Source organism: Kitasatospora sp. MBT66, from assembly GCF_000710405.2.
Classification (GTDB): Bacteria; Actinomycetota; Actinomycetes; order Streptomycetales; family Streptomycetaceae; genus Kitasatospora; species Kitasatospora purpeofusca.
In genome coordinates this window covers 25,670-70,754 of the sequence record NZ_JAIY01000011.1, presented here as the reverse complement: position 1 = coordinate 70,754, position 45,085 = coordinate 25,670, and the positions used below count along the sequence as shown (strand labels likewise).

Genomic DNA, 45,085 nt, shown 5'->3' with positions numbered 1-45,085 from the left:
TCGCAGGTCGGCGCGGTTGTGGGGTTCCGAAGCCAGGGTTGGTGCAGTACGGCGACAGGACCGGCTACCGGGCCGGGCGGCCCGCAGTGATCAGGGGCCGCCACCAGCGGTACCGCAGTGAACGCAGGTGCAGTCGAGTCGCAGTCACCAGTGGATGAAGTACGCAGGGCCTCAGCAAAGGCGCCGGACTGCGGGCGCGCGTGCTGGGGAAGTCCGGGCAGTGGGGTTCCGAGCCGAGAAGGTCGAGCAGGACGGGCGACGGGGCTGGCTGCCGGACCGGACAGTGGGCCTGGACGGCCACCACGGCAGGACAAGCAGTAGGCAGCACCGGCAAGTGGCAGTACAGCAGTACGAGCAGTTCGCAGGTTGTCAGATGACGCAGAGGAAGAACGGAGGGCGCTGGCGCCATCAGGATCGCCCGGCCCGTGAGATGAGCCTCGTCCGGGCGGACACCGCAGACCCCTCAAGGTACGAAGGACGGTGGTTTCCGGTCACGCATACGCGATCCCCGCAACCCTCCTCCCCCGAGGAGTTGCGGACACAAGGACCGGCCCTGGGCCGGTAGATGGTGAAGTTTCCCTTCGGGGCCCCGGAGCCGCAACGGCGCCGGGGCCCCTCCACGCGTTCCCGAACAGGAAACAGGAAGAGGTGCAGTGACCACGACCACCGACCGGCCGGACACCCCCGATACCGTCAGCTCCTTCGACGACGACGACTACCCCGCCTACACCATGGGCCGGGCGGCCGCGATGACCGGCACCACCGCCGGCTTCCTGCGCGCCCTCGGCGACCAGGGACTCATCACCCCACTGCGCTCCGACGGCGGCCACCGCCGCTTCTCCCGCTACCAACTGCGGATCGCCATGCGCGCCCGCGACCTCGTCGACCAGGGCACGCCCATCGACGCCGCCTGCCGCATCATCATCCTCGAGGACCAACTCGAAGAAGCCCTGCGCATCAACGAACAACTCCGCCGCACCGGCAACCACCCGCAGACCGCCGCCGACGACTAGGGTCCGTGTTCGGTTGTGACCGATTTGCGTGGTTCGCTCGCGTGGGCAGATCGTGGTCCGGTGGGCCGTGTTGCGTGACGCGAGCGCGACTGTCGGATGCCGAGCGGGGTTCGTCGGGCCGTACTTGCCGATCGGCGAGTACGGCCCGCACCCCGGGGCGGCTGCGGCAGCAGTTCGAGGGTGCGGGCCGGTGCTTCGGGACGAGCGCGCAGTGGCCGGGGTCTGCCCCGACCGGTACGCCGGCCGCGCTCGGCAGGAAGCCGGGCCCGGGCCCATGCGCAGAACCACTCGCCCCGGCCGGCCTGCAACGCCACCTCGTGTTCGTGGCCACGCTCGAGGGTCTGCGCGACCGACTCGGGTGGGATAAGGCCGGACAGGGGCCTGGCCCGACGATCAAGATCAGCAGCGCCCACGGCGCCGCACCTGGGACCCCACCACCGACAGGCGGCCTGGAACCGGCCCACCGTACGGCTGGCACGGCGTACCGCTTGCCCCTGGCTCCCTGAGATGTTCAGGACAGTCCTACCCTGTTCTGGCTGTTCAGCGGATGCGGCGGTGAGTCGGGCCAGGGGTGGGGCAGGAACACCCTGGCGGCTACCGTCCCAAGGTGGCGCCGTCGATCGCGGAGAGCAGCCGGGCGCAGATGGCGGTGGCCGCTTCCCGGGTCGCCGGGTCAGGGTCCTTGAGCCGGGGGTGATCAGTTCGGCGGCCGCGGCGAGTACCGGGGCCGGCACAGTCGCCTCGTGCGGGTGGGGGAGCTGAGGGCGGCGCGCTCGCCCGGGGGTGGCGCGGGTTCGGGCGTCGGGGACCAGGGAGGTGAGGCCCCGGGGCAGGGGATGAGTGCTGGTCACTTCCGGGAGGGGCCCGAGGGGCGTCGTGAGCGGCGGTTCACTCTTGGCGTGCGGGGCCGTGTTACGGAACCTGCGGGAGTCACCGACTTCTTCTGCAGGCTCTGACCTGCTGTTCTTCATGACGGCGGCGGTCCGCTTGTGTTCGGGCCGGTGTTTCTCTAAATTCGCGTCCGGTCCGGATGCCCGTGTGTCCGGTTGTCGGCCCGCCGGTGACGGCGGGCTTTTTGCTGTCGCCGAAGAGGCCCCCGACGCATCTGCGTCGGGGGCCTCTTCGGCGTTCTGGGACGAAAGGACGCAACGCTGTGTCGTACTCGGTTCTGCTGATCATTCCGGTGGTGGTGACCGCTGCGGTGGTGGTCGTGGCCCTCCTCGTCCACGGGCGCATCGCGGGCCAGGTGGTCCGCCGGGCCCGTCCGGCGGACCTTCCAAAGATCCTGGAGACCAGTTCCGCCATGCTGGTCGCGTCGCAGCGTGCGTCCCGGGCGCAGCAGCCCCAGCCCCAGCCCGGTCTTCCCGGGTCCGGCGGCGCGGACCCGGCGCTCGCCGGGGGCGGTGACACGGTGTCCGGGGGAGCGGCGGCGGACGGCGGGACCGGGCAGGAGGAGCAGCGGTGAGGCACAGGCGCTACGGGCCCGACCACGACCCGGTGGGGCGGTACGTCGGCGAGGACGTTCTGGGGCGGGCGCTGCGCAGGCACCTCGCGCCCGCCGAACGGACGATCCTCCTGCACTACCTCGGCCAGGCGCCCCCCGAGCAGTTGGCCCGGCGCCACGGGCTGTCGGTGGACCGGCTCACGACGCTGATCAGCCACCTGCTGGAGCGGCTGCGGACCAGTGAGCTGGCGCCCCTGCTGAGGACGGAGTTGCACGGCGCCGGCCCCAGGTTCTCGCCAGAGGTGTGGCGGGCCGTCAAGGACGTCGTTCCTGTCCACCGGTGCGCGCTGGCGGGGTGCACGGCGCCGCCGTTCGTCCAGAAGGCGGTGGGACACCCCCGGCTGTACTGCAGCTCCTCCTGCCGGCAGGCCGCCTACCGCCGGCGCAGGAACGCCCCTCCTCCACCGGTGCCGCGGCCCGCGGAACAGGATAAGAAGCCGCCGAGGTACTACCACCGTGCCCGTGTGCCCGAGCCCGTCGAGTTCCCCGCTCCCCGTCCGCGGCCCCTCACCGTCGGGGAGTGGTGGGCCGCGAAGGGGCTCCCAGTCGTCCACGTGCCCTTCGGGATCCTGCCCAGCGGCCGCAGGCCATCCGGCCCACCCCTCGCCGTGCCGCCCCGACCGGCCCCGTCCGACCCCCACCCCGGGTTCGGCCCGTCCCGGCCCCTCCCGCTCTTCGGCTCCCGTCGACACATCCGCCCTCTCGGTGAGCGCCGGCCGGCTCCTCCACCCGGGGTGCCCCGGCCGGAACGAGAAGACGCATCGAGCCGATCGGGACAAGGCACCTATGCCGGGCTCGCCCGGCAGCTGAGGGCGCGGGCCGCCGCCAACCCGTCGCTCACGACGCTGCGCCTCGCGGCGGTCCCTGCCGGATCGGACACTCCCGCGAAGGCGCCCGCGGTCTCCGCCCGACACATTCGTGCACGCTGCGTGTCGACACCTGTCCTTCACCACCCACCGGCCGGCCTCACGCACTGGCAGGTCCGACATGTCCGCCCCCGACGCCGTCCGCGAGCACCCCGCCGGTAACCCTCACAGGGGCCCGGCTCCGCGCGGGTGGGTGAATCCGGTGGGCCCGGGCCTGGTTACGGCGTCTCGGCGGACAACAGGCCGGCGGCGACCAGCGGGGCTTCGAGGCGGTGCGCGGCGGCCGCGCAGAGCGCGTCCGCCATCGGCAGGTCGAGGCCTGCGTCGGCGGCCCGGGCGGTGAGGTCCAGGGCGTGGCGGTGTCGGATGCGCGGCGGACCCCGAGGAGGGCGAGTTCGGCCAGCAGGTGATCGCGCGTTCGTGGAGGCCGGCGCGGGCGAGGACGGTGACGAGTTCGCCGGCGGCCGCTTCCGGCAGCGCCGCGTGGTCCAGCCACATGTTCGCCCGGGAGTCGGGGCCGACGCAGATCCACGTGAGGACGGCGCTCGCGGTCGGCGAGGACCGGCGTCCCGAGCAGGGCACCTGGGGAAGGTGAGGAGTGACCGTATCGGCGTGTTCTGTGACAGGGCGGTTTGCGGCTGGGCAACCGGACCCCGGTTGCCAGAGCTGTCCCGTCCTGGTGGGGGCCGGGGTCTGCGGTGCGGTGAGTGGCCTGGGGCGGTGTCAGGTGGCCCGGGTGCGTTCGCACACGGTGGCCCGGATCGGTCGGGCGGGTCGCAGGGACAGCGCGGCGTGTGGTGGGACTCCTGGCGTGACGGCTTCGAAGCGGAATCGCTGGGCGACGGTGGCCAGCACCAGGACGGCTTCTGCCATCGCGAACCGGCTCGCGCTGCCGCGGCCCGTGAGCGGGCGCAGGGTGAAGAAGTCGCCGTCGCACCCGGGCTCCGTGAACACCGTGGCCTGTGTCGCGGTGCGGTTGCGCGGGGAGTACGCGGGCTCGCTGGCGGCGGGGTCGGCGACCTCGGGAAGGGTGATGCACTCACGGCTCGGGGGCGAGCAGGACGCGGAGGGGCGGCTGTCCGTCCTGGCTGACGTAGGTGTACTGGAATCGCGGAGGTCCTGCCGGCGACTTTCGGCGGCGGGGTCAGGCGCGGCGTCGGTCGCTGTCGTCGCGGAGCTGGGTGGTGTGGTGGGTGAGGGTGTCGAGGCGGGCGGCGAGGTCGTCGTGGCCGGTGCCGAGGTGGGGGCGGACGGCGGTGAGGGGCTCGATGAGGTCGGCGGGGTCGGTGGCGGCGAGGGCGGTCGTCAGGGCGGCCTGGGCGGGGCGGGCGTCGGGGGCGAGTGCGGCCGTGGTGATCCGGGCGGCGAGGACCCGCAGTTCGGCGGCGTTCTCGCGGGCCCAGACGGTGACCGATCGGTCGGCGGCCCGCCGGTCGCGGACGGCCTTGACCCGTTCGGCGCCGGTACCGGACGGCGAAGCGGCGGCGGCGGGCTTGAGGCGCAGGTAGCGGTTCTCGGCGGCCTGGCGGCTGGCGACGCCCATGGGGTGGGCGAGGTCGGCCCAGGTGGCGCCGGCCTCCCGGGCGGTCTCCACCAGGCCGGCTTCCCAGCCGGCGAGGCGGCCGCGCAACTCGCGCAGCAGGACGAGTGCGGCCAGGGCCTGATCGGGGCCTTCCCGCGTGTCGGAGGCGGCCGGGGGCCGGGACACGGGGTTCTGGGCGGTGCGGACGGCGTCATCGATGGCGGCCAGTGCCGCCGCGGCCGCCAGGAAGGAGACGGGCTCGACCGGCGGGGAGGCGTCGGGGGCGGCTCTGCGGGACTTCTCGCTCATACAGTCACTCTACAGGCGACACTCCATCTTGTCATCGGATGGATGACGCGCTAGAAAGGAGTCAGGTGAAGCGCACTGGCTCCCACTCGATCCATGGAGGTGTTTCGCAATGCTGCTGCGCACTGACCCGTTCCGCGAACTGGACCGGCTGACCCAGCAGTTCCTCAGCACGTCCGGCACCTGGTCGCGTCCGACACCGATGCCGTTGGACGCCTACCGGGCCGGCGACGAGTACGTGATCTGCTTCGACCTGCCGGGGGTGGACCCGGAGGCGATCGACATCGACGTCGAGCGGAACATGGTGACCGTCAAGGCCGAGCGCCGCCCGCGCCAGGAGGGCGAGGGCATCAAGTGGGAGCTGTCCGAGCGCCCTCTCGGCGTGTTCTCCCGCCAGGTGATGCTCTCCGACACCCTTGACCCCGCCGGAATCACCGCCGACTACGACGCCGGCGTGCTGACCCTGAAGATCCCGGTCGCCGAGAAGGCCAAGCCGCGCAAGATCGAGATCAGCCACCGCGGAAGCCGCAAGCAGATCCAGGCCTGACCCGTTCCCCGATGCGTCCCGGCCGCCCCCGATCTCCCCCCCCGATCGAATGAGGCGGCCGGAACACCCCTCGACCGCCGGTCCGGCCCACGTGGACCGGCCTACCCGCAGCGACGCGCAAACGCCATGAACGGCCAGAACAGCAACCAGCCCTTCATCGTGCGAGCCCACGGCGAGATCGACCTCGACGCCGCACCCTCGCTGCACCGTGCTCTGGCCACCGCCCTCGAGTCGCACCGGGAGGTGGTCCTGGACCTGTCGGAGGTGACGTTCATGGACTGCGCGGGCCTGGACGCCCTGGTCCGGGCCCAGGGCCGGGCCGACCGGTGCGGCGCCCGCCTGGTCCTGCACGGGGCCGGCCGCTGCGTAGTGCGGCTGCTCGAGCTGACCGGTCTGCACCGGCGCCTGGCTGTCGAGCCCTGAGATCACCCGGGCGCACCGGGCCTCGGAACGGAGGGAGAACTGCGATGACGCTTCGATGGGAGGCGTTCCTGGAAGAGGTCCGGGAGCGCGGTGAGTACGACAGCCTGCACGAGGCCGAGCGGGCCGCCCGGGTGGTTCTCGCCCTGCTCGGCGCCCACCTGGTCGGCGACGTGCGGGCGGAACTGGCCGCCCGACTGCCCGAGACCATGTCCCTGATCCTGCTCAACCCGCTGCAGGCCGCCGCGCCCCTCAATGCCGAGCGGTTCGTGCGCGCGACCGCGGCCTGGATCGAGGGCGCCACCGACGCCACGGCCCTGTGGGACGTCGGCGCCGTCCTGTCCACAGTGGCCGACGCCGCCGGCGACGACCTCATGGACCAGGTCCTGCTCCAGCTGCCGCCCGGCTACGACCTGCTGTTCGGCCGCCCGACCGCAGGGACGCGCCCCTGACCCCGCCCCCCCGCACGCCGCCGGCCCACCCATCGGCCGGCTCCTGGAAGGCTCCACGGTCATGACCCCCTACCGCCACCTCCTCCAGCAGGTCCGCAACCTCGGTCGCTACCCCACCGACGAGGAAGCCGAACGCGCCCTCGACGCCGTCCTGGCCGTCCTCGGATCCCAGCTCACCGGCGACGAACGCTGCGACCTCGCCGCAGCCCTGCCCGAACGGGCCCGCGCCGTCCTCGCCGCCCAGATCCCCCTCCCCACGCCCGTCACCGCCCCCGCCTTCGTCGAAACCCTCGCCCACACCCTGAACACCAGCCTCACCGCCGCCCGCTGGGACGCCTCCTCCGTCCTGACCGCCCTCACCACCCACACCGGCGACCACCTCACCGACCGCCTCCTCACCCACCTGCCCCGCGGCTACGCCCTGCTGTTCGGCCGCGCCGACCTGTTGGCCGCAGCGGCCTGAAACAGCGGGCCCGACCCGCCGGCGCGGGAGCGCTCCGCGCCGCCCGGCCCGGGCGGGCCAGGGCTTCGGGGCCAGTGACGGACTGTCAGCCAGAAGTGGTCACTCCGGTCCGCGGCGTCCGTTGTCCCAGCCGTTCTCGCACCCGCACGGCGCGCTCGACGAACCGCGCGCGGAGCGTCTCCTGCCCGCCGAGCGCCTCGGCTCGCCGTTCTCCACCACCACTGCGCCGCCGGCCTCGCGGGACGGGGCCGTCGGCGGACGCAGTCGGCTGGGCCACGGTACGCTGCGCCTGTTCGTCCACTGGACGGAGTCGGACATCTCGGGTCGGACCGACCTGGACCTGGCCGCGGCGATGTTCGAAGCCGACTGGAACCACATCGGCACCTGCCACTACACCCGCCTGCGCTTCGCCGAGGAAGCGGCGGTCCACTCCGGGGACCTGACCGGCGCCCCGGCCCCGGACGGCGCGAGCGAGTTCGCCGACCTCGACCTGGACCGGCTGGCCGCCGCCGGCGTGCGCTACGTCGTCGCCGTCGTCCTCAGCTACAACAACGTGCCCTTCGACCGGCTCGCGGAGGCGTTCGCCGGTGTCATGGTCCGCGACGAGGCCGGCACCACCGGCCCCGTCTTCGACCCGCGCCAGGTCGAGCAGCGCTACGACCTGACCAGCCCGGCCAAGGCCAGCATCCCCATGGTCCTGGACGTCGCAGGCCGGACCCTGCGCTGGCTCGACGTCGTCCAGGGCGGGAGCGGCACCCACCACGCCGTCCACCGGCACACCGACGCCCTGGCCGCGCTCGGCCGGCACCTGACCGACCACTTCGCCTCCGGCGCCCGCGTGGGCCTGGGCGAGGTTGCCCTCTGGCATGCCGCCGCCCGCAGCCGCACCGTGGCGGTGCGCCACCTCGACGGCACCGCCGACGGCTACCGGCGCCGCGCGGGCGAGGACATCCCCGCGTTCGCCGCCCGGATCGGCACCCCGGACACCGACCCGGACACCGGCCCCGTGGACCTGACGGGCGCGCAGCCGGCGTTCCTGCTGCGCGGCGACCTCGCCCTGCCCGCCGGGGCCCAGGCGTACGCGCTGCACCGGGCGGCCCTGGACGCGGGCACGGTCCGGCTGCTGGCCGCCTCCGAGCTGGTCGCGTCGCTTGCCCCGCAGTAGACGCGCGGGCCGAGGGCACCCCGCGCACCGACACCCGCGTGCGGACCGCCATCAACGACCGGTGACCACCACCAGGAGTGTCGTGCGGTACAGGCCGCCGCGTACCCTCGGATGCGTGCCTCGCCATTCGAAGAAGCCTCGCCGACTGGTCACCGACGAGGACGTGTACGTGTGGACGATGCGCCACAGCCACCGAAGGGACGATGACGGCCGGTCCGTGGACTGCCGCCAGGTCCTCACCCTGTCCCCGCAGACGGCCGGCGCCGGCGGCCCGCTGAGAATCGTCTTTGCCGACGGGCCCGGCCGGTACATCCCGGGCGGGGCGCCGTTCGGCTCCGGGGACGTGGGCTTCGCCCAGAGGGCAGGGGCAGAGCTGAACCTGCACGAACCAGGTGCCGTCCGGGCTCTGCTCGACGTGGCGCTGGCCCGCGGGTGGCGACCGGGGGAGCGACGAGCAGTGGAGGTCGACGGCTGGCTGCTGCTGGGGGCGGCGGCCGCCGCCCGAGCTGGGGAGGCCGAGGCCGGGAGCCGGTAACAGGTGGTCCGGCAGGCGGCTGTGCCCGGCGAGGGAACACCGGTGTCGACCTGCGCCTGGTGGCGCCCGGTGAACAGGTCCCGCGACTGCCGCAGACCAGTGGGACCGGCACCGTCTTCAAGACCGCGGCACCGGAACCCACCCCCTGACGCGCGGGACCGGTCACCGGGCCAGGTGCAGGACGCAGATGTCGTCGCGGCGCTCCTGGGGCGTGACCAAGGCGGGGACCAGGCCGTCCAGGGCCCGGGGTGCCGCGAGGTCGGTGGCTTCGACGGTGGCGGCGAGGCGCTTCATGCCCCGGTCGATGGACTCCCCGGGCCGCTCGATCAGACCATCGGTGTAGAGCAGCAGGTGGTCGCCGGGGAGCAGGTCGACGGTGGCCGCCTCGAAGCGGGGGGTGTGGACGGCGCCCAGCAGCATGCCCGGAGGGGTGGGCAGGGCGCGGGCTCGGCCGTCGCGCACCAGCAGCGGCGGGGGGTGTCCGGCGCGGACCCAGGTCAGGCGGGCGGTGGCGGGCTCGTAGACGGCCATGATCATGGTGGCGGTGTGGAGGTGCTGACCGGAGGTGTGCAGGAGCAGGGTGTTGAGGTTGGCGAGGATCTCGGGCAGTGGGGTGCCTGTGATGGCCATGCCCTTGGCGGTGAAGCGCAGTTGGGCCATGGTGGCCACCGAGTCGAGGCCGTGGCCGGCGACGTCGCCGACCACGAGGAGGGCGTTGCCGTTGGGCAGTTCGACGGCGCTGTACCAGTCCCCGCCGAGCCTGAGCCCCTCCTGGACGGGAAGGTAGGCGACGTCGACAGCCAGCCCGGCCAGGGTCAGCTCCTGCTGCGGGGCTGGGAGCAGGGTCTCCTGGAGGCGGGCCGCGAGGTCGCGCTCGGCCGCCAGCTGGCCTTGCTGGACGAGGGCACTGCGCTTCTGGTGAAGGATCTGTCGCTCGGCCGCCTTGGCCGCGCTGAGGTCCTGGAAGAGTCCATGGACTCGGACGGGCCGGCCCGCCGCATCGTTCTCCGTCTCGGCGATGATGCGCACATGGCGCACCTGCTGACCGGGCACGCGGATGCGGAAGGTCCGGTCCACCGGCTCACCGGCCTTCAGCAGGCCCCGCACCGCCTGCTCCATCACCGGACGATCGTCACCCTCGGCGTGGGTGGCGAGCTCCTCCAGCGGCACGGGGCCTCGAGCGGGGTCCCGGCCGAAGATCGCGTACACCTCTTCGGACCAGACGATGCGGCCCCTCACCAGATCGCGGTCCACCCACCCCATCCGGCCCAGACTCTGCATCAGCGCCAGACGGTGCTGCTCGCGCTCGCTGATGTCCAGCCGGGTGAAGGAGACGACCAGCCCGCCCAGGCACCGCGCCACGCGGACCTGGTAGCGGGAGCGGTGCGGGATGCCGGCCGTGTTCTCCTCGTAGTCGACCTCCCCCTCGTAGGAGTCCGCGCCGGCCAGCACGTCGAGGTAGGCGCGCCACAGGTCGGTGGTCCCGATGCCCGGATAGGCGGCGACAACGCTCAGCCCGAGCAGTTCCGGGCCTCGGCGCCCGGCGATGTCGACCGCCCGGGGGGAGGCGGCCTCCAGCAGGAAGTCCACCACCGGTCCGTGTGGGGCGTGCCGGGGCCGCAGGAAGAGCACCGAGCCGGGCAGGGCCGCCAGTACCTCCCGGACCAGCCCCGCCTCCGGGTCTTCCCCGGGTGGAGGGCAGTGGTCGAGCTGGGCCGCGGCGGGCCTGTGGTCCATCATGCTCCGAGCATGTCACGGCGGCTGCTCCCCGAGTTCACCCGGACCCGGCGTCCATGATGCGAAGTACCGAGTCGTCCGCGGCGGCGCCCAAGTCCAGGGCGAGCGGGCCTCCCGCGTGGCACGTGGCGTTGGCCAGCAGTTCCGCCACCACCATCACCACGTCCGCCTCCGCCGGAGGCGGCAGCTCGGGGAACCAGTCCTGAAGGGCTTGGCGCGTGAACGCTACGCCCACCCGGCTTTTCGCCCGCTGGCCCTGAGGGAACGTCAGGCGGCGGTGGGCCCCGGGATCGGCTGTAGCGGGACCGGCACTCACGTTCTGCACCCCCAAGTGCGGGTTCGTCTCCTGCCCCGGCACACCTGGCGAACGCTGCCGGGCATAATTCTTCGGAGCGGCCACCCCGACCGGATTGGTCCGGCCTGACGACGAGCGTGGCCAAGGTTGGTGACGGCGGGGGTCGGGGCGAGCACGGCTCCACGTGAAGGTCGGTGGTTCTCCACACACTCGGTGATGTCTCACCAGAGCTTGGGGCTGGCCATGGCATGGGCGTTGCCGGAGCGGATGCCGGCCGCAGCGGTGAACGGTCCTGAGCTGCTGGTGGTGCACCTACGAAACCTGAAGCCCCGACGAGACGGCACAGGACGAACTCCTGGACGCTCTCGACCGGTCGCTCCTGGGCGGTCAGGTAGGCGGAGAGCCGGACCTTCAGGTCCGCGGAGACGACGCTTCCGAACGCTGACCTCAGCGCGCCGCGAGCTCCTCAAGAGCTGCCCTTCAGCGGGAACCTGGCCCCGCCGCTGGATGCGGAAGTAGTTCGTACATGTCTCCGAGACATGCCTCAGTCCGGAGAAGAACGGTGCCAGGGGCGTCGTGGTGGCCATCCGCGGTGGGGCAGTGGAAGCCCGTTGACCTCCCCGTAGGCTGAGCGGTGGCGTGGGGCCTGGTTACCTGGGGGGCAGCATCGTGGGCCTGCGCGAGCTGGTCATCGACGGCTGATCGTGGCACGACTGGCACGGTCGGTCACGGCCGCCCGTTCGCCGCGGCGCCGGGTATTGGCGCATTCGCGGATTGTCGACGGCCGTGCCCGGGACGAGGATGGTGCGGCATGGGAACACGCGATCCGTTGCCGCATGAGGCCGTCAGCGCCGCCGAGTTCGTCGACTGCTTGCGGCAACTCAAGGAACAGGCCAAGCTGACGTTGCGGCAGTTGGAGGCGAACGCCAGGCAGGGCGGGGACGTGCTGGCGCGCAGCACTGTGGCGGACATGCTGCGGCGGGACTCGCTCCCGCGCCCGGAAACGGTCCGTGCTTTCGTACGTGCCTGTGGACGGGGTGCGGCCGCCGCTGACTGGGTGGAGGCGAGGAACAGGCTGGCGCGCGCCGAGCCGCCTTCTTCGCCCGCCACCGTCGGCGAGTCGGCTTCCGCGAGCGGTGTTCTGCCGTCCGACGGGTTGGGGGAACCGCCCGTCGGACGGGCTGCCGCGGGCCGTGGCGTTCGGGGCGGTGTCCGTGCGGGCTGGGGGGTCATTGTGGCTGGCGTGGGCGTTGTTCTGCTGGTGGCGGGTGTGGTGGTGTGGGTGTTGGTGCCCGGGGGGCGGGGTGGCGGGGCGGACTCGTTGGGGGGTGGGGCCGGTGCCTCCTCGGTCCTCGTTCCGTTGCCGGGTCTTACCCGTATCCGGTCGGCTGTCGATCCGCGGTTGTGTGTGAGTGAGGGCCATGACCGTGAGGGTCGCTACCGCAGCGAGATCGCCGTCCAGCGTGACTGCGCCGGTGCCGCGCCGCCGGACGTGTCGCTGGTGCCCGTGGGCCGTGCCGGTTCCTTCTTCATCCAGTGGAGCCATCCCGTCCACGGCAACGGCTGTCTCACGGCGCTCGGTAGCGGACACGTCGTCGAGGGTCTGTTCGAGCCCTGGCCCTGGGAGAGTTGTTCGGCTGACCGCACCAGCCAGCATTTCTTCTTCGAACCTGTCGGCCGCTCCCCGGCGCAGGGATTCCGGATCCGTGTGGTGATCAATGGTATGTGTCTGGGGGCCAACGGCGGTGACGATCACGTGGAGGGTGCCGAGATCGCCCAGCAGCGGTGCACGGGGGCAGCCGGTCAGACGTTCCTGGTGGACACCGCCGGTTGACCGCTCCACGGCGGGAGCGGACTCCGGCCGCTGTCGCCCGCGTCGGCCGCGTCGGCCGACTGGGCCCGGGGCCGCCCGTACCCGGCGTCGCACGCGCCCGGCGCCACGAGGAGGTCACCGATCCCGGTGGGCGCTTAATCCGCAAGGAACCTGCGGTGAAGGCTGAGGCGGTCTACTCGTCGCCGTTGGAGTCGTTGGGCTTCAGTGGATACCAGCAGTCCGGGGTGGTCGGTCAGATGCGGGCCAGACTTGCCCGGGCGGCAGTCATGAAGGCGTTCTTGTGCTCTTCCAGGTGCTCGTTGACCTCGACGTCACCGATCTCCCGCCAGACCGCCTGGTTGAGTGCGCGTGCGTATGCGCGGGCCGGGCCCTCCAGGTCCGGGTCGCACAGCAGGGCGATTCCGCGATCAGCCGTCCAGAGCGTGGTCATCAGGGCTTGCGCCCCGGACATCCAGCCGTCCTCGTCGGCACCCCACGGTTGCGGGCGAGAGTAGGCGGCCGGCTCGGCGCGCTGGGCGCAGGCGAGGAACTCCTGGATCGCCTGTACCTGCTCGGCCCGGCGCGTCTGGGCGGTCGCCGCTGACCGTCGCCTCTCCTCGGTCCGATCCGCTGACCGCTGGGCGGCACGCTGAGTGAACGCCGTGCTCATCAGTGTGTGCATCTTCCCGTACCGGGCCGTCGGGTCCTTCCGGATCGGGCGTGTCCGGATCGGGCGTGTCCGGATCGGTGGGCCCGGCACTGTTGGGGTCTGCGGGGGCCGCGGGTGTTGCGGGGAGCGGGTTGTGATCGGCCGGCGGTTCGTTGTGACGAAGGGCGCCGGGCGGTGCCCGGGTCCGGTGCGGGGTCCGAGCGGGTCCCGGACACGGCCGGACAGGGCCCTGACCGGCCCGGACACTGCAATCGGTGTCCCGGACAGCGACGGGCATTGTCCGCGGTGGGGTCGTTCGTCCAGGCTGGCGTCCTGTTCGAGCTTCCGACGAACCGAAGGAGTGACCATGCGTTTGCGTGCAGCGGTGGCGGGACTGGGAATGGGAGCGGTGCTGGCGCTGGGGGGTGTGGCGGTGCCCGCCCAGGCCGTCGCCCGCGACGCGGTGCCCTCCGCTCTGGGGCCCTCGTGCAAGGCGGGCAAGAATCTCACCAACGGGTGGGGGCAGTGCACCACCAGCGGTTCCTACAAGTGGCGTGTCCGTGTCTACTGCACCCTCGGTGGGTCCGGGACGAGCAGCGTGGTGACCGGTGCGACCCGCACCAACGCCTACTGCGGCTGGGGCAACGTGGAGTCCGTGTCCATCGAGTTCCTCTGACACCTCTGGTCGCACCGATCGCCGGTGGTGGGCGATGATCGGGGGACGGTGATCGGTGACGGGCCGTTGCCCGTCGATGGCCCCGCAGGGCGTGATCGGCCTCGGCCCGCACCGGGAGCGGACCCCGCGCTAACCCGGGACGGTTGATGCCGGGACCGCTCGTCGCAGCCCCCGCCCGACCCGGGCGGGGGCTGTTTCGTGCGGTGGCGGGCAGGGCTTCATGGCCCGGGCGGATCCTGTCCACCCGGCGCGCTGTGGTCCGGTTGCCGATGGTGGTACGTAGTCGGCTGGGCAAGGGTGAGGGTTGCTGTCCGGGTGCGCGGTTCTTGCCGGCTCTTTGGAGGGGCGGGGCGGCGGGGCAGCGGTTGCGCGGTGGGTGAGGTGGCGGTCGGCGGGTGCGGTGCCGGGCCGGTGTCACCGGGCGGTGGAGCTGTCTTCGCGGGGAGCGCGGCCTCTGCGGGGCCGGTCGGGTCGGTGTTTGACGTTGTGTGGGCGCGGGCGCGGGGGTGTCGGTGCTGCGGGGGAGGGGTTTCCCGGCACGGGTGGTGGTGTTGTTCCTGGGTCCGGAGGGCAGGAAATTTTGCGGCTGATCGGGCGTCATGAGGCCTGCCCGCCGAGGGGCGTGCCGTAGATCTTCCTGTGGGCCGACGGCACGGTGGGTGGGAAGGCCCTGACGTTCCGGTGGCGGTACGCGGTCGGCGAGGGCCCTGCGGGTGCCGGTCCCGCCGGCCGGGCTGCTGGTGCACGGCGGCCTCGCGCACGGCGCGTTCGCCGAGGTCGTCGGCACAGGCCGCCTGCTCCTCGCGCCGGCCGCCGGCCGAGCGAGCGCCGGTTTCCGTGCACGGAGTACCGTCGTCGGCCTGGAGGGTCTCGGTCTTGCCGCGGCCGCAGGCTGCGGGGCCGTCCTGTGCCGGGTCGGGAAGGGTCCGGTCTGCTGGGGGAGGAAGCGGGGCGGTCGTTGGGTGCACTGTTCGGACGCGGCCGGTTCTGCCGCGGGCTCCGGCCGGTTGGGCGTGCGGATCGTCCTGGGGCGTCGGGCCCGTTGCTGGTCGCTCCCGTGGGGGCGCCCTGCCCGGGGATGGCTGGCGCGGTGGGCCCGCTGTGGTGGCTCGTTGCGGACCCTGTCGCGGGCCCTTCGATGCGCTTCGGGCAACTTCGTTGTGGTGGTACATGGTTGGTGGTTTTTCGGTTTTGGTCGCGTGATTGCGGCTACACGTCGGTCATGAATGGCAGATATCGAGGGGCGGGTACGGCCCGCGCGGTCATGGTCCTCGCCGACGTCGTCGCGGGCGTCCTGGGCCTGTGGATCGTCCTGTACCTGCTGGACGCGAATCCTTCCAACGATCTGGCGCGGTGGGTCCGTGGTGCGGCCGACTGGTTGTCCGCATGGGCCCGCGACCTGTTCACGCCTTCCCAGGGATGGCTGCGGACCCTGCTCAACTACGGTATTCCCGCCGTGGTCTACCTGTTCCTGGGTCACCTCGCGGCCAGGTGGCTGCGTCGCGGGCACTGATCCGGGGGAGCGCCGGAGTGCTCGTTCCCGGGCCCGGGCAGGAGGGGCGGGGCCGCTCCGGTGATGGCGCACCTGCGGTCGGCCGCCACCGGACGGACGCGCCCTGGCGTCCTCGTGCCGTGCTGTCGGCGGGCGGCCCTGGCGCCGCCCGCGCCACTGGCCCGGCCGCCTTCGGTGGCGGCTTCCCTCCTCGCGACCAAGGCGGGCGGTTCGCGGCCGAGCTCGTTCAGCACCGTACGGGGCAAGGGGACCGGCCGGCGGGCGCGCCGGGGCCTGCCGGTGTCGTTCAGGTGTGCGTGGCCAGGTCCGGTCGGCTTTGATCACTGACATCACGCACCGCCTTTCGGTTGCGGGAAATCCGGCAGAGGTGTGAGCAGAGAGCTCCGGTCGTCGCGCTGGCAGCGGAGCAGGTGGTTGCCGAACCGGTCCTCGACCGCGGTGGTGGCGGCGATGCCGAAGGCGATGTCGGGCCGAGCGACGGCTCGTCCCTGACCAGGGGCGCGATGGCGGCGCGGCGGTCGAACTGCTCGTGGACGGCGTCGGCCAACACGTGGTCGCGGTAGAAAAGGGTGCCGGCCGGCCAGTGTGGCGCCGAGCCGCGCTGCGCACCGGGCGGCCGCCGGCTGCGGACCGCCGGTCCGCAGCCAGCGGCCTGCCTGTCCTGGTGCGGTCCACGGTCACCGCTTCGGCCCTGGCGCAGTGGACGGCGGCGTGGCGTTGTTCGATCACACACAGGCCTTTCTGGGGGCGGCCTCGCGGTGCCGGGCGCGCCCTCGTTCGGGGGAATCGGCCGATCAACGGTCCGGATCGTGCTCCTGTGGAGGCCATTCCCGCAAGCGCCTCGCACCGGAGGACCCGTTGCCACATCCCCGTACCACCCCCTCTGCCCGCCGCACGCTCGCCGTCGCGGTCGCCGTCGCCTCGGCTACCTGCGCGCTCGCCGCGCCCAGCGCCCACTCGCGCGGCACCGAACCCGCCCGGGGCCACCGCGCCGCGACGACCATCATCGAGAACCGGCTGCCCTTCACGACCCGGTTCCAGGGCGAATTCCACGGCTCCGTCACCCACATCGGCAACGCCCTGATGACGTGCGACGAGACCAAGCCGCCCGTCGACCCCACCCAGCCTCCCTGCGAGCAGGCCCGCACCGGCGCCGGCACCCGACCGATCAACAACAACTACCAGATGAAGTACGTCAACATCGACCCCGGCTCCATCGGCCCGCTCGGCGACCCGATCTACTCCGCCAGCTCCGCCGACCTCAGCCTCCCCCCGGGCGCGACCGTCAAGTACGCCCGCCTCTACTGGGGCGGAACCCGCGGCATCGGCGACACCGTCCTGCCCGAGGACCGCATCGACGAGATCTACCTCAAGTTCCCCGGCGACGGCGACTACACCAACATCGCCAACCAGCAGCCGTCCATCGGCTACATCACCACCGACGAGGAGAGCAGCTACCAGGCCTCCGCCGACATCACCGACCTCGTCCGCAGCCACGGCACCGGCACCTACACCGGCGCGAACATGGACTCCGTGGTCAAGCCCCACAGCTGGGGCGGCTGGTCCATCGCCATCGCCTACGAGGACCCCTGCGCACCGCTGCGCCACGTCCACCTCTGGGACGGCTTCCAGCCCGAACTGCCCAACAGCCCCGCCCTGTCCGGCACCCTCAACGGCATCCGCACACCCGCCACCGGCCCGGTCACCGGCCACCTCGGCTGGGTCGTCTACGACGGCGACCACAAGTGGACCGGTGACACCCTGGACGTGAAGTCCACCAACGGCCCGCTCACCCGGTTCACCGACGCCGACCACCCGGCGGACGACGCCTTCAACTCCACCGTCGGCGCCCCCGGATCCAGCGGAACCTTCCCCCGCAACCCCGCCCCGCGCAACAACTTCGGCTACGACACCAACCGCTGGAACGTCTCCCCGTTCCTGCGCAACGGCGACACCTCCATCACCGTCACCGTCAACACCCAGGGCGACGGCTACGACCTGGGCGTCTTCTACGCCGACATCGACCTCGACGAATCCGTGTTCGCCGCCAACACCGGCACGCCGGCCGCCTCCGCCTGGAACGAGGCGAAGTGACCACCCCGTAGAGGGGTGACCGAACGTGCCGCGGGTCGTCACCTCGGAGGGCAGCGACCCGCGGCACCTGCCCTTCTCCATGCCGGCACCCCCGCCACCGCGCACGCCGACGGCGGGTCTGTCCACTCTGACGCCTGAGCGCCGACGCCCACTGGCACGCCTACCGCCTCGCCGGCCTGCTGCCCAGAACCGAGGCCGCCGACGCGCCGGACAGCGCGGCGCCGGCCCTGCTCCAGCTGATGGGGGCATTCCCCGCCGCGGTCGCGTACGTCGTCAACCGCCGCCTCGAAGTGCTGGCGGCCAACACCCTGGCCGATGCCCTGCTCTCGCCACTCGCGGACCGCCGCCAGGTCCTGCGTTCGCTCTTCCTGGACCCGGCGGCCCGCGCGCTCTACACGGATTGGCGCGGCGTCGCGCAGTGCGCGGTCGAAGCACTGCGGCTGGCCGCCGGCCACCACCCCGACGATCCCCGGATGGCCGCCACGGTCGCAGAACTGCGCAGTGTCAGCGAGGAGTTCGAGCAGATGTGGCGCAGTCAGGGTGTGAGGTCCCTCGGCCTGCGGCCCAAGACCTTCGACCACCCGGCTGTGGGTACGCCCTGCACCCCTGCCACACCTGCCACGGCCCCCTCGGTGGCACTCACGACGCCGAGCACGAACTCGACGAACGGGCCGGCCCGGACCGCCTGGAATGCCCGCCCTGCGACCGCCGGCGCCGCACCGACAAGCGCCGGCCCCTCAGCCTGGACCTGCCCACCGCCCGAGCCCTGCGCCGCGCCGAGAAGCACGGCCCGCCCGAGGACGATCCCTGGTGGGTCGTGCGCCTCCTCCACGCCGAACGCTGGCCGAAGCAGGCCAGAAGCACCGGAGAAACCCCCTGCAGCATTACCCAGATTCCGCACGGCCGGTCAGTTCCAGACAGGAATTGAAACGGCAAGTCCGCCGCATGTGCGTTCTTCGCTGATGCAATGGATCCAAGAACGTTGAATTTCGCAAAACGAGGCGGGCGCCTGGATGAACCGGCGCCCGCCTTATCAATTCGTTCAGAAGGTGGATTTGACAAGCCACACGAGGAGCCCGGCAAGGACCGATCCAGTGCCGTAGGCGATGCCCCGGACGCCGCTGAAGAGGGCAGTGCGCGCGAGATTGCGGGCGGTGCTCAGACGCTTCTTGCTCATTGGCTAATCTCCTTCGCGGATTCGATGACGCGAAGAATCTTCCCCCAATGCCAGTATTACAGAGACGCGCTGAACCAATGGAAGCGAACAGGTCCGACGCACTGTCAGATCGGCCTAGTATGGGACAGCGTTGAACGGCCTTGAACGCCGTTGAACGGGGGACTCGATGCCGAGAGGGGCCGAAGATGGGCGTGGCGGGACAGCTGAGCCGGCCGGACCTGCCGCCGGGAGCGCACCGAACGCTCAACGAAGCCCTTCACCAGCTGCACTCCTACGCGCGGTACCCATCGGTGGGATCGATCGCCACTGACATGAAGAAGAGCTCGAAGAGCGTCCCCGCACCGCACAGGGCGCCAGTGCCCTCGCGAACCACCATCTACAACCTCTTCTGCAGCACCCGCCGACAGAACTGGGACTTCACCCACGACGTTGCCGTCCACCTCGCCGGCCGAGTGCGATGGGTGACACCCGAGCAGGTGCACAGCGTCAGCATCATCATCGACAGGCTCTGCAGACTGGCCCGCGAGGAAACCGGCCCGAGGACCGATCCGCAGCCCGCGGATACCACCCCCGCATCCGACGGATCAGCGATGACGGTCTTCGTCCCGGCCCAACCACGGGCTCGTACTCGAACACCGCTCGCGCTTCCGGAAGCGAAGGACGCTCTCCACTGGTGGACGGACGAGCTGTCCCTGCCGAGGGAGCAGGATCTCGAACCGGCATTCGTGAAGGCGGTGAGCAGCAACCGGGAACTGCTGAGCATGGCGCTCAGAGCCGTGGGTGCGACCATCGAACCCCAGTCGTAGCACCCGCAGCAGACCACCTCGACGCCGCCCATCCGGCTATCCGCGCTCCCGCACGAGGTTCGGCAGCACCAGGAGTGTTGCTCGGGCTTCGCGGGCGCCCTCCAGGGTGTGAGAGCTATGCGGGATCGCGAGGGAGCAGAACACCCGAGCCACCGCGAGCGCGAGGACTGCCACGCCGGACCGGACCGCGAACATCCACATCACCTGGGTGGGCCGCGACCTGACCGTCACCGAGGTCTGGCACACCGACCGGTGCCCCACCCGCATGGAGCGGATCCTGCTGGTGGCCGGCGCGGAGAGGGCCGACGCGCTGGACGAGCTGGGCGCCCGGAACCGCTCCTACCGCCGCCTGCTCGCCTACCCCGCAGCCGGCGGCACCCTGCACGGCCCGGCCAACCGCACCGGCCTCGGCGACACCCGGCCTTCCGGCCCGGGACCTGGCTGCGGAAGCAGGCGATCGCCCGCACCGACGGGAAGCTGACTGAGCGGCAGACAGCGCTCCTGGACGTCCTCCACCGGCACGAGGCCGAGACCGGCTGACCCCTCCCGTACCGCGACCCGCACACCCGCTGTCCCGGGCCTGCCCGGGCCGGGACAGCCGTCCGTGTCTCGTTCCCGACTATCGGGGGTATCGCGCGATGACCGATACCACTTGCCCCACCCCGGACCCCGCCGCGTCCGATCGGTTGGAGCTGGCCCCGTACAACGGCCGGCCCGCTCCCGCCGACCGTGACCTGGGCCGCCCGGTCCTGGACCCCCGCCGGTACGCGGCCCGGTGTGGCTGTGCTGGTCAGGGTGTGAAGGGCTGAGCTGGGTCGGTGCAGGTGGTGTCCGGGTCGGGGGCGGTGGTGGTGAGGAGGTAGGTGGTGATGTGCCCGGCGGCGCAGGCACTCTCGTCCGGGGAGATGGAACCGTGCCCGAAGGCGTCGACGGTGAGCAGCCGTGTGGAGGGGCCGAGTTCACGGGCTGCGTTCTGGGCGTAGGAGTACGGGGTGGCGGGGTCGTGGAGGGCGTTCACCAGGAGAATCGGTGTGCTCCCGGTGTAGGTGTTCCAGGGGCCGCGGTAGACGTCGTCGTCCGGGGCTGGTGTGTAGGGCCAGGTCGAGCACTGGTTGAGGCCGTTGAAGACCTGCGGGCGGCCGAAGGTGGGGGCGTCCTTCTCCCAGGTGTCGGCCAGGCCGGCGAGGCCGTTCACGTCGCGGGGGTAGGGCATGTCGCTGCAGTTGACCGCCGGGTTGGCGTTGTTCCCGGTGAACGGGGTGCCGGCGGTGCGCGGGCGGGCGGAGCCTGCACCGCTCTCCGGGGGCAGTGCGTCGTGGAGGGCCTGCCAGCGTTTGGCCAGTGCGGAGTAGGTGGCGGGGTCGGGGAGGCTGCCGTAGAGGTCGTTGACGAATGAGTTGAGCGTCACGCTCGTGCCGTCGGCGGTCGTGACCGCCGAGTCGGCGTGGGCGCGCAGGTGGTCGCGGATCGCGTCGAACTTGGCCCGCGGGTTCCCGTCTGCGAACGGGCAGGCCGGCACGCCGGCCTGCTTGCAGCGCTGGAGCACCGAGTCGAGCACGTCCTCGTAGTTGAGCGCGCGGTCGTGTTCGTAGCGGGTCCCGTCGGAGGAGCGCAGGGCCGGGTCGGTGTTGCCGGTGTTCACGATCGCGCGGACCTTGTCCGGGAACATGTTCGCGTAGGTGTCGCCGAGGAACGTCCCGTAGGAGACGCCGAAGTAGGTCAACTTCTCGTCGCCGACCGCCTGTCTCAGCAGATCCAGGTCCCGCGCCACGACGGCCGTGGACATGTGGCCTAGCAACGGTCCGGCGTTGTCGCGGCACAGGTCACCCTGGGCGCGCAGGGCGTCGGTCTCGTCGGCGAGTTGCTGCGGGGTGACCGGGTCGCGCATGAGCATGGCGTCGACCGTGTCGAACTGCTGCTGGGAGGTGTAGCAGCGCAACGGCATGCTGCGTCCGACCCCGCGCGGGTCGAACGCGACCACGTCGAAGCGTTCCAGGACCGCGGGCGAGAAGAAGTACTCCGCGACGACGGGCGCGCCCCAGCCCGCAGTGCCGGGGCCGCCGAAGTTCGTGAGGATCGATCCGATCCGCTTACCCGGGTCTTTGGCGCTGCGCTTCATCAGGGCCAGCGGCACCGTGCTGCCTTCGGGATGCGCGTGGTCCAGCGGGACGGCGTAGGTCGCGCAGCGCATCAGGGCCGGGTCGACGTCCTTCGGCAGGCCTGTCAGGGAGTCCTGTGGGCAGTCCTCCCACGTTACTGGCGGGACCTGCCGCCCCTGTGCCGGTGCGGCTGCCGCGCTGCCCGGGCACCCGGCCCAGAGTGCCAGCGCGGTGAGTGCCACGGTGAGGCGCCGCAGCGGCTGCCGTGTGTCGACGTGAGACGCCATGCCGATTCCCTCCGACTGTTCTGCCCCGTGCTTCCGGTGCTTGAGCGCCGTCGAGTCCTACCCTCACGCCGCCGTGTACGCGACGTGCCCGCTGACAGTTCCACTGGATGGATGTGCGCGGCCGGCCGGTGGGCGGGGCGGCGTTGGGTGCCGGTTCTCCGGGTGGCTGTGCGCCGCTCGGACTCACCGGCCCGCGTTCGACGGCACCGTGGCCGCCGATGGACCGGCCGGCTCGCACAAGTGGTCGAGCAGGTTGATGCTGTGGCAAGAAGACCACGATCGGCTTCGCTCCTGGCTGTATGGCCGGACCGGGGCCGTGCGGTCGCCGGGCGTTCTGGAGGTGCCTGCGGGCCGGTCGGTCAGTGCCCGGAGCCGATCGGGCAGAAGGCCGATTGTGGAGCCGGTCATGAAACGGGTGAGGATCTTCATGCGAAAGCGCGTTGTCGCTTCTCTCGGAGCGTTCGTCCTGGTCGGCGGGGTGGCGACTGCCCGGGCCGCAGGGGTGCATGTGGCCCTTGATGGTGGCACGGTCACCTGTCATGTCAGTCCTGAGCAGTGGAAGGCTCTTTCCGACCTGGGGGTCGGGTTTCGTGCCATGGCACCCGGCGTGCAGCTCATGGACCGAGCGGAGCCGGGAACGACGCTCACCGACCCGGGCGGTCGGCTGGATGTCACCGGCCGTGGTCGGGTCACCTTTCGCGGCGGGTTCCGGCTCGAGACGGCAACGGGTGCCTTCGTCGAGGTGACCGAGCCTCGAACCTCGTTGCCGACGGCCGACCCCGAGTTCCAAGTGAGGAGCAGCTTCGATCCAGTGGGTACGCGCATGGACATTCTTGAATACGCTGTCGATCTCACTGCGCTCCATCTGTCCCTGCTGGATCAGACTCTGGGAATCGATGAGACCGGCATCGTGGTGAATCCCGCGTTCGCGGCGGTTTTGACCCGTGCTTTCGGAGACGGCGCGAGTGTGACGGGCATGAGGTTCGCTGTCTGCTCCGCTGGCCTGACTCTCACCCCCACTCTGTAGGGCAGGACTGCTCGGAGCGCATCGCTGGCCTGGTCCGCCGAGGATTCATCCTTCGTGGCGTGGGCCGACGCCTGTCTCCAGTGCTGGGCTGTGGTCCCGGGCGGTGGTTTCGGGCGTGAGGCGGTCAGGGTCGTAGAGGTTCGGAAGACCACGGTCGAATCGCTCGCGGTCGGCGTCCTTGAGGTGCTCGAACTCCGGGGGCCGGTGGAGCACGCCCAGGGTACAGCGGGGCAGGGTGGATCCGTCGGCGTCCAGGAGGGCGTTGACGGCCTGTCGAGCCGCAGCGTTGGCGCCTTCCATGGTGCTGACGTTGATGTCGGTACGGATCCAGTCGCCGGCCAGGAACAGGTTGCGCAGGGCGGTCCTGGAGTCGGGACGGTCGCGCCAGGAGCCCGGGTGTTGGACGAACAGGGGGCTGGCATTCGCCACGGCGGGGGTTCCCGCCGCGGTGATGGCCGGGTCGAGGAACCACGAATGGAGCATGGCATCGGTCAGCACCTCCTTCCCATGGCTGTTGAGGTGGGCCTTGATCTGTTCCCAGGCCTCGCGGGCGATCTCCGCGGGCGTGCATTCTCGCGCGGGCCTCCGGTTGAACATGCCGGGTGCCGACCAGTCGGAGATGATCGTCGACAGGCATTCCCGGACCGTGCCGTCGTGGTAGTCGGTGAAGGGGCGCTGCCAGAACTGGGCCTGGCTGACTGAGGTGATTGCCCACGGCGAGTCCACATAGTTGACATGGCCGCGAATAACGGGCAGCTCGTTCCTGAGGTAGAACATGAGTCCGTTCATCCACTCGGTGCGAAGGCGTGCGCAGTCGGCCAGGCCGGGGTCGGCGGCCAGCAACGGCGCAGACAGGAGGAAGACGAACCGTTCGACGGGCAGGGCGGAGACGACGTGGTCCGCCTCGAACCTGTGGAGGGTTCCGGCCCGGTCGCGGACCCCTACCGAGGTGACGGCGTTGTTCGCCACGGCCAGGTCGGTGACGGTCCAGCCCACCCTCAGATCGACACCTAGCGTGCCCAGGTGGGCGACCCAGGGGTTGATGAGCTTCTCGCCGGTGCTTCCGTTCAGGACGCGGTCCACCGTCCCTCCCGGTTCGTTTCCCCGGCCGAGCGAGCTCCAGATCGTGGCCTCGAGGATCAGGCCGATGGAGTGGGTGCTGGCGTCCTTGGACTTCATGGCGGCCAGGTTGCGGACCATACCGTCGGCGAACCAGCGCCTGAACGGAACAGACATCCGTTCGGCCCGCAAGAAATCGTTCCAGGAGAGCAGGTCCCACTGACCCAGGCGGCGCTCGTCGCAGCTGGACCAGTAGGTAAAGTATTTGCGTGCGCCGTAGAAGGCCTCGCGGAACGGCACATGGGCCAAGGTGCTGGAGGCGAGGGTGATGAGGGCGATCACTTCCGCCGGCCCGAATGCGTGACTCTCGGGTGGCAGTAGAGAGCCGGTCCGGAACGTCACCACCGTGTCGGCCTGCCCGTTCGCACGGGCCCCCCGATAGGCAGCGGCCCTTACCAGGTTGTCCCAGGTGCCGCTGACGTTGCCGGCAAAGGGGACACGACGCATGGTGTCCGTCAGGTTCCGGTAGAACCCGGGGAAGAACCGGAACCCGTGCTCGCCCGGCAAGCCACTGCCGGGCACAGGGATACTTCGAGCCTTCCCACCCAGCTCGTGACACTCGAACACGGTGACGCTGTAGCCCCGTTCGGCAAGCTCCAACGCTGCCGACAGTCCGGCCACACCACCGCCCAGTACCGCAACCCGCTTGCCGACAGAAAAGATGTGCCCCGGCCTCACGATTCGCTCCTCCGGTCCCCGAGCCGACAGACTGCGGGAACCTTCTCGTTACTCGTACCGGCCGGGTCGTCGTCCTCGCCCGGCGCCACGGCCTGGGTGCGGAGGATGGGCCCCGACGGCCTGCCTGGCAGAGGTCTGATGGAGCTGGGTTGGCAGCGCGAGCCGTTCGCAAGCCTGTCACGCTCACCAGTCGAACTCGAGGCCGCTCTGCAACCGACCTTCCCCTTGTCCTTCACCTGATCGCATCCGTTCGACTTTCGCGAGTCGGGAGGGCGGAACAGGATGAGTGTAAATGGTCAGATCCGGGACATCGAGGAGACTCTTATGCGTGTAGTCCGTCGTCTGCTTGTAGGAGTCGTCGCTACATCGGCGCTCACCCTAAATGGCGCAGTTCCGTCCGATGCCGCGCCGGTAGCGAACACTTGTGGTGGCGCTCTCCAGGATTACATCGGAACTGGTGGCCTGGATGTGCCGTTCACTGGAACCGCGCATGCCAGCGACGACCGGCCCATGACGGTCGCCCCGCTGTTCCTCAACAGCAGCGAGGTGAAGGTGGAGATCAGCGCAGGCTCCAACGAGTCCCGTTATGCCATCGGACCTCTTCGCTTGCGCGTTGACCCCACGGGCCGTGGTCAGATCAGTTTCGACAGCTATGCAGGGGACGGCTGGAGTACAAACATTTCCTGTGCAGTCGGAACGCGGGTGACCGCCATTACCGGCAGGGTGTTCGTCGACGATCTCGATTCCTCTATCGACTTTACTGTTCGTCGCACCTGACCGCACGACCTGGAGAACGCTCATGCAGCCGCGCAATGCCCTGCTCGTGCTCGTCACCGCCGGCCTGCTTACCGCAGGCCCTGTCTCAACGGCCATCGCAGAGCCGGAGCACGAAAAGTACCTGACCCGGTTCGACAACATCGACGTCGACCGCATCCTCAAGTCCGACCGGCTCTTCACAAACTATTTCAACTGCCTCATGGATCGTGGCAAGTGCACACCTGACGGCAAAGAACTCAAATCCCTCCTGCCGGATGCTCTCAGGGTGAACTGTGCGCACTGCACTAATCGTCAAAAAAAAGGCACGGACAGAATCTTGCGATTCATAGTCAAAAATCGTCCGACCGAATGGAAACAGCTCGAGGAAAAATACGACCCAGATGACATCTACGTCGCTCGGTACAACTCGCACGCCGCCGCCTCGGACGGTCAGCCCCCGCGACGCGCCTGAACATCTAACGCGTCGGGCAGCCCGGGTCTCGATCGACGCGCGCGGGCCGGGGCTGTACAGAGCCGAATCCAGCCAATCGGATGCGGCGGGGCCAGTGGTGCCGGTCGTCGCGCGGGTAAGCCGTGGCCCAGCAGCGTGCCACGAGCGTGACCAGGGTGGTGTGCCCCTGGCGGGCGGTGGCCGCTGATGGACACCGCGAACGCGGGCCGCCGCCGCAGGCCGGCGGTCCCACCCGTCGGAACTGCGCAGGACTTTGCCGGATCCGCGGATCGGTCCGCGCGTGTGAGGAGGCGCCCGGTGATTCGCCCGGCCGGTGAGGGCACTTCTACGACCGGCTCGATTGGACGGCAGGTCGGTTCCCGAGAGACCGCAGAGCTCCGATTCCTGATGGACGATCCTTCCGCGGCGGGGCCCGCGATCCAGCAGGTACTGCCGGTACGGGTGTCCGAGGCCGAGGAGGTGCGAATGCTGCAGACAGCGTCCGAGATCCGGGGAGGATGGGGGCGGCCGCGGAGCCCGAAGCACAGGAGACGGAGACACCCGACCGGGACGAAGCCGAGCCGGGCAAGTAGCAGTCCGGGACCGACCCAGAGGTTCGCTTTCCCGCCCTCGGGCCCCGGGAGATGGCCACGGTGCGCGCCAACGTGGCGCGATCCTTCTCGGAGCCGAACGTCGAAATGACATGCGGGCTCGAACCCGGTGACCGGGCGTCTGCCGCGGCGCCTCGGCGGGCGGGGATCGGGGGACCCCTCCTTGGCCTGGCGTCACGTACGCTGTCGGCCGATATTCGGGAGGAGTGGCTGGAGGAGCACCACGGCTACGTGTTGGAGACCGAGGGGTGGTGGTGGCGCCGTCTCGGGATGGTCCTCAGTGAACTTCGCGGGATACCGGCGATAGTCCACACAGTGCGGCGAGGACGCAGGGGGAGCGTGTGAGGGCCGACCCGGACCGTCGGCCGCCCGGCCCGTCCGACGTGACATCCAAGGCGCTCGTGCGCAGGTGGTCCGAGCTGACGTCCCCCGGCGGCGCCATCCTGATCGTCGTTGTTGTGTCCGTGCTCGTTCGGCTCATCACCGTGGTACTTCCCAGCCACCTCGTCATCGGCTGGAAACAGACGGGAAACGCTGTTCCGGCTCGCCGCCACCGCGCTGTGTCGGGCCCGCGGTTGTGCCGCGCGGTGGTGCCGGTGCGCGATGCTGGACTGCTCTGCTCGTGGACCGGGCCTGGTTGGTGTTGGTCGGTGGGCTGCCAGGATGCCCGGGTGGTAGTAGGGGCCGGCGTCGTGGCTTCCGCCGTGACGTCGCCGGATGCGCCTGCGAGGCCGCGCTCCGGGCCCGTCAGACCACCGGCGCCATCCACCGCAGGCCCGCGGAGGGCACAGGGGTCCGTCCGTTCTCCGGTCGTGCCGGCGCCGCGTCCGGGCCCGCCCCGCGTCCGCCCCGCTCCGGGCCGCACGGTCGTGCCGCCCGGCGCCACGAGGGGTGTTGGGCGGGCGGGTTCAGCGCAGTACCTCCAGTTCCGGCCAGTCGTCGCCGGGCCGGTCGAGGAAGCCGGTGGGCCGCCCCGTCAGGTACCGCGTGAAGAAGGCGGTGACGGCGGTGCGCTGGGCGGCCAGGGAGCGCCGGGGGTCGACGGTGCCGATGAGTCCGGCCGCGTCGGGGACCGGGAGACGGCGGACGAGCTGGGGCAGGAGGACCTGGAGGTCGGTGTACGAGCCGTGGGCGGCGTTCCGCAGCCGCAGAGCGTGCCGGGGGCCGGTGGACGCCGCCCAGCAGGAGGCCCAGCTCGGTTCGGTGTTCAGGGTCTTCGTGCCGGAGGCCATCAGCAGGAACGGCTTGGCGAGGCCGCTGTCGGCGACGGGTCCGAGGAGGGCGCCGTCGAGGTCGGCCGCGGCGCGGACGCGGGGCTCGTCGTGGGCGAGCTGGGCGGCGACGGAGCCGCCGAGGGACTGCCCGAGCACGCCGGTCCTGGCCGGGTCGGCGGCTTCGGCCAGCCCGACCGGGAGCGGGTCGGTGCCGGTGTCGGGGCGGTGGCCGCGGGCGAGCCGGTCGAGTGCGCCGAGGACGAAGCGGGCGTCGGCGAGGCGGGCCCGGGAGTGTCCGGCGAGGAGGGTGGCGATGACCTCCGGGGTGAGGTCGTCGGGGAGCGGGAGGGCGCGTTCGACCCGGCCGCCGGGGAACTCGACCTGTTCGGCCTCGTACGTGGAGTCGATGGCGACGACGAGGTGGCCGCGGCTCGCCAGGTCCTCGACCAGGGTGGTGCCCAGGGCGCGCGAGCCGCCGTCGCCGGAGGAGAACAGCACCACGGGCAGCCGGCCGGCACGGCGGGCGACGGGCGCGCCGGTGCGGGCGTGGGTCCTGATCCCCCGCCAGTCGGCGGCGCCGGCGGGGACACCGAGGGCCGGTGCGGAGTGCGTGTCCCAGTCGGCCGCCGCGGCCGGGGGCAGCCAGGGGGCCGTCGGGTGGCCGGCGCCGGGTTCCGCCGGGTACCAGAGGCCGGCCATGAGCTCCCGGTAGGGCTTGGCCGGCAGGAGGGGGTCGGGGCGGCTGTCGTCGACCAGGTGCAGCGCGACGGTGCCGACGGGCCAGGGCCCGGTGGGCGCCGGCAGCCGCAGCGGGACGGGGGTGCCGGGGGCGTGCGCGGGGCCGGCACCCCCGGCCGGGCGGCGTCGGGGGACGGGGGCGGCGGCCACGGTGGCGAGCACGGAGGCACCGAGCGTGCCGAGCAGGGCGCGACGGGTCGGGGGCATGGGCGGGCTCCTCGGGCGGGTACGGCTGCGGGTTCGCCACCAGGGTTTCGCCGCCGGGGGGTGCGGGGCGCCCTGCCGGGGGACGATCCCGCCGGTGGTCGCCGGTCGCCCCGGGGCGCGTCCGCTCCTCCGCGCGGAGGAGGCCCCGGTGTCCCGGGGTCTCCCCGGTCTCCGCCGGTGGGTGGACGCCTTCGCGGGCGCGGGGGCCCTAGCGTGGGGCTCCGGCGACCACGCCGGACGACGCGGACGCGAGGACGGACACGATGACCGAGGCCGGCGCGGTACGGACGGGCCCGCCGGGCGTCCTCGCCCGGCTGCCGGGGCGGTTGCCGCCCCTGGTGGCGGACGCCGCGCTCGCGGCGGCCCTGTTCCTGCTGACGCTCGGGCCGGGGCGGGTGGCGGACGGTACGGGCTTCGCGCTGCAGACCGCTCTGGTGCTCCCGTTGGTGTGGCGGCGGCGGGTACCCCGGTCCGCGTTCGGCGTGATCGCCGCCGCGGCGCTCGCGCAGTGGCTGCTGGGTGTTCAGCTGCCGGCCGACGCGGCGTTGCTGGTCGCCCTCGGGACGGTGACCGCGCGGGCGCCGTACCGGTCGGCGTGGGCGGCGGGTCTGGTGGCGGTGGCCGGTGCGGTGCTCGCGGCGGCGCGCTGGGCGCCCGAGGGACGGTTCCTCGCCTCGGCCGCCGCGATGACGGCGGCGGTCGCCGCGAGCGCGCTGCTCGGGGCGAACACCCGGATCCGGCGGGCCGCGCGGGCGGAGCGGCTGGCGCGCCTGGAACGGGACCGCGACGAGCGGGAGCGTCGGGCGGTGGAGGAGGAACGCGCCCGGATCGCGAGGGAGTTGCACGACAGCGTGACGCACGGCCTGTCGGTGGTGGTGGCGCTGGCGGACGCGCTCGGGCACGCGCGGCCTGCCGACGCCTCCGCCGTGACGGCCCGGATCGCGGAGACCGGGCGGCAGGCGCTGACCGACATGCGGCGGGCGCTGGGCCTGCTCCAGGACGCCGGTACCGACGCCGGGCCCGGGGACGACCGCCGGTCGCCGCCGGGGATCGGCCAGCTCGCGGCGCTGTGCGAGCGGATGGAGGCGGCAGGCCTCGTGACCCGGCTGCGGGTGGACGGCGAGGCCGCCGGGGTGTCGGCCGCAGCGCAGCTGACAGTGCACCGGCTCGTCCAGGAATCGCTGACCAACGTCCTGCGCCACGCGCCGAAGGGGACGCGCGCCGAGGTGCGGGTGTCCTGCGCGCAGGGGGCGGTCACCGTCGAGGTGACCGACGACGGGCGGGCCGGAGGGACCGGGCGGAGGGGATCCGCCGGGTCCGGGCTGGGTCTCACGGGGATGCGGGAACGCGCCGCGGCCTTCGGCGGGGTACTGGAGGCGGGCCCGCAGCCGGGCGACGGCTGGCGGGTCTTCGTACGACTGGATCCAGGCGGCGTGTCGTGAGCGTCCGGGTGCTGCTGGTGGACGACGAGGAACTGCTGCGGCTGGCGTTCGCCATGATCCTGCGCGCCGAGCCGGACATGGAGCCGGTCGGGGAGGCGGCCGACGGGGCGGCGGCGGTGGAGCTGGCACGGCGGCTGCGGCCGGACGTGGTGCTGATGGACGTGCGGATGCCGGGCACCGACGGCATCGAGGCGACCCGGCTGCTCCTGCGCGAGGTGCCCGGGACGCGGGTGCTGGTGCTCACGACCTTCGACCTGGACGCGTACGCCTTCGAGGCGCTGCGTGCCGGGGCCTCGGGCTTCCTGCTGAAGAACAGCCGGCCGGAGGAACTACTGGGGGCGATCCGCGACGTGGCCCGGGGGGATGCTGTGGTCTCCCCCCGGGTGACCCGCCGGCTGCTGGACCGCTTCGCCCACCGGCTCCCCGCCGCCGGGGACGACGGCGCCGGGGGCGACGCGCAGCGGCTGCGCGTGCTGACCGCGCGCGAGCGGGAGGTCCTGCTGGGGGCCGCCCGCGGCCTGACCAACACGGAGCTCGCCGCCGCCCTCGGTCTCGCGGAGCCCACGGTGAAGAAGCATCTCGGCCGGGTCATGGCCAAGCTGGGTCTGCGGGACCGGGTGCAGGCGGTGATCTTCGCGTACGAGTGCGGGCTGGTCGGGCCGGGGTAGGCACGGGCGGCCGTCGACCGGCAGCTCCGGGGCGGGGAGGAGGTCGAGCGGGCCGCAGGCCTCGCCGCGCTCCCGGGCGTCGGCGAGGGCCGACGTCGAGCGGGTGCTCGCGCCCGTGCCTCGCAGCGAGCTGCTCGCCGCCCAGCGCCCGGGCGGTCGGACGGCGGGCCTCGGGGAAGGTCGCCGCCCGGGGGAGTCGGCGGCCTGCGAGTACGTGTGCAAGGGCGGGTGCTCGGGTGTCCGGAGCGGCTCTGCGCGGGGGCGGCGGCACGCGGCGATCCGCTTCCTCGGCATGAACTCTGCTGACCTGCAGGTCGCATGAGCGTCCATCAGGATGCCAGGACGGGTTCCCCGAACGCGGGCGGTCAACGCTTGCCGGGGGCTGGCTGTTTGAAATCGCCTGAGCGGGAACCCGAAGGACGGGACCGACCAGCCACTCCGGGCCGTGGTCAGACCGAAGGAGGAGCGGTATGAGCATCTGGATCGTTCTGGCAGTGGCCGTGCTGGCAACCGCGGCGGCCCTCGCCGTGCTGCTGCCACGGTGGAACACCCGCCGGCTGCAACAGCGTTTCGGTCCGGAGTACGACCGGACGGTGCGGGCGCACGGCGGCCGCACCGGGGAGGCCGAGCACGAGCTGGCCGGCCGGCTGCGACAGGCCAGGCAACTGGCGCTCACCCGGCTGCCGCAGCGCCGCGCCGAGGAGATCGGCAACCGGCTCGCTGCCCTCCAGGAGCTGTTCGTCGACGACCCCGCCCGCTCGCTGGACGAGGCCATGACCCTGCTCGACGGCACGCTCGACGAGATCGGCTTCCCTGCCGAGGACCGGCCTGCCGTGCTCTCGGTCGACCACGCCGCCCTCGTGCCCGACTACCGGAGTGCCCGGCAGGTGCTGGAGCGCAGCCGGTCGCAGCGGGTGGGCACCGAGGAACTGCGGACGGCGCTGCTGGCCGTGCGTGACCTGTGCCTCGAGGTGGCCCGCTCCGGCGGCGACGAGCAGAAAAGGACGGCCCGTGCCGGCAACTCCACCGGTGCCGTCCACCACTCCGGCCCGCGCCACGCCACCCGATGACGCCGGCGACCCCACGAAGGAGAGGACGACCATGTCCCAGTACGGTTCCGCAGCCCGGAACAACCCCGACGACGACGCGCCGGCCCCGGACCCCCGCAGCGGTCCGGCGAACCTGGCCAAGTCGGACACCGTCCGCCCGCACGGCGCCCACCCGGACGCCGCCCGCGCTGCCACGCCCCGCCCGGACCCGGCCGGCCCGCAGGCCGCCCGCCCGCCGGCTTCCCCCGAACGAGGCGCTGCCGCAGGACGGTTCGCCGTCCTACCGGGAGGCGACCGGGCCGCAGAACGGCCCTCCGAGCCCGCCCGCCCCCTACCGGGACCCCGGACCGGCGACCCGCAACCGGCATCGGCGACACCCGCGCAGAGCGGATCGGGCGGTTGGCTCGGCGTCGAGCGCACGCAGCGACTGCGGGCCGAATGGCACTCCGTCCAGGCGGGATTCGTCGACGACCCCCGTCAGTCCGTGCAGCAGGCCGACGCCCTGATCGAGAAGTCGGTCGGCCTGCTGGCCGAGGCCGTCACCGAGCGGCGCCACCGGCTGCGCGGCGCCGAAGCGGCACCGGACGGCACACCGGCCGCCAGCACGGAGGACCTGCGCCTCACCCTGCGCGAGTACCGGTCACTGCTGGACCGCCTCCTCGACACCTGAACCACCAGCACATCCGGAGCGGAGGGGACGCCCGGACGTCCCCTCCGCCCCGGCACCCGGGGTGCGCTACGCTCGCCCCGACCTCACCGGCAGGGTCGAGTATCCGGAGGTACCGGGCCAGGGCGCTGGTGACAGCGGCGGTGATCTTGTGATCTGTCCAGCGGCCTCGAACAGGCGGACCTGGTGATCACTCGCCCGGGTGTTCCCGGGCCGGTGGAACGGCCTTCGCGTGAATCTGAACTCGACCAATAGATACAGGACTTGTCGCGAAAGCCGTAGTGATGAATGTGGTGGAACAGGGCGGCTGCGCGCGCTGGGACTTCGACCGACTTGTCATCAACTCCTGCAGGGACATCGGACTGCGGCGCTCGACCGGACCACCGACGCGAGAACTGCGTGCCGCCCGACCGCCTCCGGGAGGAGGACGCTCGCGCAGCGGCCCGCAGCGGCCGGGCCCTTCTGCGCCGGCCCCGGCCGCTCACCCAGAATCCGCCCCGCCGCCCGCCCGGCCGGGATGACCCGGGAGGACATCCAGCAAGCCCTGCACCGGGTCCGGGAGGACGAGCGCGCCGCCGACCGGTACGTCGACGGCGGAGACGAGGCCGCCTACGCCACCGCGGCCACCGTCTGCGCCGAGTGGCAGCGCGTGCGCGACCACACTGTCGAGACCGGGGCCCAGCGCTACGACCCCGACCACGACACCGCTCTCCGGCACACGCTGCGCCGTGAGCGTCACCGCCAGGACGTCGCCGAATGCGCCCGCGAGGCCGCCCACCATGCCCAGCAGACCACCGACCTCCGACTGCCGCCCGGTGAGACGGCGGTTGTGTCCGTTCCGGCTCATCGCCGTCTGTGGCCCGGCACTCTGACGTCCTCCGACCCGGACCGGCGGATCTGAGCGCCGTAGGCGGCCCGACTATCCGACGGGGGATACGGATTCCCGGTCCCGTGCCCGGCGCCCGGCGGGAGAGTGCCGTTGGACCTGACACGGAACAGAGGCCCTGACAACCGGCTGGGGAGCGCATGAGGCGAAGTGCCCCGGCGCTCCCCAGCGGTCGTGGTGGTGTCAGCGACCGGATATGGACCGATCTGACGTCATCAGCAGGGCGAGATGGCGGTGAGGTACTGGGTGAACCAGCCGTCGCCGGGCCTTTGGATCGAGACCCTCACCGAGCAGCGTGTCCCCAAGGCATTGATGTACGCCGCCGAATTGGTCACCTGCTCGCCGTAGCTCACGTAGCGGTTGTACTGATCGCGGTAGGTCATGTCGATGGCGAAGCGGCACCACGCGGGACCGCTGACCTTCGTGATACTCGCGTGCATCGTGTTCGGGTGAGAGTGAGCCGTCGTGTAGCGGAAGTACCCGTCCGCGACACACTCGCCGGCTGCGAACTGAATGTCGTAGTTCCCGTTGGTCCAGATCACGCGGTCTCCGGCCGCCGCATGGGCGGTGGAAGCCGGCATGGACAGGGCCAGCCCTCCTGCCGCAGCCAGGGCCATGGCAGTCTTCTTCATCCTCAGCGTCGGTGTGAGCGCGACCATCGCGGTCCGGATCCTGGTGAGTGGCATGTGTCTCTCCTGTCGGTGTTGAGAACTGAGGGACCTGCGCGGAACTCCGAGAACCACGCGCCCTGGGTGTTGCGGTGTTGCACAACAGCGACGGCCGCAGCCCGTACAGGGCTGGTGGCGCCGTCGCAGCGCGCTGGTGTCGAGGTCGGCCCCCCGCTTGCGCCGGCCTCGACACGGCTGAGTTTTCATGGCGGGGCGGTTGTTGCGCAGCCCTCCTCATCACGTGAAACAACAGGCCGGTCCGTCGGCCGGGGTGGGTGCGCCGGAAACCGGGACGGGTCGTCGGGTGGCCGTTGCGGCGGGTTCTGCCGTGTGCGTACGTTGGCGCTGCGGTGTGTCGCCGCGTGGGGGAGGGGGATGGGATGGGGCGTCAGGAGTGTCCGTTAGATCCGGCTGCCGGGCCGGTCGAGCGTTTCGCGTCGGAGCTGCGCAAGCTGCGCGGGGAGGCGGGTGATGTCACCTACCGGGTGATGGCGGGCCGGACCCGCTATTCGGTCGCGACGTTGTCGCGGGCGGCCGGGGGCCAGCAGCTCCCGTCACTGCCGGTGGTCCTGGCCTACGTGGGGGCCTGCGGCGGGGACACCGCGGAGTGGGAGCGGCGTTGGCACGCCGCGGTGCGGGAGGTGGCCGCCGGGGACGGTGACGACGCCGGTGCGCCGTACCGGGGCCTGGCCCGCTTCGAACCCGGCGACCGGGACCGGTTCTTCGGCCGGGACCGGCTCGTCACCGACCTGCTGGCCCTGGTGGACTCCCGTCGGCTGGTCGCCGTCGTGGGCGCCTCGGGCAGCGGCAAGTCCTCCCTGCTGCGCGCCGGATTGATTCCGGCGCTCCGGGACCGCGGCACGTCGGGCGAGGGCCCGGCCGCCATTCGGATCCTCACTCCGGGCCCGCGGCCCGCTTCCGACCACGCCGCGATGAGGGAGCCCGCGGACGGCAAGGGTGACACGGTGCTGGTGGTGGACCAGTTCGAGGAGGCGTTCACGCTGTGCGCCGACCCGGCCGAACGCGACGGCTTCATCGGCCTGCTGCTGGCGGCATGCGCGCCGGACAGCCGGCTGCGGGTGGTCCTGGCGGTGCGGGCGGACTTCTTCGGCCGCTGCGCGAACCATCACGGCCTGGCCGTGGCCCTGCGGGAGGCCACGCTGCTGGTCGGGCCGATGGGCCCGGCCGAGCTGCGGGAGGCGATCGTCAAACCGGCCGCCGGCGCGGGCCTGATCGTCGAACGAGCCCTCACCACCCGGATCGTCGAGGAGGTCGACGGCGAGCCGGGCGGGCTCCCGCTGCTGTCGCACGCCCTGCTGGAGACCTGGCGCCGCCGCAAGGGCCGGGTCCTGACGGAAGCCGCCTACGAGGCCGCCGGCGGTGTGCGCGGCGCCATCGCCCGGAGCGCGGAACGGGCCTACGACCGCCTGACGCCGGAGCAGGCCGTCGTCGCCCGGCGCATCCTGCTGCGACTGGTCACCCCGGGCCAGGGCGTGCAGGACACGAGCCGTCCCGCCGACCGCACCGAATTGGAGTTCCTCGGCGCCGGGTACGCGGACACCGGCACCGCCGCGGTGCTGGAAGTCCTGGCCCGCGCCCGGCTGATCACCCTGGACGGCGACACCGTCCACCTCGCCCACGAAGCACTGATCAGCTCCTGGCCGCGCCTGAACACGTGGATCGACGACGCTCGCGACAGGCTGCGCCGGCACCGGCACCTCACCGAAGCGGCCGTGGCGTGGGAGGAACTGGACCACGACCCCGGAGCGCTCTACCGGGGCACCCGCCTGGCAGCTGCCGAAGCTGCCTTCGCGACCGCCGGGCACCGCGGCGACCTCACCCCGCTGGAGTCCCGCTTCCTCACCGCCGCCCTCACCGCCCGCGACCAGGAGAACCGGAAGACCGCGCGCTCCGCCCGGCGGCAGCGCACCCTGCTCGCCACGCTGACCGCCCTGGTCGTACTCGTCCTGCTGGCCGGGGTGATCGCGTGGCAGCAGAACCGGACCGACGAGCGCCGCCGCACCGAGGCCGCCGCCCGCCGGTCCGCCGCTGTGGCGGACAGCATCCGCACCTCAGACCCCCTCACAGCCATGCGGCTGAGCCTCGCCGCATGGAAGACCGCCGACCTCCCCGAGACACGATCCGCCCTGCTCGGCGCCACCGTCCAACCCGACCAGGACGTCTTCACCGACCCGCCCTCCGACAAGGCTGCCCCGAAGACGCACTTCCTCAGCGGCGACGGCCGCACCCTGCTCAGCGTCGGCTGGGACCAGGTGGTGAAGTGGGACGTCAGCACACATCGGCAGGTGGCTTCGTTCCCCGGCATGGCGAAAAAGGCATCTTTGGTGACCGACATGAGTGCTGACGCCCAGGCACTCACGGTCTACAGCCCGGATCAGGTGGATGTATGGGACCTCTGGGACCTGCCTACGGAGTTAGGCAGCGAAGTCCCGGCAACACGCAGCGTTTCCGGATCATCCCTCCTCGGTCCCACCGCGGCTCGGTTCGGTCCGAGTGGGCGGACCCTGCTCCTTTACACCACCGTCGGCTCGGACGACGTGATCCAGGTCCGGGATCTCCGTGACGGACACCTGCTGCTCGAACGGCGCACCAGGGGCGGTGAGCGCAGGGCCGCCACCCGCGACGAACTGCGCGGCGTGCCGGAATCCAGGCAGCAGCGGATGCGGGAGGAGAACCGCATGCAGCACTACCCGTACCCCGATGCGTCCCTCAGCCCGGACGACAGCCTGGTGGCACTGTGCCTTCCGGGCGAGCCGGTCCAGGTGTGGAACGTGCCCGAACAGCGCCAGGTCCCCACCCCCTGGGCCCCGGACGTCACCGCGCAGCAGTGCCTCAACCGGGCCGTCGGATTCGCGCAGGACGGCCGCCGGCTGGCGGTCGTCGACAGCGACGGAGTCCGGATCTGGGACATCGCCTCGGGAACGGAGCTCCCGCGGATCGAGCACGCCGACATCAGGGAGACGGCGTTCAGCGCGGACGGAACGCTCATGGTGGCCTCCGACGGCAAGGAAGTATCACTGTGGCGCCTCGACACACCATCGGCCCCGCTCCTGCGGCATCCGCTCGCCAACACCGACGCCAGCCAGTTCAGGCTGGATCCGGCCGCACGCCGGATCCGCTACCTGGAGGGCCCGACCGGCGCCGCGGTCCGCACCATCGACCTCACCAACGTCCTCGCCCCGCCCTGGACCAGCCGCCCGATCGCGGTTGCCGCGTTCAGCCCCGACGGCAGCACGCTCGCCACGCTGTCCCCGCCCGAAGGTGACGGCATGTACCGCTTCCAGCTGCGGGACGTCCGCAGGGCCGGACACGTCGTCGACCTTCCCGGCGTCTTCTGCACCTCGCCGCGTCAGGCCCCTTTGCCCTGTACGGTCCTCGCGGCGTTCCGCCCCGACGGGGGAGCATTCGCCTACAGCGTCTCCAACCCCTTCCAGGATCCAGCCCCGGTGTCCATCTGGGACCTTTCCGTCGGCTCCGTGACCGCGACCCTGAACCTGGACCGGGGCGCCACCGGTGAGCCGTCCCCGGGGGCGCCTGTCAATGCGATCGTCTTCGCACCGGATGGACGATCGCTCCTGGTGTCGCGGATGCCGTCGAACGAGGCAGTGGAGGTCTGGGACGTGTCCCAGCGCGCTAGGACACGAGTGATCTCCGGTGTCGGCGGAGAACAACTCGCCGTCCGACCGGACGGACAGCTCCTCGCCACCTCGCACAACCAAGTCGCCGAACTGCCGTCAGACCCGGTGAAACCTCGTACGCTCACCCAGAACACGACCCACACTGTGGCGTTCAGCCCGGACGGCGCATACCTGGCCACCGGCGACGCAGCCGGCCGCGTCACCCTCTGGGACGGCACCGCCGAGCGGAACCTGGGTGTACTGCCCGGCACCTTCCGCCCCAACACCGTAGTGGGGTTCGACTCCATCTCCGCACTGGCCTTCTCCCACGACGGCCGCACCCTGGCCGCCGCGAGCACCGACGGCACACTGTGGCTGTGGGACCTCGAATCCCGTCAACCGCTCGGCCCGGCCATCCCGGCGCAGGGAGGCGCGACCCTCTCCCTGGCCTTCAGCCCCGACGACCGCACCCTGCGCGCAGCAACCGAGCACGCTCCCGGCCGTGAGGTGGTGGTGGCTCCGGACCGGGCGGCGGCCGAGATCTGCGAACGAGCCGGAGACGGACTACCGCCGGCCGACTGGGACACGTACCTCCCCGAGGTGCCCTACCGGGAGGTTTGTTGACCCCGATGGTGCGATTCCCTGCGGTTCCCCGCCCGCGCCCGACACACGATCGGCCACCCCGCACCAGGCCGGGGCCCGATCACCGACCAGGGCTTGCGGTCACAGCGGCCGTGCGGCTGACGTTCGACCACCTCCTTGCGGGGTCGGTGCCGACCACGGTCTGCCCGGCACCGACGGCGGAGGGCGGTCAGCCATCTTCAACGCACCCTGCCGCGCTCATGCTCCGTTAGTGGCTGTTGTCTTTCCGGGCTTGAGAGCTGGGTTTCCGCTGGTCGGGCATAGGGTCGGCAGCCCCGTGGCAGTGGTGACGTGTTGTGTCGTCGCTCGGGTGGAGGTCGGGATGCCGTCGGTCGTGGGGCTGCTGGAACAGCGCGAGCTCACCGCTCGCCGCCGCGTGGACGAACTGCGTGAGGAGGCGGACCGCATCCACGCCGAGCTGGACGTGGTCGAGCGGGAGTGGAAGGAGTAGGTTGTCGCCCGCTCGCGCGTCGGCGAGGTGCTGGCCTCGGGCGAGGCCGCCGCCGAGGACCTGTCGGCTCCCGCTGGACAGCGGGTTCGGTCCGAACAGGCTTACGCAGCGAAGTCGAAGTCCGTGGTGCCGGTCTGGCGCGCGGGGTTGTCCTGGTCGGCGCTGTCGGTGGACTACCAGCGCATCCTGCGGGCCCTCGCGGACCGGGACCGGCTCGGTCAAGGCCCGTTGACGTGCCAGGAGATGGCCGCCCGCTTCGGCCTGGACCCGGTGCCCGCAAAGATCGAGGCGTTGCGGTCGAAGGCGAAGCGGCTGACGGCGCGCGGGTGGCTGGCCGAGCCGGCGCCGGGCAGGTTCACGCTCGCGAAGGCCGTGGCCGGGCAAGGCGGCGCGTCATGAGTTGCGTCATCGACCAGGGGACCATCGCCTCCGCGCTGCCGATGGAACGTTCGAAGTCCCGCACGAGGCGGCGGCTTCGCATCAGGTGGGCGAAGAACCGCTCCACGATCCACCTTTTGGGCAGTACGACGAAGCCCCGCATGTCGTCGCTGCGCTTGACAATGGCCAGCACCACGGCGAGAACGGCGAGGCTGTACTCGACGAGACTGCCGGTGTAGCCGCCATCTGCCCAGGCCAGGGTCAGCCGGTGGTGTGCGGCGGCGACCCGGCCGAGCAGCACCCGGGCAGCGGCACGGTCGCCGACGTCTGCGGCCGTGACCATCACCGCGAGCAGCAGTCCGAGCGTGTCGACCACGACGTGCCGCTTGCGGCCGTTGATCAGCTTGCCGCCGTCGAAGCCGCGACTGTCGGCGCCGACGACGGCGTCGGCCTTGACCGACTGGGAGTCGATCACGCCCGCGCTCGGCTCCGGATCCCGCCCGGCCTGTTCACGGACCTGGCGGCGGAGCCGGTCGTGGAACTCTTTGACCAGGCTGTAGTCGCGCCAGCGGCGGAAGAACGCGTAGACGCGGTCCCACGGTGGGAAGTCGATCGGGATGGCTCTCCACTTCGTGCCGTTGTCGACGAGGTAGCGGATCGCGTCGAGTATCGCGCGGTGGCAGTACGCCTCCGGCTGGCCGCCCCGGCTGCGAAGCCAGCCCGGCACCGGCAGCAGCGGCCTGGTCACCGCCCACTCGGCGTCCGACATGTCGGACGGGTATCGGCGCTCGCGGACCGCGTGGTCGCCGGCGTTCCCGAACCTGTGAGCCAGGCAGTTACACGCGAGAGTGGCCGCAGTGGACCCCGCCTCCGCGATGCCGTGGAAATACGACAACAGGGCCTCCTGGAAAGCTCGTTGGTTTAGACACCCACTGAGCTACCAAGAGGCCCTGCCCATGCCGGATGGCCGTCACGGTCACCCGATCGGGCTCATCGCGGTATGCGGCCGGTACACGCCCGGGTACCCGCGCAGTGCGCCCTTTCCCGCGTGCCTCGGCGCTCGACCGTCCGACGAGCCCCCCTCGGCCTGGCGGCGCTGCACGGCCGCGGGAAAGCTGCGGGGCCGGTGGCGGCCCGGGCTGTCGGTTCCTGGAATTCAGCCTGCCGGGGGTTCGTCGGCGACGAGGTCCAGGAGCTGGTCGGGAGTGAGGGTGGCGAGGTCGACGGAGTGGTCTGCGTGGACGAGCCGTGCCGTCGCCTGCTCGGTGGACAGCTGTCGGGCTCGTTCGATGAGTTCGCCGGCGCGGCGCCGTTTGCGGATCCGATCGGTGATGTCTGCGACCGCAAGCACGGCGGAGGGCACGGACAGGAGCAGTGACGTCACCGCCACGGGGTCGACGCCCTTGGTGTCCGAGTCGGTCACCGTTGCGGTCGACGCAGTGGTGTCGGCGGGGTGGCCCCAGTCGGCGGTGACCGCCGCAATACTCTTCCGGGCAGCTTCGGCTTCCGGCCGACAAACTCGATGATCATGATTCCTCGTCTTCGTCGTCTTCGTCGCCGATGGTGTCCATCAGCTCGTCAGCCAGGGACACGATGCTTGCTGCGCCGATCACAGCGGCAGCAGTCCGGCACGCCTGGAGTGCTTGTCGGGCCTGAGCGCGTGCACCTGAGGCCAGCATCTCCTGCCCCAGAGTGATCCCGGCGACCGCGATACCGTCCGGCCTTTGCAGTTCCAAGAAGTGCCGGAACGAGGTGACCAGCCTCGGCACCGCTGCGTGGCGGTCCCCACGCTCCAGGTCGACTTGGGCCAGGCCCAAGTTCGCTCCTGCGATGCCGTCGATGTCGCCGAGCTGCTTACTGACTTCCAGGCGCTTCAGCTGTAGCTCAACGGCTTCGTCGAGCTCTCCGCGCTGCCACAGGATGTCCGCGATCTGCCCCCAGACGACCGTGGTGGAGCGGGCGTCACCGACCCGCTGGTATTCCGGCAGTTCGACCTCGCGGCGGATCCGCAGGGCCTCCTTCACCTCACCGCGCCGCTCCAGGATGTTCGCGATCTTCCCCCAGGTGATGGCGATGGCGCGGGTGTCGCCGATCCGCTGGTACTCGGGCAGTTCGACCTCGCGGCGGATCCGCAGGGCCTTTTCTAGCTCTCCGAGCTGCTGCAGGACATCCGCGATCTGCCCCCAGGAGACTGCGGCGGAGCGGGTGTCGCCGATCCGCTCGAAGGCCGGCAGCTGGACCTCGCGGCGGATCCGCAGGGCCTCCTCCACCGCACCGCGCTGCTGCAGGACATCCGCGATCTTCCCCCAAGTCATCGCGGCGGAGCGGGTGTCTCCGAGATCGGTGAACAGCTGTTGTGCCTGGTGGAGCAGGGTCTCGGCCTGTCCGGTTTCGCCGCGGATGAGCAGGCGGTTGGCGTGGTCGTGGAGCACTGCCGCGTGGTCTGCCGGGTCGGTGTGCCGCTCGTCGGTCTGGATCTGCCGGACGGCGCGGTCCAGCAGGGCGTCGGCGCGCTCGCCGTCGCCCCTGGTGGCAGCCGCTTCGGCGACGGCGCGCAGCAGGTGGAGGGGGACGGGGTGGTGGTGGCGGTCGAGGAGGGCGATGGCGTGGTGGCCGAGGTCGGCGGCGACGGAGGCCGGGCCCCGGCGCAGGGCGGACACGGCTGCGGCGGCGCAGTGGGCGGTGACGGCGGGGTGGTCGGCGTCCAGGGCGAGGCGGGTCAGCTGGAGGTCGAGGTCGTTGCTGCGGGGGGTGCGGGGTGCGGGGCCGCCCCAGTTGGTGTGGAGGGGTTCGACGGCGAGGGCGGCCAGGGTGGTGTGCTCGTCGGGGCTGAGGGGGCGAGGTGTCCGGCGGCGAGGGCGTTGACGGCCACGGCGGTCGTGGGGCGGTGGTAGTTGTCCGGGAAGGCGTCCAGCAGGCCCAGGCCGCGCAGGCGGGTCGCCGATCCGCCGACTGCTTCGGCGAGGGTGTCGACGACGGGTTGCGGGACGGGGAGGGCGAACAGGGTGCAGGCCCGCAGCATGTCCCGGTGGGCGGGCCCGGCCTGATCGAGGAGGGTGTCCAGGGCCAGGTTCTCCAGGAACGCGGACAGGTCGGGATCGCCGGCCGGAGCACCCTGGCGCAGGTAGTTCTCCATCGCCGCGATGGCGGCCTCTGCCCGGGCCGGGTCGACCTGGGCGCCGTAGACCAGGCGCAGCACGATCAGGTCCTGCAGCCCGGGATTGCCGCGGCTGACCTCTGTGGCCCGTCGTGCCAGGTCGGTCCGCCGGGCCGGTTCGGTGTCCAGGACTCGGCTCTCGGTCGTGGCCAGGTCCTGCTGGCGGCGGCGGAGCTTGTGCCGGGCGGCTGGGGAGAGCGGTTGGAGCTGGACCGGTTCCAGGCGCCTCTCCAGCCCGTCGAGGGTGAAGGTGTAGCGGCTGGTGAGGACGAGTCGGCTGTCGGTGGTGGCCGGGTCGAACGCGGAGATGACGTCGGCGAGTACCTCGGCGGCCCCGTCGTGGAGGCGGTGCGGGCCGTGGGGGTCGTGGGTGAGGACCTGTTCGAGGTCGTCGATGACCAGCAGCAGGGGCCGGCGGGTTCCCTGCGCCTGGGCGCAGGGTCCGGTCAGCAGGTCGACCAGGAGTGCTCTGAAGCGGTCGGGGTGTTCGCGGACGTCGGCGCGTCGGTCCCTGAGCAGGTCGCGGGCGTCGGGGATCGGTTCGACGGCTGTGGCGACGGCGTCGAGGACCGCCGTGCGGGTGTAGTCGCCGAAGACGACCGCGACGGCCCGGTCGGGGAGGCGGTCGGCGATCCGGGCAGCCAGGCTCGACTTGCCCAGCCTGCCCTGCCCGTGGAGCAGCACGCCCCCGTGCCGCCGGCCGCGCAGGGCCCGCAGCGCCTGCTGGAGTTCGGGGCGTCGGCCGACGAACATCTCGGCTGCCGCGACCGGTACGTCGTGCTTGCTGCCCAGGAACGTCGTGGTGGCGTGGTGTGCGGGCGCCATCCGGCGCTTGACGGTTCCCGCGACCAGCGGGCCGCCGCCCGCGGGCCCCAGCCACAGCCGTGCCAGGTGCCAGTCGGCACGCACGTGCTCGTCGGGGCACTGCAGCAGCCGGCGGCGGGTGGCGGCCACGGCCGCGGCCACCCCGGCACGGAGGCCGAGCTGGGCGTACAGGTGCTCGGCGAACAGGGTGGCGGCCCGGTCGCTGACCGAGCCGTCCCAGCCGATCACCGCGGGAATCCCGGCGGCCACCAGCTCCGTGGCCAGCGAGTGCGCCACCGCCGCCCCCGCACCGGTGCCCGGGGCTCCGCGGCGTCCGGTGCCCGCGGGCAGGTGCCCGGCGACATCCGCGCCGGTGGCCGTCAGGCAGGCCGACACGAACGCCAGCCGCGGCGGGGGTGTGAGCAGGCCCACCAGCTCCTTCGCGCTGGTCGGGCGCCCCTGCCCCAGGTCGTCCTCCAGCAGCAGGACCGGCGTGGCAGGCGCCTCGGGGCTCTCGCGCCAGTTGTGCAGCCCGTGGCACGACAGGTGGACCACGGGCATGCCGCCCAGTTCCGACAGCCGCATCCCCAGGCGTTCGGGGTTGCCCGAGTCCTCGACCACCAGGTCCAGGCCCGTCTCCCCGACGGCCCCGAGGACCGCCAACTCCTCCGCCTCGTAGTCGAGCTCGTGTTGCCCCCGGGGGGCCGAGGCCATGAACGCGATCCCCAGCCGCCGGTCGTCCAGGGGATCCGCCGGGCCCGGGCGGCCGAGCCGCCGCACCACCGCGAACTGCTCGGGCTCCTCGACGAGGAACCCGCCCCCGTCGGTGGCCAGCAGCTCGAACGGGGCCCGCAACAGGGCCCACTCCGCGGCCGACGGCCGCTTGGACGCCCGGACCTCGAACAGCAGCGGCGCCGAAGCCTCCTCCAGCAGCCGCCCCAACCGGCGGCGGTCCCCGTCCAGCCACCCGTACAACTCCCGCCCCAGCGCGAGCAGCACCTCCCGCCGGGAGCCGCCGCGCACCGCGTCCCGCTGCGCGGGGCACCGGACCATGGGGGAAGGTGGTCGGCATGTCCGTCCCCTGCGGGGAACGCGGCACTACCGCACCGCCGCGCTGCGCAAACCCGGTCCGACTCGCGCGGACACCTTCCGGCGAGTAGGAAGAGCCCGAACAGGAGCCCGACACGGACCCCGTCAATCCCCGCTCATGTTCCCTGCCCCGGCCATTCGCGACCAACGGCCCGCCGGACCAGCCTCTCCAGCAGCCCGTCCGACCCCGGATCTGTCCGGTGGAGGCGGTCGCGGTCCTGGATCCGCCTGGCGCCGCCGATCACCTGCTCCAGCAGGTCGATCGCCTCGCCGGTGCGTCCCGCCTGCCGGTAGGAGGCGGCGAGGCCGGCGCGGACAGTGAGGGTGAGCAGGTGGTCGTCGCCGAGGATTCGCACACTGTCGGCGAGGACACTCTCATCGATGAGGATCGCCTTGCCGACCCGGCCCGCCCGCCGGTAGCAGGATGCGAGGTTCGCACGGGTGGTCAGGGTCTCGGGGTGGACTGCGCCGAGTTGCTGCTGCCGTTCGGCGAGTACCTGCTTCTCGAGCTCGGTGGCTTCGCCGGTGCGCCAAGCCTGCCGGTAGGCGGCGGCGAGGCTACTGCGAGCGAACAGAGTCTGGGAATGGTCGTGCCCCAGGAGCCTCCCGCAGTCGGCAACCACCCCTTCCAACAGGTCGACCGCCTCCCCGACACGTCCCGCCTGTCCGCAGGCGACCGCGAGGTTGGCACGAGCCGTGAGGGTGTGGAGGTGGTCGTGGCCCAGACGGCGCCCGATGTCGGGCACCACCCGTTCCAGCAGACCGATCGCTTCGCCGGTGCGCCCTGCCCGCCGGTAGGAGGCGGC

At 71.9% G+C, this 45,085-nt stretch carries 40 protein-coding genes and 1 pseudogene; 25 read left to right on the top strand and 16 right to left on the bottom strand.

Translation table 11 applies throughout. The features are described 5' to 3' along the window. The first annotated feature begins 731 nt into the window (after window positions 1–731). Window positions 732–1,013, top strand: coding sequence for a MerR family transcriptional regulator (locus BI06_RS31095; protein ID WP_082558828.1), 282 nt, complete (start codon window positions 732–734; stop codon window positions 1,011–1,013). 1,153 nt (window positions 1,014–2,166) lie between these two features. Next, window positions 2,167–2,478 (top strand): hypothetical protein, encoded by a 312-nt coding sequence (locus BI06_RS31090; protein ID WP_030394356.1) that lies wholly within the window; start codon window positions 2,167–2,169, stop codon window positions 2,476–2,478. Window positions 2,479–4,106: 1,628 nt separating this feature from the next. Here the strand turns inward: BI06_RS31090 and BI06_RS31080 are convergent. Together BI06_RS31080 and BI06_RS31075 are read right to left on the bottom strand one after the other, a co-directional pair. Then, window positions 4,107–4,337: a hypothetical protein gene (locus BI06_RS31080; RefSeq protein ID WP_030394354.1), complete on the bottom strand. Its 231-nt coding sequence runs from the start codon at window positions 4,335–4,337 to the stop codon at window positions 4,107–4,109. Between the two features lie 190 nt (window positions 4,338–4,527). Beyond that, window positions 4,528–5,214, bottom strand: coding sequence for a hypothetical protein (locus BI06_RS31075; protein ID WP_043473780.1), 687 nt, complete (start codon window positions 5,212–5,214; stop codon window positions 4,528–4,530). Between the two features lie 109 nt (window positions 5,215–5,323). Here BI06_RS31075 and BI06_RS31070 point away from each other — a divergent pair, with 109 nt between their 5' ends. The 6 genes from BI06_RS31070 (at window position 5,324) to BI06_RS31045 (ending at window position 8,793) form a co-directional block, all read left to right on the top strand. Then, window positions 5,324–5,758, top strand: coding sequence for an Hsp20/alpha crystallin family protein (locus BI06_RS31070; protein ID WP_030394352.1), 435 nt, complete (start codon window positions 5,324–5,326; stop codon window positions 5,756–5,758). 126 nt (window positions 5,759–5,884) lie between these two features. Next, complete coding sequence (locus BI06_RS31065) at window positions 5,885–6,181, top strand: STAS domain-containing protein (RefSeq protein ID WP_030394351.1); 297 nt, start codon at window positions 5,885–5,887, stop codon at window positions 6,179–6,181. Window positions 6,182–6,225: 44 nt separating this feature from the next. After that, window positions 6,226–6,630 (top strand): DUF2267 domain-containing protein, encoded by a 405-nt coding sequence (locus tag BI06_RS31060; RefSeq protein ID WP_030394350.1) that lies wholly within the window; start codon window positions 6,226–6,228, stop codon window positions 6,628–6,630. Between the two features lie 61 nt (window positions 6,631–6,691). Continuing rightward, entirely contained in the window at window positions 6,692–7,093 is a 402-nt protein-coding gene (locus tag BI06_RS31055; protein ID WP_030394349.1) for a DUF2267 domain-containing protein, read from the top strand. Window positions 7,094–7,214: 121 nt separating this feature from the next. Then, the gene (locus BI06_RS31050; RefSeq protein WP_051742301.1) at window positions 7,215–8,258 is read left to right on the top strand and encodes a TerD family protein; all 1,044 of its coding nucleotides are present in this window, start codon (window positions 7,215–7,217) and stop codon (window positions 8,256–8,258) included. Window positions 8,259–8,373: 115 nt separating this feature from the next. Beyond that, window positions 8,374–8,793, top strand: coding sequence for a hypothetical protein (locus BI06_RS31045; RefSeq protein ID WP_233290360.1), 420 nt, complete (start codon window positions 8,374–8,376; stop codon window positions 8,791–8,793). Between the two features lie 162 nt (window positions 8,794–8,955). Here BI06_RS31045 and BI06_RS31040 read toward each other — a convergent pair whose 3' ends face one another. Continuing rightward, window positions 8,956–10,533 (bottom strand): PP2C family protein-serine/threonine phosphatase, encoded by a 1,578-nt coding sequence (locus BI06_RS31040; RefSeq protein ID WP_233290359.1) that lies wholly within the window; start codon window positions 10,531–10,533, stop codon window positions 8,956–8,958. A 34-nt stretch (window positions 10,534–10,567) separates the two neighbouring features. Beyond that, entirely contained in the window at window positions 10,568–10,765 is a 198-nt protein-coding gene (locus tag BI06_RS31035) for a hypothetical protein (RefSeq protein WP_149030533.1), read from the bottom strand. Window positions 10,766–11,636: 871 nt separating this feature from the next. Here BI06_RS31035 and BI06_RS31030 point away from each other — a divergent pair. Further along, window positions 11,637–12,659 (top strand): RICIN domain-containing protein, encoded by a 1,023-nt coding sequence (locus BI06_RS31030; protein ID WP_043473777.1) that lies wholly within the window; start codon window positions 11,637–11,639, stop codon window positions 12,657–12,659. Between the two features lie 232 nt (window positions 12,660–12,891). On the opposite strand, the gene BI06_RS31025 is transcribed toward BI06_RS31030, so the two are convergent. Next, window positions 12,892–13,308, bottom strand: a complete 417-nt coding sequence (locus tag BI06_RS31025) for a hypothetical protein (RefSeq protein ID WP_233290358.1) — start codon at window positions 13,306–13,308, stop codon at window positions 12,892–12,894. Window positions 13,309–13,654: 346 nt separating this feature from the next. On the opposite strand from BI06_RS31025, the gene BI06_RS31020 reads away from it, so the two are divergent. The 4 genes from BI06_RS31020 to BI06_RS52580 all read left to right on the top strand — a co-directional run bounded on the left by BI06_RS31020 (window position 13,655) and on the right by BI06_RS52580 (window position 18,556). Beyond that, complete coding sequence (locus BI06_RS31020) at window positions 13,655–13,963, top strand: hypothetical protein (RefSeq protein ID WP_149030532.1); 309 nt, start codon at window positions 13,655–13,657, stop codon at window positions 13,961–13,963. Window positions 13,964–15,185: 1,222 nt separating this feature from the next. Then, window positions 15,186–15,476, top strand: a complete 291-nt coding sequence (locus BI06_RS31015) for a hypothetical protein (RefSeq protein ID WP_030394341.1) — start codon at window positions 15,186–15,188, stop codon at window positions 15,474–15,476. 858 nt (window positions 15,477–16,334) lie between these two features. After that, a complete protein-coding gene (locus BI06_RS31010) occupies window positions 16,335–17,570 on the top strand; it encodes a hypothetical protein (protein ID WP_051742299.1) in 1,236 nt (411 codons plus the stop codon). Window positions 17,571–17,704: 134 nt separating this feature from the next. Further along, on the top strand, window positions 17,705–18,556 hold the full coding sequence (locus BI06_RS52580) for a hypothetical protein (protein WP_199523380.1): 852 nt from the start codon (window positions 17,705–17,707) through the stop codon (window positions 18,554–18,556). 56 nt (window positions 18,557–18,612) lie between these two features. Here the strand turns inward: BI06_RS52580 and BI06_RS54815 are convergent, their stop codons facing one another. After that, entirely contained in the window at window positions 18,613–18,747 is a 135-nt protein-coding gene (locus tag BI06_RS54815; RefSeq protein WP_255360271.1) for a hypothetical protein, read from the bottom strand. A 185-nt stretch (window positions 18,748–18,932) separates the two neighbouring features. On the opposite strand from BI06_RS54815, the gene BI06_RS30995 reads away from it, so the two are divergent. Next, window positions 18,933–19,553, top strand: coding sequence for a hypothetical protein (locus BI06_RS30995; RefSeq protein ID WP_043473771.1), 621 nt, complete (start codon window positions 18,933–18,935; stop codon window positions 19,551–19,553). 208 nt (window positions 19,554–19,761) lie between these two features. Continuing rightward, window positions 19,762–20,034, top strand: coding sequence for a hypothetical protein (locus BI06_RS30985; RefSeq protein WP_043473766.1), 273 nt, complete (start codon window positions 19,762–19,764; stop codon window positions 20,032–20,034). A 309-nt stretch (window positions 20,035–20,343) separates the two neighbouring features. Here BI06_RS30985 and BI06_RS30980 read toward each other — a convergent pair whose 3' ends face one another. Together BI06_RS30980 and BI06_RS49775 are read right to left on the bottom strand one after the other, a co-directional pair. Beyond that, complete coding sequence (locus BI06_RS30980) at window positions 20,344–21,939, bottom strand: alpha/beta hydrolase (RefSeq protein WP_082558799.1); 1,596 nt, start codon at window positions 21,937–21,939, stop codon at window positions 20,344–20,346. Between the two features lie 183 nt (window positions 21,940–22,122). Then, window positions 22,123–22,368 (bottom strand): hypothetical protein, encoded by a 246-nt coding sequence (locus BI06_RS49775; protein WP_149030530.1) that lies wholly within the window; start codon window positions 22,366–22,368, stop codon window positions 22,123–22,125. Here BI06_RS49775 and BI06_RS30975 point away from each other — a divergent pair. Next, the gene (locus BI06_RS30975; protein ID WP_149030529.1) at window positions 22,367–22,966 is read left to right on the top strand and encodes a hypothetical protein; all 600 of its coding nucleotides are present in this window, start codon (window positions 22,367–22,369) and stop codon (window positions 22,964–22,966) included. The genes BI06_RS49775 and BI06_RS30975 overlap by 2 nt on opposite strands. A 45-nt stretch (window positions 22,967–23,011) precedes the next feature. Here BI06_RS30975 and BI06_RS30970 read toward each other — a convergent pair whose 3' ends face one another. Continuing rightward, a complete protein-coding gene (locus tag BI06_RS30970) occupies window positions 23,012–24,763 on the bottom strand; it encodes an FAD-dependent oxidoreductase (RefSeq protein ID WP_051742295.1) in 1,752 nt (583 codons plus the stop codon). A gap of 324 nt (window positions 24,764–25,087) precedes the next feature. Between BI06_RS30970 and BI06_RS30965 the strand changes: the two genes are divergently transcribed. Both BI06_RS30965 and BI06_RS46905 read left to right on the top strand, forming a co-directional pair. Continuing rightward, entirely contained in the window at window positions 25,088–25,540 is a 453-nt protein-coding gene (locus BI06_RS30965) for a hypothetical protein (protein ID WP_149030528.1), read from the top strand. 22 nt (window positions 25,541–25,562) lie between these two features. Beyond that, the gene (locus tag BI06_RS46905) at window positions 25,563–25,991 is read left to right on the top strand and encodes an A10/OS-D family protein (protein WP_082558797.1); all 429 of its coding nucleotides are present in this window, start codon (window positions 25,563–25,565) and stop codon (window positions 25,989–25,991) included. Window positions 25,992–27,489: 1,498 nt separating this feature from the next. Here the strand turns inward: BI06_RS46905 and BI06_RS30960 are convergent. Beyond that, window positions 27,490–28,740, bottom strand: a complete 1,251-nt coding sequence (locus tag BI06_RS30960; protein WP_043473755.1) for a lipase — start codon at window positions 28,738–28,740, stop codon at window positions 27,490–27,492. 263 nt (window positions 28,741–29,003) lie between these two features. On the opposite strand from BI06_RS30960, the gene BI06_RS30955 reads away from it, so the two are divergent. The 5 genes from BI06_RS30955 to BI06_RS49770 all read left to right on the top strand — a co-directional run bounded on the left by BI06_RS30955 (window position 29,004) and on the right by BI06_RS49770 (window position 33,467). Beyond that, window positions 29,004–30,182 carry a sensor histidine kinase gene (locus BI06_RS30955; RefSeq protein ID WP_051742293.1) on the top strand — a complete coding sequence of 393 codons (1,179 nt, stop codon included), beginning with the start codon at window positions 29,004–29,006 and terminating at the stop codon, window positions 30,180–30,182. Further along, window positions 30,179–30,850 (top strand): response regulator transcription factor, encoded by a 672-nt coding sequence (locus BI06_RS30950; protein ID WP_043473753.1) that lies wholly within the window; start codon window positions 30,179–30,181, stop codon window positions 30,848–30,850. Before BI06_RS30955 ends, BI06_RS30950 begins: the two co-directional genes overlap by 4 nt. Window positions 30,851–31,320: 470 nt before the next feature. Beyond that, complete coding sequence (locus BI06_RS30945; RefSeq protein WP_051742291.1) at window positions 31,321–31,920, top strand: hypothetical protein; 600 nt, start codon at window positions 31,321–31,323, stop codon at window positions 31,918–31,920. A gap of 31 nt (window positions 31,921–31,951) precedes the next feature. Next, entirely contained in the window at window positions 31,952–32,569 is a 618-nt protein-coding gene (locus BI06_RS30940; RefSeq protein ID WP_051742289.1) for a hypothetical protein, read from the top strand. A 514-nt stretch (window positions 32,570–33,083) separates the two neighbouring features. Continuing rightward, window positions 33,084–33,467 carry a hypothetical protein gene (locus BI06_RS49770; RefSeq protein ID WP_043473750.1) on the top strand — a complete coding sequence of 128 codons (384 nt, stop codon included), beginning with the start codon at window positions 33,084–33,086 and terminating at the stop codon, window positions 33,465–33,467. Window positions 33,468–33,667: 200 nt separating this feature from the next. Here BI06_RS49770 and BI06_RS30930 read toward each other — a convergent pair whose 3' ends face one another. Then, window positions 33,668–34,138 (bottom strand): hypothetical protein, encoded by a 471-nt coding sequence (locus BI06_RS30930; protein WP_043473748.1) that lies wholly within the window; start codon window positions 34,136–34,138, stop codon window positions 33,668–33,670. Window positions 34,139–34,500: 362 nt separating this feature from the next. On the opposite strand from BI06_RS30930, the gene BI06_RS30925 reads away from it, so the two are divergent. Next, window positions 34,501–38,382 carry a WD40 repeat domain-containing protein gene (locus BI06_RS30925; protein ID WP_043473745.1) on the top strand — a complete coding sequence of 1,294 codons (3,882 nt, stop codon included), beginning with the start codon at window positions 34,501–34,503 and terminating at the stop codon, window positions 38,380–38,382. A 340-nt stretch (window positions 38,383–38,722) separates the two neighbouring features. Further along, window positions 38,723–39,250: pseudogene (locus BI06_RS30920) on the top strand (hypothetical protein). On the opposite strand, the gene BI06_RS30915 reads toward BI06_RS30920, so the two are convergent. The 5 genes from BI06_RS30915 to BI06_RS51390 all read right to left on the bottom strand — a co-directional run. Then, window positions 39,207–39,998: an IS5 family transposase gene (locus BI06_RS30915; protein WP_082558795.1), complete on the bottom strand. Its 792-nt coding sequence runs from the start codon at window positions 39,996–39,998 to the stop codon at window positions 39,207–39,209. The pseudogene BI06_RS30920 and the gene BI06_RS30915 overlap by 44 nt on opposite strands. 387 nt (window positions 39,999–40,385) lie before the next feature. Continuing rightward, on the bottom strand, window positions 40,386–40,652 hold the full coding sequence (locus BI06_RS30910; protein ID WP_233290357.1) for a hypothetical protein: 267 nt from the start codon (window positions 40,650–40,652) through the stop codon (window positions 40,386–40,388). Between the two features lie 103 nt (window positions 40,653–40,755). Beyond that, window positions 40,756–41,889 carry a tetratricopeptide repeat protein gene (locus BI06_RS52575; protein WP_051742285.1) on the bottom strand — a complete coding sequence of 378 codons (1,134 nt, stop codon included), beginning with the start codon at window positions 41,887–41,889 and terminating at the stop codon, window positions 40,756–40,758. A 59-nt stretch (window positions 41,890–41,948) separates the two neighbouring features. Then, window positions 41,949–44,243, bottom strand: coding sequence for a CHAT domain-containing protein (locus BI06_RS30900; protein WP_051742283.1), 2,295 nt, complete (start codon window positions 44,241–44,243; stop codon window positions 41,949–41,951). A gap of 152 nt (window positions 44,244–44,395) precedes the next feature. Further along, window positions 44,396–45,085 (bottom strand): tetratricopeptide repeat protein (locus tag BI06_RS51390; RefSeq protein ID WP_158516482.1); only part of this gene is annotated, 690 nt, incomplete at its 5' end.

Bases quoted from the DNA above. Each gene is read 5' to 3' on its own strand.
- BI06_RS31095 (WP_082558828.1), top strand. From the start codon at position 732: ATGGGCCGGGCGGCCGCGATGACCGGCACCACCGCCGGCTTCCTGCGC.
- BI06_RS31075 (WP_043473780.1), bottom strand. From the start codon at position 5,214: ATGAGCGAGAAGTCCCGCAGAGCCGCCCCCGACGCCTCCCCGCCGGTC.
- BI06_RS31070 (WP_030394352.1), top strand. From the start codon at position 5,324: ATGCTGCTGCGCACTGACCCGTTCCGCGAACTGGACCGGCTGACCCAG.
- BI06_RS31065 (WP_030394351.1), top strand. From the start codon at position 5,885: ATGAACGGCCAGAACAGCAACCAGCCCTTCATCGTGCGAGCCCACGGC.
- BI06_RS31060 (WP_030394350.1), top strand. From the start codon at position 6,226: ATGACGCTTCGATGGGAGGCGTTCCTGGAAGAGGTCCGGGAGCGCGGT.
- BI06_RS31055 (WP_030394349.1), top strand. From the start codon at position 6,692: ATGACCCCCTACCGCCACCTCCTCCAGCAGGTCCGCAACCTCGGTCGC.
- BI06_RS31040 (WP_233290359.1), bottom strand. From the start codon at position 10,533: ATGATGGACCACAGGCCCGCCGCGGCCCAGCTCGACCACTGCCCTCCA.
- BI06_RS31030 (WP_043473777.1), top strand. From the start codon at position 11,637: ATGGGAACACGCGATCCGTTGCCGCATGAGGCCGTCAGCGCCGCCGAG.
- BI06_RS31025 (WP_233290358.1), bottom strand. From the start codon at position 13,308: ATGAGCACGGCGTTCACTCAGCGTGCCGCCCAGCGGTCAGCGGATCGG.
- BI06_RS31020 (WP_149030532.1), top strand. From the start codon at position 13,655: ATGCGTTTGCGTGCAGCGGTGGCGGGACTGGGAATGGGAGCGGTGCTG.
- BI06_RS31015 (WP_030394341.1), top strand. From the start codon at position 15,186: ATGAATGGCAGATATCGAGGGGCGGGTACGGCCCGCGCGGTCATGGTC.
- BI06_RS54815 (WP_255360271.1), bottom strand. From the start codon at position 18,747: ATGAGCAAGAAGCGTCTGAGCACCGCCCGCAATCTCGCGCGCACTGCC.
- BI06_RS30995 (WP_043473771.1), top strand. From the start codon at position 18,933: ATGGGCGTGGCGGGACAGCTGAGCCGGCCGGACCTGCCGCCGGGAGCG.
- BI06_RS30980 (WP_082558799.1), bottom strand. From the start codon at position 21,939: ATGGCGTCTCACGTCGACACACGGCAGCCGCTGCGGCGCCTCACCGTG.
- BI06_RS30975 (WP_149030529.1), top strand. From the start codon at position 22,367: ATGCGAAAGCGCGTTGTCGCTTCTCTCGGAGCGTTCGTCCTGGTCGGC.
- BI06_RS49775 (WP_149030530.1), bottom strand. From the start codon at position 22,368: ATGAAGATCCTCACCCGTTTCATGACCGGCTCCACAATCGGCCTTCTG.
- BI06_RS30965 (WP_149030528.1), top strand. From the start codon at position 25,088: ATGCGTGTAGTCCGTCGTCTGCTTGTAGGAGTCGTCGCTACATCGGCG.
- BI06_RS46905 (WP_082558797.1), top strand. From the start codon at position 25,563: ATGCAGCCGCGCAATGCCCTGCTCGTGCTCGTCACCGCCGGCCTGCTT.
- BI06_RS30960 (WP_043473755.1), bottom strand. From the start codon at position 28,740: ATGCCCCCGACCCGTCGCGCCCTGCTCGGCACGCTCGGTGCCTCCGTG.
- BI06_RS30955 (WP_051742293.1), top strand. From the start codon at position 29,004: ATGACCGAGGCCGGCGCGGTACGGACGGGCCCGCCGGGCGTCCTCGCC.
- BI06_RS30945 (WP_051742291.1), top strand. From the start codon at position 31,321: ATGAGCATCTGGATCGTTCTGGCAGTGGCCGTGCTGGCAACCGCGGCG.
- BI06_RS30940 (WP_051742289.1), top strand. From the start codon at position 31,952: ATGTCCCAGTACGGTTCCGCAGCCCGGAACAACCCCGACGACGACGCG.
- BI06_RS49770 (WP_043473750.1), top strand. From the start codon at position 33,084: ATGACCCGGGAGGACATCCAGCAAGCCCTGCACCGGGTCCGGGAGGAC.
- BI06_RS30930 (WP_043473748.1), bottom strand. From the start codon at position 34,138: ATGCCACTCACCAGGATCCGGACCGCGATGGTCGCGCTCACACCGACG.
- BI06_RS30925 (WP_043473745.1), top strand. From the start codon at position 34,501: ATGGGGCGTCAGGAGTGTCCGTTAGATCCGGCTGCCGGGCCGGTCGAG.
- BI06_RS30915 (WP_082558795.1), bottom strand. From the start codon at position 39,998: ATGTCGGACGCCGAGTGGGCGGTGACCAGGCCGCTGCTGCCGGTGCCG.
- BI06_RS30900 (WP_051742283.1), bottom strand. From the start codon at position 44,243: ATGGTCCGGTGCCCCGCGCAGCGGGACGCGGTGCGCGGCGGCTCCCGG.